At 40.6% G+C, this 57,671-nt stretch carries 52 protein-coding genes, 2 pseudogenes and 1 other annotated feature (1 of these 55 cut by a window edge); of the genes and pseudogenes, 16 read left to right on the top strand and 38 right to left on the bottom strand.

Going from position 1 to position 57,671, the window contains the following annotated elements; translation table 11 throughout:
- Positions 1 to 122: 122 nt before the first annotated feature.
- Both MUN89_RS09640 and tpx read right to left on the bottom strand, forming a co-directional pair.
- Entirely contained in the window at positions 123 to 1,109 is a 987-nt protein-coding gene (locus MUN89_RS09640) for a class I SAM-dependent methyltransferase (RefSeq protein WP_244713194.1), read from the bottom strand.
- A gap of 118 nt (positions 1,110 to 1,227) precedes the next feature.
- Positions 1,228 to 1,743, bottom strand: a complete 516-nt coding sequence (gene tpx / locus MUN89_RS09635) for a thiol peroxidase (RefSeq protein ID WP_244713192.1) — start codon at positions 1,741 to 1,743, stop codon at positions 1,228 to 1,230.
- Between the two features lie 157 nt (positions 1,744 to 1,900).
- Between tpx and MUN89_RS09630 the strand changes: the two genes are divergently transcribed.
- Positions 1,901 to 2,704 (top strand): NAD kinase, encoded by an 804-nt coding sequence (locus MUN89_RS09630; protein WP_244713190.1) that lies wholly within the window; start codon positions 1,901 to 1,903, stop codon positions 2,702 to 2,704.
- Between the two features lie 154 nt (positions 2,705 to 2,858).
- Here MUN89_RS09630 and MUN89_RS09625 read toward each other — a convergent pair.
- The 5 genes and pseudogenes from MUN89_RS09625 to ezrA form a co-directional block, all read right to left on the bottom strand.
- Positions 2,859 to 4,279 (bottom strand): annotated as a pseudogene (locus tag MUN89_RS09625) (amidohydrolase).
- Positions 4,280 to 4,608: 329 nt separating this feature from the next.
- Positions 4,609 to 5,820, bottom strand: a complete 1,212-nt coding sequence (thiI, locus tag MUN89_RS09620) for a tRNA uracil 4-sulfurtransferase ThiI (protein ID WP_244713188.1) — start codon at positions 5,818 to 5,820, stop codon at positions 4,609 to 4,611.
- Positions 5,817 to 6,965, bottom strand: a complete 1,149-nt coding sequence (locus tag MUN89_RS09615) for a cysteine desulfurase family protein (RefSeq protein ID WP_244713187.1) — start codon at positions 6,963 to 6,965, stop codon at positions 5,817 to 5,819. Before MUN89_RS09615 ends, thiI begins: the two co-directional genes overlap by 4 nt.
- A gap of 180 nt (positions 6,966 to 7,145) precedes the next feature.
- The gene (locus MUN89_RS09610) at positions 7,146 to 7,469 is read right to left on the bottom strand and encodes a hypothetical protein (protein ID WP_244713186.1); all 324 of its coding nucleotides are present in this window, start codon (positions 7,467 to 7,469) and stop codon (positions 7,146 to 7,148) included.
- A gap of 15 nt (positions 7,470 to 7,484) precedes the next feature.
- Entirely contained in the window at positions 7,485 to 9,176 is a 1,692-nt protein-coding gene (gene ezrA, locus MUN89_RS09605; protein WP_244713185.1) for a septation ring formation regulator EzrA, read from the bottom strand.
- Positions 9,177 to 9,335: 159 nt separating this feature from the next.
- On the opposite strand from ezrA, the gene hisJ reads away from it, so the two are divergent.
- Positions 9,336 to 10,145, top strand: coding sequence for a histidinol-phosphatase HisJ (gene hisJ, locus MUN89_RS09600; protein ID WP_244713184.1), 810 nt, complete (start codon positions 9,336 to 9,338; stop codon positions 10,143 to 10,145).
- Here the strand turns inward: hisJ and refZ are convergent.
- Positions 10,129 to 10,731, bottom strand: coding sequence for a forespore capture DNA-binding protein RefZ (gene refZ / locus MUN89_RS09595; RefSeq protein WP_244713183.1), 603 nt, complete (start codon positions 10,729 to 10,731; stop codon positions 10,129 to 10,131). The two genes, hisJ and refZ, sit on opposite strands and share 17 nt — an antisense overlap.
- A gap of 122 nt (positions 10,732 to 10,853) precedes the next feature.
- Here refZ and MUN89_RS09590 point away from each other — a divergent pair, with 122 nt between their 5' ends.
- Positions 10,854 to 11,333: a GAF domain-containing protein gene (locus MUN89_RS09590; RefSeq protein ID WP_244713182.1), complete on the top strand. Its 480-nt coding sequence runs from the start codon at positions 10,854 to 10,856 to the stop codon at positions 11,331 to 11,333.
- 97 nt (positions 11,334 to 11,430) lie between these two features.
- Here MUN89_RS09590 and MUN89_RS09585 read toward each other — a convergent pair whose 3' ends face one another.
- Both MUN89_RS09585 and MUN89_RS09580 read right to left on the bottom strand, forming a co-directional pair.
- Positions 11,431 to 12,018 carry a kinase gene (locus MUN89_RS09585; RefSeq protein ID WP_244713685.1) on the bottom strand — a complete coding sequence of 196 codons (588 nt, stop codon included), beginning with the start codon at positions 12,016 to 12,018 and terminating at the stop codon, positions 11,431 to 11,433.
- A 17-nt stretch (positions 12,019 to 12,035) separates the two neighbouring features.
- The gene (locus tag MUN89_RS09580) at positions 12,036 to 13,895 is read right to left on the bottom strand and encodes a sensor domain-containing diguanylate cyclase (protein ID WP_244713181.1); all 1,860 of its coding nucleotides are present in this window, start codon (positions 13,893 to 13,895) and stop codon (positions 12,036 to 12,038) included.
- A gap of 380 nt (positions 13,896 to 14,275) precedes the next feature.
- Here MUN89_RS09580 and rpsD point away from each other — a divergent pair, with 380 nt between their 5' ends.
- Positions 14,276 to 14,878: a 30S ribosomal protein S4 gene (rpsD, locus tag MUN89_RS09575; protein WP_244713179.1), complete on the top strand. Its 603-nt coding sequence runs from the start codon at positions 14,276 to 14,278 to the stop codon at positions 14,876 to 14,878.
- Between the two features lie 241 nt (positions 14,879 to 15,119).
- Here rpsD and tyrS read toward each other — a convergent pair whose 3' ends face one another.
- On the bottom strand, positions 15,120 to 16,385 hold the full coding sequence (tyrS, locus tag MUN89_RS09570; protein WP_244713177.1) for a tyrosine--tRNA ligase: 1,266 nt from the start codon (positions 16,383 to 16,385) through the stop codon (positions 15,120 to 15,122).
- A 55-nt stretch (positions 16,386 to 16,440) separates the two neighbouring features.
- Positions 16,441 to 16,650 (bottom strand) — a binding site (T-box leader).
- Between the two features lie 123 nt (positions 16,651 to 16,773).
- Here tyrS and MUN89_RS09565 point away from each other — a divergent pair.
- From MUN89_RS09565 to MUN89_RS09550, 4 genes are all read left to right on the top strand, one after another.
- On the top strand, positions 16,774 to 19,902 hold the full coding sequence (locus tag MUN89_RS09565) for a transglycosylase domain-containing protein (RefSeq protein ID WP_244713175.1): 3,129 nt from the start codon (positions 16,774 to 16,776) through the stop codon (positions 19,900 to 19,902).
- A 139-nt stretch (positions 19,903 to 20,041) separates the two neighbouring features.
- Entirely contained in the window at positions 20,042 to 20,689 is a 648-nt protein-coding gene (locus MUN89_RS09560; protein WP_244713173.1) for a GNAT family N-acetyltransferase, read from the top strand.
- Positions 20,690 to 20,694: 5 nt separating this feature from the next.
- Positions 20,695 to 21,342, top strand: coding sequence for an acetoin utilization AcuB family protein (locus MUN89_RS09555; protein WP_244713171.1), 648 nt, complete (start codon positions 20,695 to 20,697; stop codon positions 21,340 to 21,342).
- Entirely contained in the window at positions 21,339 to 22,511 is a 1,173-nt protein-coding gene (locus MUN89_RS09550) for an acetoin utilization protein AcuC (protein WP_244713682.1), read from the top strand. The genes MUN89_RS09555 and MUN89_RS09550 overlap by 4 nt, the downstream gene beginning before the upstream one ends.
- A 161-nt stretch (positions 22,512 to 22,672) precedes the next feature.
- Here the strand turns inward: MUN89_RS09550 and motS are convergent, their stop codons facing one another.
- From motS to MUN89_RS09530, 4 genes are all read right to left on the bottom strand, one after another.
- Positions 22,673 to 23,461: a flagellar motor protein MotS gene (gene motS, locus MUN89_RS09545; RefSeq protein WP_244713170.1), complete on the bottom strand. Its 789-nt coding sequence runs from the start codon at positions 23,459 to 23,461 to the stop codon at positions 22,673 to 22,675.
- Positions 23,451 to 24,278, bottom strand: coding sequence for a flagellar motor protein MotP (gene motP / locus MUN89_RS09540; RefSeq protein ID WP_244713168.1), 828 nt, complete (start codon positions 24,276 to 24,278; stop codon positions 23,451 to 23,453). Before motP ends, motS begins: the two co-directional genes overlap by 11 nt.
- A 51-nt stretch (positions 24,279 to 24,329) precedes the next feature.
- Positions 24,330 to 25,331: a catabolite control protein A gene (ccpA, locus tag MUN89_RS09535; RefSeq protein ID WP_244713166.1), complete on the bottom strand. Its 1,002-nt coding sequence runs from the start codon at positions 25,329 to 25,331 to the stop codon at positions 24,330 to 24,332.
- A gap of 185 nt (positions 25,332 to 25,516) precedes the next feature.
- Positions 25,517 to 26,590, bottom strand: coding sequence for a bifunctional 3-deoxy-7-phosphoheptulonate synthase/chorismate mutase (locus tag MUN89_RS09530; RefSeq protein ID WP_244713164.1), 1,074 nt, complete (start codon positions 26,588 to 26,590; stop codon positions 25,517 to 25,519).
- A gap of 162 nt (positions 26,591 to 26,752) precedes the next feature.
- Between MUN89_RS09530 and MUN89_RS09525 the strand changes: the two genes are divergently transcribed.
- Positions 26,753 to 28,924, top strand: coding sequence for a cell division protein FtsA (locus tag MUN89_RS09525; protein ID WP_244713162.1), 2,172 nt, complete (start codon positions 26,753 to 26,755; stop codon positions 28,922 to 28,924).
- A 217-nt stretch (positions 28,925 to 29,141) separates the two neighbouring features.
- Here the strand turns inward: MUN89_RS09525 and ytxJ are convergent, their stop codons facing one another.
- The 10 genes from ytxJ to MUN89_RS09475 form a co-directional block, all read right to left on the bottom strand.
- Positions 29,142 to 29,465 (bottom strand): bacillithiol system redox-active protein YtxJ, encoded by a 324-nt coding sequence (gene ytxJ / locus MUN89_RS09520; RefSeq protein WP_244713161.1) that lies wholly within the window; start codon positions 29,463 to 29,465, stop codon positions 29,142 to 29,144.
- A gap of 67 nt (positions 29,466 to 29,532) precedes the next feature.
- Positions 29,533 to 29,979 (bottom strand): YtxH domain-containing protein, encoded by a 447-nt coding sequence (locus MUN89_RS09515; RefSeq protein ID WP_244713159.1) that lies wholly within the window; start codon positions 29,977 to 29,979, stop codon positions 29,533 to 29,535.
- 21 nt (positions 29,980 to 30,000) lie between these two features.
- Positions 30,001 to 30,408, bottom strand: coding sequence for a DUF948 domain-containing protein (locus MUN89_RS09510; RefSeq protein WP_244713157.1), 408 nt, complete (start codon positions 30,406 to 30,408; stop codon positions 30,001 to 30,003).
- A gap of 198 nt (positions 30,409 to 30,606) precedes the next feature.
- Complete coding sequence (gene murC, locus MUN89_RS09505; protein ID WP_244713155.1) at positions 30,607 to 31,899, bottom strand: UDP-N-acetylmuramate--L-alanine ligase; 1,293 nt, start codon at positions 31,897 to 31,899, stop codon at positions 30,607 to 30,609.
- A 190-nt stretch (positions 31,900 to 32,089) separates the two neighbouring features.
- Positions 32,090 to 33,205 carry a nicotinate phosphoribosyltransferase gene (locus MUN89_RS09500; RefSeq protein ID WP_244713153.1) on the bottom strand — a complete coding sequence of 372 codons (1,116 nt, stop codon included), beginning with the start codon at positions 33,203 to 33,205 and terminating at the stop codon, positions 32,090 to 32,092.
- Positions 33,206 to 33,353: 148 nt separating this feature from the next.
- Positions 33,354 to 36,173, bottom strand: coding sequence for a DNA translocase FtsK (locus MUN89_RS09495; RefSeq protein WP_244713679.1), 2,820 nt, complete (start codon positions 36,171 to 36,173; stop codon positions 33,354 to 33,356).
- A 160-nt stretch (positions 36,174 to 36,333) separates the two neighbouring features.
- Entirely contained in the window at positions 36,334 to 36,939 is a 606-nt protein-coding gene (gene ytpR / locus MUN89_RS09490; protein ID WP_244713151.1) for a YtpR family tRNA-binding protein, read from the bottom strand.
- 4 nt (positions 36,940 to 36,943) lie between these two features.
- On the bottom strand, positions 36,944 to 37,762 hold the full coding sequence (locus MUN89_RS09485) for a DUF1444 domain-containing protein (protein ID WP_244713149.1): 819 nt from the start codon (positions 37,760 to 37,762) through the stop codon (positions 36,944 to 36,946).
- Between the two features lie 138 nt (positions 37,763 to 37,900).
- A complete protein-coding gene (locus MUN89_RS09480) occupies positions 37,901 to 38,221 on the bottom strand; it encodes a thioredoxin family protein (RefSeq protein ID WP_244713147.1) in 321 nt (106 codons plus the stop codon).
- Positions 38,222 to 38,254: 33 nt separating this feature from the next.
- Positions 38,255 to 39,283, bottom strand: coding sequence for a PTS sugar transporter subunit IIC (locus MUN89_RS09475; RefSeq protein WP_244713145.1), 1,029 nt, complete (start codon positions 39,281 to 39,283; stop codon positions 38,255 to 38,257).
- Between the two features lie 210 nt (positions 39,284 to 39,493).
- Here MUN89_RS09475 and MUN89_RS09470 point away from each other — a divergent pair, with 210 nt between their 5' ends.
- Complete coding sequence (locus MUN89_RS09470) at positions 39,494 to 41,647, top strand: methyl-accepting chemotaxis protein (RefSeq protein WP_244713144.1); 2,154 nt, start codon at positions 39,494 to 39,496, stop codon at positions 41,645 to 41,647.
- Positions 41,648 to 41,676: 29 nt separating this feature from the next.
- On the opposite strand, the gene MUN89_RS09465 is transcribed toward MUN89_RS09470, so the two are convergent.
- Positions 41,677 to 42,204 carry a hypothetical protein gene (locus MUN89_RS09465; protein ID WP_244713142.1) on the bottom strand — a complete coding sequence of 176 codons (528 nt, stop codon included), beginning with the start codon at positions 42,202 to 42,204 and terminating at the stop codon, positions 41,677 to 41,679.
- A gap of 150 nt (positions 42,205 to 42,354) precedes the next feature.
- Between MUN89_RS09465 and MUN89_RS09460 the strand changes: the two genes are divergently transcribed.
- Complete coding sequence (locus MUN89_RS09460) at positions 42,355 to 42,795, top strand: YtoQ family protein (RefSeq protein ID WP_244713141.1); 441 nt, start codon at positions 42,355 to 42,357, stop codon at positions 42,793 to 42,795.
- A 38-nt stretch (positions 42,796 to 42,833) separates the two neighbouring features.
- Here MUN89_RS09460 and MUN89_RS09455 read toward each other — a convergent pair whose 3' ends face one another.
- Positions 42,834 to 43,334 carry a DUF84 family protein gene (locus MUN89_RS09455; protein WP_244713140.1) on the bottom strand — a complete coding sequence of 167 codons (501 nt, stop codon included), beginning with the start codon at positions 43,332 to 43,334 and terminating at the stop codon, positions 42,834 to 42,836.
- Positions 43,335 to 43,425: 91 nt separating this feature from the next.
- Positions 43,426 to 44,492 (bottom strand): annotated as a pseudogene (locus MUN89_RS09450) (M42 family metallopeptidase).
- Between the two features lie 150 nt (positions 44,493 to 44,642).
- Between MUN89_RS09450 and MUN89_RS09445 the strand changes: the two are divergent.
- Positions 44,643 to 44,960 (top strand): PepSY domain-containing protein, encoded by a 318-nt coding sequence (locus tag MUN89_RS09445; RefSeq protein WP_244713139.1) that lies wholly within the window; start codon positions 44,643 to 44,645, stop codon positions 44,958 to 44,960.
- Between the two features lie 78 nt (positions 44,961 to 45,038).
- Here MUN89_RS09445 and MUN89_RS09440 read toward each other — a convergent pair whose 3' ends face one another.
- On the bottom strand, positions 45,039 to 45,893 hold the full coding sequence (locus MUN89_RS09440; RefSeq protein WP_244713138.1) for a YtnP family quorum-quenching lactonase: 855 nt from the start codon (positions 45,891 to 45,893) through the stop codon (positions 45,039 to 45,041).
- 58 nt (positions 45,894 to 45,951) lie between these two features.
- Positions 45,952 to 46,596, bottom strand: a complete 645-nt coding sequence (trmB, locus tag MUN89_RS09435; RefSeq protein WP_244713137.1) for a tRNA (guanosine(46)-N7)-methyltransferase TrmB — start codon at positions 46,594 to 46,596, stop codon at positions 45,952 to 45,954.
- Between the two features lie 263 nt (positions 46,597 to 46,859).
- Between trmB and MUN89_RS09430 the strand changes: the two genes are divergently transcribed.
- Positions 46,860 to 47,021, top strand: a complete 162-nt coding sequence (locus tag MUN89_RS09430; protein WP_244713136.1) for a hypothetical protein — start codon at positions 46,860 to 46,862, stop codon at positions 47,019 to 47,021.
- A 47-nt stretch (positions 47,022 to 47,068) separates the two neighbouring features.
- On the opposite strand, the gene MUN89_RS09425 is transcribed toward MUN89_RS09430, so the two are convergent.
- Both MUN89_RS09425 and MUN89_RS09420 read right to left on the bottom strand, forming a co-directional pair.
- Positions 47,069 to 47,881, bottom strand: a complete 813-nt coding sequence (locus MUN89_RS09425) for a phosphotransferase family protein (RefSeq protein WP_244713135.1) — start codon at positions 47,879 to 47,881, stop codon at positions 47,069 to 47,071.
- A gap of 145 nt (positions 47,882 to 48,026) precedes the next feature.
- Positions 48,027 to 48,956: a diacylglycerol/lipid kinase family protein gene (locus tag MUN89_RS09420; RefSeq protein ID WP_244713133.1), complete on the bottom strand. Its 930-nt coding sequence runs from the start codon at positions 48,954 to 48,956 to the stop codon at positions 48,027 to 48,029.
- 88 nt (positions 48,957 to 49,044) lie between these two features.
- Between MUN89_RS09420 and MUN89_RS09415 the strand changes: the two genes are divergently transcribed.
- Positions 49,045 to 50,061, top strand: a complete 1,017-nt coding sequence (locus tag MUN89_RS09415; RefSeq protein ID WP_244713132.1) for an EAL domain-containing protein — start codon at positions 49,045 to 49,047, stop codon at positions 50,059 to 50,061.
- On the opposite strand, the gene MUN89_RS09410 is transcribed toward MUN89_RS09415, so the two are convergent.
- The 4 genes from MUN89_RS09410 to MUN89_RS09395 form a co-directional block, all read right to left on the bottom strand.
- Complete coding sequence (locus tag MUN89_RS09410; protein ID WP_244713130.1) at positions 50,048 to 50,941, bottom strand: NERD domain-containing protein; 894 nt, start codon at positions 50,939 to 50,941, stop codon at positions 50,048 to 50,050. The genes MUN89_RS09415 and MUN89_RS09410 overlap by 14 nt on opposite strands.
- Positions 50,942 to 50,943: 2 nt before the next feature.
- Positions 50,944 to 51,510, bottom strand: coding sequence for an RNA 2',3'-cyclic phosphodiesterase (gene thpR / locus MUN89_RS09405; RefSeq protein WP_244713128.1), 567 nt, complete (start codon positions 51,508 to 51,510; stop codon positions 50,944 to 50,946).
- A 103-nt stretch (positions 51,511 to 51,613) separates the two neighbouring features.
- Positions 51,614 to 52,993 (bottom strand): dipeptidase PepV, encoded by a 1,380-nt coding sequence (gene pepV / locus MUN89_RS09400; RefSeq protein ID WP_244713126.1) that lies wholly within the window; start codon positions 52,991 to 52,993, stop codon positions 51,614 to 51,616.
- On the bottom strand, positions 52,990 to 54,015 hold the full coding sequence (locus MUN89_RS09395; protein ID WP_244713124.1) for a potassium channel family protein: 1,026 nt from the start codon (positions 54,013 to 54,015) through the stop codon (positions 52,990 to 52,992). The genes pepV and MUN89_RS09395 overlap by 4 nt, the downstream gene beginning before the upstream one ends.
- Before the next feature lie 183 nt (positions 54,016 to 54,198).
- On the opposite strand from MUN89_RS09395, the gene MUN89_RS09390 reads away from it, so the two are divergent.
- The gene (locus tag MUN89_RS09390; RefSeq protein WP_396266104.1) at positions 54,199 to 54,396 is read left to right on the top strand and encodes a DeoR family transcriptional regulator; all 198 of its coding nucleotides are present in this window, start codon (positions 54,199 to 54,201) and stop codon (positions 54,394 to 54,396) included.
- A gap of 40 nt (positions 54,397 to 54,436) precedes the next feature.
- Here the strand turns inward: MUN89_RS09390 and MUN89_RS09385 are convergent, their stop codons facing one another.
- Both MUN89_RS09385 and MUN89_RS09380 read right to left on the bottom strand, forming a co-directional pair.
- The gene (locus MUN89_RS09385; protein ID WP_305852453.1) at positions 54,437 to 55,162 is read right to left on the bottom strand and encodes a pseudouridine synthase; all 726 of its coding nucleotides are present in this window, start codon (positions 55,160 to 55,162) and stop codon (positions 54,437 to 54,439) included.
- 12 nt (positions 55,163 to 55,174) lie between these two features.
- Positions 55,175 to 56,794, bottom strand: coding sequence for a putative polysaccharide biosynthesis protein (locus MUN89_RS09380; protein ID WP_244713120.1), 1,620 nt, complete (start codon positions 56,792 to 56,794; stop codon positions 55,175 to 55,177).
- A 107-nt stretch (positions 56,795 to 56,901) separates the two neighbouring features.
- Here MUN89_RS09380 and MUN89_RS09375 point away from each other — a divergent pair, with 107 nt between their 5' ends.
- On the top strand, positions 56,902 to 57,671 hold the 5' portion of the coding sequence (locus tag MUN89_RS09375) for a BaiN/RdsA family NAD(P)/FAD-dependent oxidoreductase (RefSeq protein ID WP_244713118.1). The gene runs 490 nt beyond the window's last position; only the first 770 of its 1,260 coding nucleotides appear in the window; its start codon is at positions 56,902 to 56,904; the stop codon falls past the right edge of the window.

Raw genomic sequence — 57,671 nt, 5'->3', positions numbered from 1 at the left:
TCCCCTCAAAAAAGTAGGTTCGTATCTTAATACCACTTAACATTAAATCACCCGTTTCAGGCATTTTCAAGGCGAAACAAACATGGTAACGTTTACTTCCTATTGTTTTTATTTTCTCACAATTATGTCGGTTTATAAGTGTCAAACCAGTTGTTCATCTGGGCAATAATATTCGCCATGGAATCAGGGTCTTTAAAGGAAGGAAGCTTGACAAGCAGTGCCTGTTTAGGCGCTTTGGTGTGATTTCCTTTCTTTTGAAGAATCAAAATACTTTTTCCATGCCTTTCGTTTTTAAAAAGTGTTTCAGGAAGCTGCAGCATGCCAACAATATGGGCTGTTTCCCGAAGATAAGTTTTTAATTGTTCAGACTGTTCACTGTCAAATAAAAAATTGGGAACCATAAACATTAAAAATCCGCCTTGTTTAGCGTAATTCAACCCTTGTTCAATAAATAAATGATGGGAATAGGAATGACCTTCTTCAGCTTTCAGCTGATAATCAGCTGCTTGTACATCATCGGGATAATATCCAACCGGTAAATCGGCAAGGACAAAATCTACTGGCTCAAGTAAGAATGGGCGCAGGCTGTCTTGATGAAAGAACTCCACTTGATTTTGCTGTAAATTCGCATTAGCAGCAGCCAATTGAAGAAGGGTACGATCTACTTCACTCCCATAAGCAAACACATTCTTGTCCAGCTGATTAAGCACGGATGTTAATAGATTCCCCGTTCCACATGCAGGGTCAAATACTCTCAATTCATCTTGGTTTTCAAATAGTTTTGAAGTGATGTAACCCATAAACATAGCTACAGAGTCCGGTGTAACCAGGTGCTGCTGCTGCGTCGCATCCTTCATTCCCTTTAAAATTGCCAGCTGGATGGCCTTTCGAATTTCTTCTTTGTCATATGAATTTGTGTTTACTTTAGTTAATTGGTTGGTAAGATAAGTCTTTAATTCGCTCCCCATGTCAGAAAAAGGTTTGGTGTTGAATAATACTTCCAGTGTCTCAGTAAGAGCCTCCAGATAAGTAAGGTTCATACCTTCAGAAATTTTCATCGAACATTCATCAATCCACTTATATAAGGTTTCCACATGTTCCTGCTTCAATCTTGATCCTCCTATCATCCTATTTCAAAGAAAAGGGCGCATTTTCTGCAAAATGCGCCACAATAAGTCGTGTTTGCTACTCGTTCCTTTTATACCATATCGAAATAATGGATGAGATTCAACTCCCTCGCTCTTCGCTTAAGGATTCCGCCGTTTGAATCGCTTTTTCATAATCAGGATGCTTAGTGGCTTCTTCTACATATTCCACATAGTACAATTCGTCTTCTGTATCTACAACAAAAATAGCTCTTGTCAATAACCTCATTTCTTCAATTAATACCCCGTATGCCCTACCAAAAGAAGCATCTTTATGATCTGATAATGTAATTACGTTATTAATTCCCGAATTTCCGCCCCACCGTTTCTGGGCAAAAGGAAGATCCATGCTTATCGTTAAAACCTTCACATTATCCAGCCGGTTGGCATCTTCATTGAACCGGCGTGTTTGAGAGTCACAGACTCCTGTGTCGATAGAAGGAACAACACTAATCAGCTTAATCTTGCCTTCAAAGTCCGACAGCGTAACAGGATTCATTTTATTATCCAGTACGGTAAACTCAGGAGCAGGATCCCCCACACTTAATTGTTCACCTGACAATGTGATAGGTTCTTCCTTATAAGTGACGTTCAGCATAGTTTGCCTCCTATTTAATATTTGCTCACAACATAATTATGAAGGCTAAATCTACAAGTGTCTAACTAAAGGAGATGGCAGAAAACGGCTCATTCTATTCATCTCGGACTTGAAGTGATAAAATAACAATGACAGGACGGTTAAAGGAGGGACTTCTATGAATAATGAACGTAGAAATTTATACTTTTTCTATCAGCCTAATGATGAGTTAAATGAAAAACTTCCCCATTTATTCAAGTTAGCTGAAGAAAATGATTTTCATATTGTGGAAGAATCGAAAGATGCCAATATTATTATCGCTGTAGGAGGAGATGGGACATTCCTGCAGGCAGTGAGAAAAACAGGCTTTCGTCAGGATTGCCTGTATGTGGGAATCCGTACGAGTAATGAAGCTGGTCTCTATTGTGACTTTGATATCGAAAATCATTCTGAGATGGTTCACTCCATGGTTAACGCACAAATTGAGGTGCGACGATTTCCGGTAATTGAAGCTACTGTCAACAACCAATCGACCTTTAAATGCCTCAATGAATGTAGTGTTCGTTCAACCTTGATAAAGACAATTGATATTGATGTCTTTATCGATGACTTACATTTTGAAACATTTAGAGGAGATGGACTGATCGTAGCTACTCCCACCGGCAGTACAGGGTATAATAAATCTACGAAAGGAGCCGTAGTCGATCCTAAGCTTCCTTGTTTTCAAGTGAGTGAACTTGCTTCTTTGAACAACAACCGATTCCGAACGTTAGGTTCTTCATTTATTCTGAGCTCTGAACGTAAGTTAACATTACACGTGCAGCAGAACGGGAATGATTTTCCGATCATAGGAATGGATAACGAGGCTTTTTCAATCAGTAATATCCAGGAAGTTACTGTCCACCTTAGTCAAGATGTTATTAAAACTGTAAAACTAAAACATAATACGTATTGGGATCGAGTGAAACGGACTTTTTTGTAGTCCATTCATAGGTACTCGTATTTCTTCTTAGATCTCTTATCCATACTTAAATAATGCAAAAAAGAGAGCAGCCTATCGTAACCGGCTGCTCTCTTTCTGCGTTGTTAGTTATATGGACAAGTGATCCGTCTATTCATTTTCACCCAAGGGATGATTACGAGCGCTGATACATTACTTCTTCATCCACAACAGTTAGTGTAACTGTGGCTTCCGCTAATTCATGAGATTTAAGTGCAAATAGATCTCTGTCCAAAGCAGTGAAATCAGCGGCATACCCTTCTTTGATCATTCCATATTGGTCTTCTTTGGATATTGCCTTTGCACTTCCTTTTGTGTAAAGCGAGATGGCTTCGTACACGGACAGCCTCTCTTCAACTTGATACACATGGTGATCGTAGCTGGCTCTTCGATCAACCGCAGCTCTCATTCCAAGAAGCGGGTTCACTTCTTCAATCGGTGCATCCGAACCTCCAGCGCAAATGATCCCAGCATCGATTAACGTTTTCCAGGAGTAAGATGTTTTTAAACGGACGTTCCCGAGTCTCTGGATGACCCAGGGAAAATCAGAAGCGACAAAAGTCGGCTGGATATCCAAAATGACTCGCAAAGTTTTTAACCTTTCGATTAATTCAGGACGCAGGATTTGCGCATGAATGATCCGGTCTCTCTCTCCTTCAGGTGCTGGGTGCTTTGCAATGACATCAGCCACTGCTTCAACTGCCCCGTCACCAATTGAGTGGATGGCGACCGGCATCCCATAGCTTCGGGCTTTTTTAACCAGCTCTGTCATCTCCTGTAATGAATGAATAGCTACTCCGTAATTTCCGGGATCATCATTGTATTCCTCTACAAGCCAGGCTGTTCTTCCCCGAGAGCCCCATCTGCAAATATTTTCATCGCCCCTAATTCCACAAAATGGGTGCCTTTTTTAAAACCAAGTCCTTCTTCAGCCATTTGGTCTACCACGCCGTGGTGAACAAGGAGATTAGCTCTAAATTTTATTTGAGCTCCATCGATTATCGAAGTAAAAGCATCAAAGGTTTTCTTAAATCCACCATAATAATTTAAATCCTCACTGTGGCCCCCTACCAGTCCAAACTTATACATATCCTTCACAGCTAAATCGACTGCTTTTCTTAAATACTCTGGAGTAACTTCAGGCATAGCCTGTTTAATTAAATCCTGAGCGCGGTCATGAAATAACCCTGTAGGAGTTCCGTCGGGATCTCTTACTATTACACCACCCTGAGGGTCTTCGATTACTTCAGGAATTCCTGCAAGCTCCATGGCTTTCGTATTAGCGAGTAAGGCATGTCTGCAGACTCTTGTCAGCATCATCGGGTGATCGGTAGATATTTCATCCAGTTCATTTTTATGTATGATCCTTTTCTCCTGCCATTGATTTTCGTTCCATCCATCACCGATAATCCATTCTCCCGGCTCAAGTTGTTCTGCATGCTGAGCTAATGCCTGTTTCACTTCTTCGGCTGATTTCATAAACGAAAGATCTAGACGCATTAACCTTTCTCCGTGTCCAATAATGTGTAAATGACTGTCTGTAAAGCCGGGATACATCACAGAACCCTTTAAATTAAATTCTTCTTTTATTTCATTTTTATATCGTGAGTAGAGCTTTTGGGTTTCCCCTATTTCTACGATTTTTCCTTTATTCGTAACGACCGCTTCCACCCATTCGCCCTCTGTCTGCATCGTATAAATTTTGCCGCCAAACCAAAATTTCATAACCGTTCACCCTTCCGCACTTTACTGTAAGATATACCATAGACTTTGTTAAATTGGAAGCCATTCAATAAAAAACCTCTTCTTTCCTCCTCGAATTTGTAAGTATCGATATAAAAAGACTGCCGAAGCTTCTCTCGACAGTCTCGAACAGATTTAATAATTTACAACAGGTCGTTGAATTCATCCTCGATCTCTTTACTTGAGGTGTCCGCTTTTACCTGGATAACAGAGGTTTGCTGCAATGCGGTTTGAACGTCCTTTGTAAAATCGGTACTGCTTTCGTAATAAGCAGCTTTTTCTCTAGTTGGCTTCGTCTTTGGTGCTTTTGGAACAAACACAGTACAACAATCTTCATAGGGTCTTATAGAGATATCATAGGTATTAATTTTTCGTGAAATATCAATGATCTCCAATTTATCCATTGAAACTAATGGCCGGATAATTGGATAGTTCGTTACTTCGTTGATCGCATTCATGCTTTCCATTGTCTGACTTGCTACTTGACCCAGGCTTTCACCAGTAGTGAGGGATAGAATTCCTTCCTTCCGCGCGATCAGTTCACTGATCCGCATCATGATCCGGCGCATAATCGTCATACTGTAGCCCTCCGGCATCTCTCTGTGAATCTTCTGCTGAATTGCAGTAAACGGAACCACGTGCACGTTTACTTGGTTGCCGTATTTTGACAACACGCCAGCTAAATCAATGACTTTCTGTTTAGCTCTCTCGCTCGTGTACGGTGGAGAGTGGAAATGAACAGCAGAGAGCTCCACTCCTCGCTTCAATGTTAAATAGCCTGACACGGGACTATCAATTCCCCCTGAAAGAAGCAGGAGTGATTTACCGGTTGTACCGACTGGCAGCCCCCCGGCGCCAGGATAATCCTGAGCTGTTACATATGCCGCATCACTACGAACTTCGACTTTTATTTCTACATCGGGGTTATGGACGTCGACAGTAACATGCTCTGTATTTCTCAATATATGTCCACCTAAAAGAGGATTTAACTCTTTTGAATGGATCGGAAAATCCTTATCCGTTCTTTTTGCGGAGACCTTAAATGTTTTTGCTGAAGAAGCATCAGTAAAAGCAAGCAGAGCAGCTTCTTTTAGATCTTCCTCTTTTTTTTCTACTTTAATAGCAAAACTCAAACTATGAATGCCAAATACTTCCTGGCAGCTTTTCATAACGTCGTTTGGTTCTTCACCATTAAGCAGTACGTACATACGGTCTCTAGTTTTTCGAATTTTCGTGTTAGGAAAGGGCCTAAGTTTTAAAGTAAGGTTTCTTTGTAATACCTGTTCAAAATGGTTGCGATTTTTTCCCTTTAAGGCCATTTCTCCATACCTTATTAAAATTCTATCAAAGTTCATAAGGACCTCCCCATCGTTTCCTCTAGTTCTTCAAGCACTTCATGAAAGGCTGCAATAAACCTTGTAATTTCCTCTCGTGTCGTTAAATAAGAAAGACTAACCCTTAGGGCTGATGTCGTTCGTTCTCGATCTAGATGACACGCTTGAAGTACTGAGCTCACCTCCGGCTGCTTAGAGGAGCAGGCGGATTTTGTCGATATATAGATTTCCCTTTCCCCGAGTGAATGAATAATGACTTCCGGCTTATAGCCGGGGACAGAAAAATTCACAATATGCGGAGCCCCGTTTATCGGAGAATTAAGTTTAACCTTCTCTATTTGTTGTAAACTGCTGTAGAGCTGATCGTGGAGCGACTGCAGCTGTTCTGCCTCTTTGGAGTGGAGCTCTTCTATCAGTCTTAATGCTTTTACAAAAGCAGTCGTTCCAGGTAAATTCTCCGTTCCAGAACGCTGCGCTTTTTCTTGGCCTCCGCCATGGAATAATGGAAATAAAGACACATGCTGTTTAGCTATTAATGCACCAGTACCCTTTAGCCCGTGAATCTTATGGCCGGATAGTGTGCATAAATCAATTCCACGATTTCCAATGTCTATAGGGACTTTACCTAATCCTTGAACATGGTCGACGTGAAAAAGAATTTTAGGATAGCTGGATAACAAATTTGCCACTTCTTCTATGGGCTGAATCGTCCCCAGTTCATTATTTACTGACATTAAGCTTACAAGAATGGTGTCTTCCCTGATTTCCTCTTTGATATCTTCCAGATTCACGCGACCTTCTTCGTTCACCTTTACGTAACTCACCTCATAGCCTAATGTTTCCAACGAACGGCACGCCTCCAGGACGGAAGGATGTTCAACTTGAGAAGTGATGATATGCTTTCCCCTAGTTTGATGCATGAAGGCAGCACCTTTGATCGCTAAATTATTTCCTTCTGTACCTCCGGACGTGAAAACCACTTCAGTTTCGTTCACGTTTAGATAACGTGCCGCTTGTTTTCTTGCTTCAGAAAGCAATTTTTCAGAACGGCTGCCCAGCTGATGAATGGAAGATGGATTGGCAAAAAAATCTGTAGATCCTTTATAAAAGCTCTCAAGCACTTCTGGAAAAGGCTGAGTAGTAGCACTATTATCTAAGTAAATCATCAGGAAAGCTCCTTTACTAACGTTTTGCAGTCCATTATATTATCATACCACGAATGAAAAATAAACAATGAAACCATTAAAAAACTGACACACTCATTTTCTCGTGTGCCAGTTTTACCCACTTGTTTTTCTGTTTACCCAAATTAACATGGTTCTAGTTTCGAAAAAACCAGTACATTCCTAAGATCCGTTTGTTAAATTTAATTCGTCTAAAACAGTATCAATGCTCAATCTTCCGTCCACACTCACATCTTCCAACCATTTACGACTGACCGTCTTGGTTCCTAGAATAGTTCTTGTATCCTTTTCTGAAGAAGCTGATTGGGTAAACAAAGCAGCCAGCTTCTCATCACTTGGCTCATGAATGGTTAAGCCGACTGTTGAAATCCCACTGTGATCCCGAACCACCTTGGGCGTTTGAGATTGGGAAAAGTACATGAACAATGCAGCTGTCCAAATCAAAGTACACAGAGCAGCTAAACCAATCAGAAGCCGTTTTTTCATAATCAATTCCTTTCCTTAAACGAGGACTTGTTCGTCGGATTCAATACGTTTAAGGGCTTCCGGATCCACTTCCTTTATAGCCCCTGCTGCACGATCTACAGCAGATTCATAATCATAATTTCTAAAATCATTTTCAGCCTCTACAAGACTGGCTGCGAGCATAGGGTATTGACTTCTGTATCTGTTGCCGTACTGGATCAATCTTTCAGCTAAGAATGCCTGATCCAGTACGACTTTTGCATCCTCATGCAGCTTTTCCGAAGCCGCCATCGCCGCTTCCAGTTTTTCATGAACTTTTGTCATGTCAAGCGGTTGTTCTTCTAAGCTTTGAAAAACCTCATCTACAAAAACAGTAGTTTCCTTCATTTCTTCAAAAATATGACTTGGAATTCCTGGTAAATTGCTTCGTTTCAAGCGTCGATGTGTGTCGATTAATAACTGTTCAGCTTCATGAATTCTATTTTTTGCTTCAACTTCATCTTTTCTTAACATCTGAATTCGTTCACTGAATGCCTGGTGCTTTTCCTGAAGTTCTTCTACCTGTTGTTTCATTCTTTCCAGCTCTGCCCTTAGTTCACTATAAGCTGTTGTTCCATCTTGAAGCTTATTTTCAAAGGAAAGATATTTTTTCTTTAATTGGCCCAGCCAATGGTCCAGCGTTCGATGTGTTTCCAAATCCTCATCTTCCAATTGGTAGGTTCTTTGCAGGTCTTCCATCTCCTGATCAGTCGCCGTAAGCATTTGAGTTAACTCATCAATCTGGCTCTGATAGGAAGAATGCTGCTGCTCCACGAAATTATGAGCAATTGCTTCTCTCTCAAGCTGCTGATACATGTCGTGAATTCGTGATTCTATTTCTTTAATGACTAATTCTATATTTTCCTGATCTCCCTGATCTAATTGGGTCAAACTCTCTTCAAGCTGTTCCTGAAATGTATGTAGCTCCGATTTATAATCAAGATGCGTAATTCGATACCCTTCGTTTTCCATCTCTTCCATTCCGCTGATCAGTTCATTAATTTGCTCCGGCAGCTTAGCACTAACTTTCTTATAGCGTTCAGGGAACAGCCGGGATTCTTCAAGGAGCTCTTGAAGCTCTTCCCGCAGTGACTGCACGAGGGTCTTTGCTTCTAAATAATCTCCTTGGGCAGTTAATCTTTCATATTCTTTCAATTTTTTCTGCTGTTCTTGAATTCTACTTTCAAATATTCGTGCTGCCTTGCCGTACTGATGGCGGTTTTGAACAAGTGTTTTAGAGAGTTCTGTGAGTTCCGGCTCGATTGCTTCTATTTCAATCCGGCTGCTTTTTTCCGAATCAAGAAGCACTTCCAGCTCTTCGAACATAGCTTCTATATCTTTTTCCACTGCAATGAGCTTTTGCTCTGTGTGGGACAGGGCTTTCTTCACACGTCTAAACTGGTAACGGTCAGCAGCCTCTTCCACATCGAAAAGATCTTCCTCTAAATTAGGAAGCTCTTTGGTTAAAATCTGATCCCAGCGATCCCGCCATGCTTCGAATTTTTCCTGGGTTTCACCAGATAAATTGAGACTCTTAACTTTTGATAACTCTTCAGTTACGCTGCGATTCATAATATCCATTTTCCAGCTTTCCAGCCGGTCTACTTCATCATAGACTCTTTTGCGCCAAATGAGTCCAAAAATGATTAAAGCAATTAATACTAAGATAGCCCCAATGATGTACCTCATAAACTGCCTCCTTACAATCTACCCGTTCAGTCATTCTGTAACGTTCAAAGTGAAATACAGTTGTCTATTATGATACCATGTAAGTACATGTTTTGGCTAAAATATTTCAAAATTATTAACATAATGACAAAAAATTCAAACAGAGAGGAGAATTAAACTATGTATGATGGTCATATTCATTCTCCTTACTGCCCCCACGGGACTAAAGACTCACTGAGATCTTATGTTGACAAGGCTGTTGATCTGGGATATTCAGCGATGACCTTTACAGAGCATGCACCACTTCCAAAGTCTTTTACCGACCCAGTTCCATTAAAAGACAGCAGTATGGCTTTTGGAGACGTAGAAGAATATATTAGAAATCTTCAAGATTTAAAAAAAGAATATCATAATACCATTCGCGTCAAAATTGGTTTCGAGGTCGATTTTATACAGGGGTTTGAGGGAGAAACAAAAAGCTTCCTGCAGGAATATGGTCCGGAGATGGACGACAGCTTATTATCCGTCCATTTTTTAAAAGGAAAAAATGATTGGCACTGTATTGATTACAGTCCGGAGATGTTTGCAGAGGCTATAAAAGACTTTGGATCTCTTCATCATTTGTATGAAGAATACTTCACTGCACTCCAATCATCACTAAATGCTGACCTTGGAAGAAACAAACCACGCCGCATCGGTCATATGACACTAATCAGAAAATTCCATTCACTTTATCCATCTCCTAAAGGATGGGAAGCGACAGCATTAAAATTACTAGAAGCAGTCAAAAAAGAGGGCTGTGAAATTGATTACAATGGAGCGGGCTTGAGCAAACCTTATTGCAGAGAAAGTTATCCTCCTTACAATATAGCAAAGCAGGCACACGAAAAGGGCATCCCACTTATATATGGTTCAGATGCCCATGGAGTTTCCGCTTTAAAGCAGGGATATGAAGAGCTGGACAGTTCTTTGCTTAAGCGTTCACTTTAGCTGACTGCAATGATTTCTGCTTCATCATCAATTGACTGTAAACTTCGACAAAATGGTCAATTGAAGCTTCTGTAATAAATGGATCCTTAAATTCCTGCGGCATCATAAATGGAGCATTTAACAAACCTTTGAGCTGCAGCAGACAGAGTTTTTCTTTAAACGTTACTTCAATCTGATTTCTTTTCTGAAACATAAGTTCGGTCAGCAAATGGTTCTCTTTGGCTAGATAAGTGACCAGCATCTCTCTGGCAAATACAGTATTTAATGATAGTTCCCTGTTCACAAGACAGGAAAGTTGATAATGAGTCTGTTTATAATGTAAGATCTTTTTCACCAGCATATGGATGTCTCCCTTGCTGGAAAAAGACGCCTCTTCCTCAATTATTTGTAAGTAAGGCTCAAAATAATTTACCGTAAGTGCTTCAAACAATCCCTGTTTACTTTTAAAATAATAATTTATTAGTGAAACATTAACCTTGGCATTAGCGGCAATATCACGAACGGAAGTCCCGTTAAACCCTTTGCTGTAAAACAAACGACACGCAACATCGAGCACTTTTTGACGAGTTGTGGTCTGACGGTTCATGTGATTTTTCCCTCCTTAGCAAAAACTTCTCTACGTAAGGAGGAATTCCTTTATTAATCGTACATCAAATCCCGACAATCTACTCATATTTTATGTCGAATGACTATTCAGGAGGTCTACAGATGTTTCAATCTACTCAATACTCAGGTACTAAAGAAGAAAATTATCAGCTGTTAATCAAACAATTGGATTCATTGCTCGCAGGTGAAGAAGACCAAATGGCTAATTTAGCTAATGCCTCGGCTTTATTGAATCAATTTCTTGTAGAAGTCAACTGGGTAGGATTTTATCTATGGAAAAACAGCGAGCTCGTTTTAGGACCTTTTCAAGGACTGCCAGCCTGTGTTCGTATTCCTTCGGGAAAAGGAGTCTGCGGGACAGCAGTTGAAGAAAGAAAACCACAAAGAGTAGCAGACGTTCACTCTTTTCCAGGTCACATTGCATGTGACGCTGCCAGCCGTTCAGAAATCGTGATCCCCATTATTGTGCACGATCATATATTTGGCGTTCTGGATATTGACAGTCCCCGTACAAACCGGTTTGATGAGACTGACGAACGTTTTCTTATTCAGTTTTGCGAAACACTTCAATCCCATCTTTAATGACTTAGGGTTTTAACTTTAATACAGTCACCCCAACATCCCATAGGTGAACTAAAACGCATGGAGTTGTTCTCCATGCGTCATTTAGTACAGCTATTCATCCATGTATCACGAGATCTGCCCGGACGAGTGGCTCCTCCTTTTCCAAGTAAATATCTTCGCCTTTCCAGTAGCGGTTTTTAAACTTATCTATTTGTAATCTAGTTTCTTTACTTTCCCGGCTAAACCTAACTTTCCTCGGACAATCCAAATAAACGATATAATCAAAGCAGCTCCGCCATTCTTTTCGCTGCAAAAAGACTCCTTCAACAATGACGATGTCATTCTCAGAGAGGTTGTATGTTTCCAAGATGTGCGAATCTGAAAGAGGGTTATAGACCGGAAGGGTTAATGCATCAGCTGATTTCAGTTCTGATAAAAAATGATCTCTCAGCCATTCTGTATCCCATTGCAGTTGATAATACTCATACCATTGTTCATGGCCAGTCTGGTAACGCCTGCTTCTTTCTTCAATAAAATCATCCATATGAAAAACGATTACATTTACAGCTTCTTTCAAGTGATCATAAAGTTCAACAGCCAGTGTCGTTTTACCAGATCGGCTGAGCCCGTCTACAGCAATGATAAAACGGCTCTTTCCTCGCTCTGTCCAACTCTTATAAAGCGTACCCGCATATTCATTAATACCGGCTCTCCACCTTTCTATGAGTAATCCAGTACATCAGCAACAACAATCTGGTCTTTTCCTGAACCTTTTGCCTGATACAGAGCTTTATCCGCTTGCTGTACAATGGATTTACTATTGGGACGTTCTGCCGAATCCCATGAAGATATACCACAGGATACTGTAACAGGCGGTTCAGTAGAAGAAGAAATTTCTTTACGGATTGTATCAGTTAAACGATAGGCTTCTTCGATAGTAAACGAAGGAAGATAAACCGCCAGCTCCTCTCCCCCCCATCTTGCAGCTAACTCGTCTTTCGTAAGTTTTCTCATAATGGCATTTGAAACCTGCTTAATCACTTCGTCTCCTGTCTGATGACCATACGTATCGTTAATACTTTTGAAATTGTCGATGTCCAGAAGGACGAAACTCCCACGCTCGTCATGCTTTAAACAAGTCTCCAAACATTTATCCAAATGATTTCTTGAATGTAGCTTCGTTAAATAATCCGTGATAATCGTTTTTTCAAGCTCTTCCCTCAACATTGCATTAGCAAAGGATAAGGTAGAATGCCGCACTAACGATTGTAATAGTTTAAAGGATTCAAAGCTGAAGAAATAAGGTGTATGGTGAAGGACAATCACTAAACCATTTAACTGTTCATGGTCCTTCATAGGAACCGCCATCACGGACTGATAGGCAAACCGATCTTTTCCTGTTTTCATTTGTAAATCCCCTACAAACAAGGCATCCTTTTGCTGGAACACCATTTCATTAACTATACTTATTAAGGGATCGGATTGGGCCGAGGTAAAGAATGGCGAGCTTCCTTCAAGTACCACTGGTTTATTATCATTAAAAATTAAAAAACCTACTTCGTCTGCTTCAAATGAGTGATAAATCTGGGTAGCCATGTATCCAATTTTGTCATTTAAACGCATATTTGAATTTAACTGCTCGGACGTTTCATTAATAAGCTGAAGATCATTAATTAACTTTCTGGATTGCTGATAAAGCTGAGCATTTTCCAACGCTTTTCCTGCTGTATTTGCAATTAGAATAAAAAAATCAATATCCTTCTGAGGGAAAAACAAATAACTTGGAGCGACTACTTGAAGTACACCATAGACTCCCTGTTTCCCCTTCAATGGTGCATACAGAAAGGATTGCTGATCATGTAAACGATCCTCAATCTGCACCTCGCCGGTTAAATATGCCTGAGTGCTTGCGTTTCCTGATGATTGTCTTTCATATGTAAGCTCCCTCACAGGCAATTCATGATCTGTTGTATAATCATGCGAAAGCAAGAGATAATAGTGAAATTCAGGGTAAATTTTTCTCAGCGTTGCTATGATTTCTCTCAGCACCCCATCCATATCTATTGAAGAATGGAATTTAGATGTAACTTTATACAGCAATTCATACCTTTGTTTTTCTTCTAATGTCGTATAGAAGGTATCAATACGGTTCACAAATTTCGTTATTTCAAATGCAGACTGCTCGAGTAAACGGATGTTTAAATTCTTTGCCTGCTTGTTGGCAATCCCGATAAATCCAAAGGTCTTCTTCTCAATTTCAAGGGGCATAAAGTACGATTGGGCAAGCGTCTGCTTCAGGAAAACCTTATCGTTAGTTTTTCTGTCACTCAGTTGTTCACAATAAAACCCGTCTGTGAAAAATTCGTTTATTTCTTCTTTATCTGTAATCAGCCGATATTGACCCTTCCATTCATCAAGCATATAAATGACACTCACATCTGCATCCACAAAAGAAGCAATTTCATCTGCCATTTCAGTCATATAACTGCTGTACGTCATTCCAGATCTAGTCATGAACAAATCAAAAAGAGCACCTTTTAACTGCTGCAGCTTTTCGTTGTTATGCGTGTAATTTGCCATTCGCATCTCACCCATCACCTAACATTGGTTGATTCTATTTTACCATTACTTTATACCCTTAAAATAATAAAAATAATTAAATTTTTATGAGATTTAATATAATTGTACCATATAGAATTTATTTCCCTTAGCAAAAGCGTTATTTTACCATTTCCTCTTGACTTGGGGATGAAAAAAAATTATAATGGCTTTTGTGTAAAATAAAAGGCAGCCTATGTGGACCACCGTTGTAATCATTTTGTTCCTCTATACAATAAAGAGGTGCATCGCGTAACTCTCTGCTGCTGGAGCGATGGTGCATGAAAACATAATGAGCAGCGCACAAAGGGACACACCTGTTTTTATTTTATGCAAAATAAAATAAAAAGGAGGAAATACCAATGGCACGATATACTGGATCAACTTGGAAAAAATCTCGTCGCTATGGCATTTCTTTAAGCGGAACTGGTAAGGAACTTGAAAAACGCCCTTACGCTCCTGGACAACACGGTCCGAACCAGCGCAAAAAACTTTCTGAATACGGCCTGCAACTGCAGGAAAAGCAAAAACTTCGTTATATGTACGGCTTGACTGAGCGTCAATTCCGCCGTCTTTTCGAAGAGGCTGGTAAGATGAAAGGGATCCATGGTGAAAACTTCATGGTGCTGCTTGAGTCCCGTTTGGACAACATCGTTTACCGTCTAGGACTTGCTCGTACTCGCAACCAGGCTCGTCAGCTTGTTAACCATGGCCACGTCACTGTGAACGGTGGACGCGTTGACATCCCTTCTTACCGTGTAGTTCCTGGTCAAGTGATTGGACTTCGCGAAAAATCACAAAACCTTGACGTTGTAAAAGAAGCGGTTGAAGTGAACAACTTCGTACCAGAGTACTTATCTTTTGATGGAGATAAGCTTGAAGGTTCCTACACTCGTTTCCCTGAACGTTCTGAGCTTCCTGCAGAAATTAACGAAGCGCTTATCGTTGAATTCTATTCTCGTTAATAACGTTAACAATGAAAGCTGCCGTAATCGGCAGCTTTTTTTGTTGTTTACTCCAATTACCTCAGCCGTTACCAATAGTTATCACACTGAAACGGCAGAAGAATCGCGTCTCCCCGGCATTGCGGCAAGCCCCTCCACAAAAAAAGCTGCCGATTAATATCGACAGCTAACAATTCAAAACTGCTGTTCCTTGCTTCATCATTAAACTGTTTCAGCAGAGAAAACTTTTAACAGCCCGTCATTAAAATTTTATAAGAAAATATTTCTTTTTACCGCGTCGAATAATGGTAAACATGTCTTCGATACGATCCTTCTCACTAATGACGTACTTTAAGTCCTGAATGCGTTCCCCATTTATATAAATTGCTCCGTTAGAAATATCCTCTCTTGCCTGCCGCTTAGAAGAGGAGATACTGGCTTGTACAAGCAATTCTAACAATAAAGGCTCTTTTTCTGAAGATGAGTAAGCAGGGACGTCTTTAAAGCCTTGCTCAATTTCTTTCCCGGTTAAATCTTTAATATCCCCGCTAAATAAAGCTTTGGAGATCCTTTGAGCTTGAGCTAATGCTTCTTCGTCATGGACAAGCTTTGTCATTTCCTCTGCCAGTCTGCGTTGCGCTACCCGTTTTTCAGGATGAGCGTCCACTTCTTTTTCAAGGTCTTCAATTTCTTCAAAATCCATAAAGGTGAAGTATTTCAAAAATGAAATGACGTCACGGTCATCTGCATTGATCCAGAATTGATAAAATTCATACGGCGTAGTTTTTTCTTTATCAAGCCATACAGCCCCATCAGCCGTTTTACCAAACTTTGAACCGTCCGCTTTTGTGACTAGTGGCATCGTCATCCCAAAGGCCTCTACTTCTCCCTCCCCGGCAGCAGACCGCCTTAACAGCTCTAAACCAGCCGTGATATTCCCCCACTGGTCACTTCCACCAATTTGAAGAGTACAATTTTCTTTCTCGTAAAGTTTTTGAAAGTCCAAGGATTGAAGAATCATATAACTAAATTCCGTGTAGCTGATCCCCTTTTCAATCCGTGATTCCACAGAATCCTTGGCGAGCATGTAGTTAATTCCAAAATGCTTCCCTGTATCGCGCAGGAAGTCAATCACGGTCATCTGTGAAAGCCATTCATAATTGTTTCTAGCCACGGCAGCATTTGTTCCTTCGTCGAAATTCAGGATCTTAGCAAGCTGGGCTTTAATTTTGTCGCTATACTTCTGCACGATTTCTAAAGAATTCAACTGGCGTTCTTCTGATCTGCCGCTTGGGTCGCCAATCATTCCTGTTCCTCCACCGACGAGGGCAATTGGTCTATGACCTGCTTTCTGAAATCGTTTCAGCATTAATATCGGAAGCAAGTGACCGATATGGAGACTGTCTGCCGTTGGATCAAAACCACAGTAAAGTGTCACTTGCTGGTCAGCTAAATGCTTTTCCAACCCTTCCTCATCTGTCACCTGATTAATTAGTCCACGCTGCTTCAATTCCTGCACTAAATCCATGATGCCCACTCCTTCTACTAAATGATTGTTTGTGAACACAAAAAACCCCGCCCTGTAAAGGGACGAGGTTTTGTCGCGGTACCACCCTTGTTGCACAAATTCGTGCCACTTAAAAGATAACGGCAGAAAGGTATGCCGTCTTCTGATTTCTACCAGAAGATTGCTCCGGACCGTAATTCAAAAACAAATGTGGACCGCCTCTCACCAGCCGGCGGTTCTCTGCACCAGGGATTTGCATTCTACTTCAGTCGTTCAACGCTCTTTGTATTCAACTATGTAATATATTTATCATATCCAACTGAAAAAAGCAAAGGAATTCCTTCTAGAAATATGTCCCACTATGTAGGGATGTGTTATAATATAATGTGGATTTTTAGGAGGTATGAATATGAAAGATAACCAGAATAAGGGTAAGTATAAACTAGATTTAAAGTCTTTATGGGAACAAGGCAGAATACAGAAAGGTACAAGAATCACTTATGATGTAGTATGGAATATTCTATTATTCTTTATTATTTTTGGAGTGATCGGCCTTTTCTTTGCTGGCGGCGTTGGAGCCGGTTATTTTGCCTCTCTCGTAAAAGATGAACCACTTTTGACAAAAGAGGAAATGCACGATGACATCTACAATTACTCTGAAACTTCGAAAATTTATTTTTCGGATAATACACTTGTGGACAAAGTTCGAGCAGACTTGTATAGAGAAGAAGTTAAACTTAAAAATGTGAATTCTCATTTAAAGAATGCTGTCATCGCCACGGAAGATGAATACTTCAATACCCATAACGGAGTCGTCCCCAAGGCTGTACTTAGAGCAATTGTACAAGAAGTCACCAACTCCTCTGTAAAAACAGGAGGAAGTACATTGACTCAGCAGCTGGTCAAAAATCAAATCCTCACTAATGAAGTTTCCTTCGAACGAAAAGCGAAAGAAATGCTGCTGGCCCTTCGAGTGGAAAAGTTCTTTCAAAAAGATGAAATCTTAGAAGCATACTTAAATGTCGTTCCATTTGGCAGAAACTCAAATGGTGAAAACATTGCAGGGATACAAACGGCTGCCCAGGGTATTTTCGGAGTGAATGCTAAAGATCTTTCACTGCCTCAATCTGCATTTATAGCAGGGCTGCCACAATCTCCTTTCGGGTATACTCCATTTAACAATGATGGTTCTATTAAAGACAAAGAAGGTCTTGCTCCAGGGATCAACCGCATGCATGAAGTGCTGAACCGTATGCTTGAAGGTGGGTATATCACAAAAAAAGAATATAACAAAGCGATGAAATTCAAACTGAATAAAGATACTCTAGCCCACAGCACGCAATCATCCAATTTTGTATATCCTTACATTACATCAGAAGTGGAAGAGCGCGCAAAGAACATCATCATAAAACATCTTGCAGAAGAAAACGGGCATACCATGGACGATCTAAAGAAAGATGATCAACTTCGGGAAGAATACACCAGCTTGGCAGAACACAAACTTAGAACCGGCGGCTATCAAATTCATACCACGATTGATAAAAAAGTCTATGATGCCATTCAAAAAGTGAAAAACAATTATAACGATTACGCTCCTAAAAAAACCGTAGTCATCTATGGCAAGAATGGCCAGCCAGCCAAAAATAAGGATGGCAGCACCAAAACAGCGCATCTCCCAGTGCAAGTAAGCAGCAATATCATTGAAAACAGTACGGGTAAAATTATTGCTTTCATAGGAGGTCGCAATTTCCAGGAGGAACAGTTAAATCACGCTGCTGATTCCAAACGTTCGAATGGGAGTACAATGAAACCGATTTTAGTTTATGGACCTGCTATGGATATGGGCGCTATCCAGCCAGGCTCTGTCATCGCAGACGTCCCTTATACGTATCCTGGAACCAATGACATCGTAGATAACTATACGTATCGAAATCACGGTTTAGTGTCGGCAAGGTATGCGTTAGCTAAATCCTATAACGTACCAGCAGTCAAAGTATATTCGAAGATTATTAATCAAGACCCTGCTTCCAAGTATCTTGAAAAAATGGGGATTACTACTTTAAGAGAAACGAAAGCCATTAACGATCACGTGAATTATTCAACGGCGCTAGGTGCTGCACAAATTACTAATGAAGAGAATACGAACGCCTACGCAACGTTTGGGAACATGGGGAACTTCGTCGATGCCTACATGATTCAAGATATTAAAACTAAAGATGGTCAGACGATTTATGAGCATAAATCGAAAAAAACGAAAGTATTCAGTCCCCAAACCGCTTATTTAACGATCGACATGATGCGTGACGTACTGAAATATGGAACTGCCCGAGGTATCCGAGGACAGCTCTCCTACCCTGGAGTGGACTGGGCAGGAAAAACAGGGACGTCCCAAAACTATAAAGATACATGGTTTGTAGCTACCAATCCAAATGTAACCGTCAGCATGTGGATGGGCTATGATTATCAGGCAGACTTTCAAAATGTAAGCAGGTACAGCCAGCGAAACACTGGTTTATGGGCAGACGTTGTCAATGCTGTTTCTGCTATCCGCCCTGAATTGATGGTTCCTAAGCAAAATTTCCAAAGTCCTGGAGGCTTAGTCCGCCGTTCTTACTGTGCCACTTCAGGTCTGTTAGCCTCAGATCTTTGTTCAAAAGTAGGATTGGCTAAAAGCGATATTTACAATTCAAAATATGCGCCAACAAAAGTGGATGACAGCCTGGTCAGCGGCAGTTTCGTCAAAGTTAAGGGAAATCTTGTAGCTGCAGGACCCAACACCCCTGGAGAATTCATTATTGATGAAGGTGGCGTGACATTAAGCCCTTCCTTCTTAAAAGAGCATAACTATGACAGGCCGTCGATCCTGAACCATCTGCTGCCTAATACTGGCTCGTGGGATAATGTAGCTCTTCCTTCTTCAGGAAGTGGAAACCTGTCCGCAGGTATCGACAATGACGGTAAAGCCCCTGCAGCTCCGGGAGGATTATCTGCTAGTTCTTCTTCCTTAAGCTGGCAGGCTTCCTCGAGCAACGATGTGGTGGGATACCGCATATACCGGGCATCTACACCAGGAGGCTCTTATAGCTTAGTGGGAAACACAACCAATACTTCGTACAGCTTCTCTGGAAGTGACGGAGTGTATGCTGTAAAGGCAGTGGACTACTTCGGTCAGTCGTCCAGTGTCTCCAACCCTGTAGAGGTTGGAGACCCGGGTGCACCGGAAGAGAAACCAAAGAAGAAAGATTCCTCAAGTGACAACAGTGATGATGGGGACAACTCTTCTAATAACAACGGAAATAATGAAGATTCAGGAAACTCTGGCGACCAGTCAAATTCAGGGAACGACTCCAATAACAATTCCGGATCTGACAATGGCAGCGGAAACCAATCAGGATCCGGCAATAACTCCGGGTCGGGAAATGATGATGGATCTTCGAATAATGGAGACGGTTCAAGTTCTGGTGATGATTCAGATTCTGGAAACAATTCGGGTTCTGACAACGATTCAGGCAGTAACAGCAATTCAAGTAATAATTGAGATAAATTTCATTGAATTCTTATTAAGCTTCAGCCAATCTCAGCGATTGGCTGAAGCTTTTTCTTTAATTTAATTATTAATTGAATCATGTATAATAAAAATTAGACGCTGTTAACTCCAATAATAAGGTGGTGGATAAATGAAGCACATAAAAACTTACCATAGCAAAACGGTGGATACTGACGTTGGTCCTGTCATTATTGAAGGACCTGTCTCCTCTGAAGACATGGCAGGATATTCATTCGCCATAGACCTTAATGCCTTCCGCCCGTCAGACAAGCAATTTGAAGCAGTTAAGGAAATTGCCGATTTTGAAGAAGGCAGAATCATTATCGCAAGACATCAAGAGAAGATTGTCGGTTATGTCACTTTTCTGCATCCCGATCCTCTGGAAAGATGGTCTGAGGGGAACATGGAGGATTTAATTGAGCTGGGTGCCATTGAAGTCATCCCTGACTTTCGCAGCTATCGAATCGGGTCAGGGCTCATAAAAACAGCCATGATGGACGCATTTATGGAAAACTACATCATCATATCAACCGAATATTATTGGCATTGGGATTTAAAAGGCACCCAGTTGAGCATTTGGGACTACCGGAAAGTGATGGAGAAAATGATGGGATCTGGAGGACTAACCCCTGCACCGACAGACGATCCTGAAATCATTTCTCATCCTGCGAACTGCCTGATGGTTAAAATCGGTAAGCATGTGCCTCAGAGTTCAATCGATAAATTTGATTACTTACGTTTTCTTACTAGGAACCAATACCGTAGTGCAAGGAGGTAGCCAATTTGTTAGTAGAAGAAATTATGAAAAAAGATGTGATTTCCCTTACGCCTGATGATACCATTGAGACTGCACTTAAGCTTCTCAACCAGCATCATATTCGTCATATTCCTATAGTAGATGAAACTATGGTGGTTATCGGTATTGTTTCAGATAGAGATGTGCGCGATGCAAGTCCTTCTGTGTTTGAAAAGAAAAACAATATGGGTACCCTGAAAAATAAGCTGGGAGCCATCATGACTCAGCCGGTGATCACTGTGCATCCGCTGGACTTTGCGGAAGAAACAGCCTCTATTTTTTATGAACATGAAATCGCCTGTGTCCCTGTAACTAGAAACGACAAATTGGTGGGCATCATTACGGAGAAAGATATGCTTTACACACTGATTCAGCTTACAGGCACAAATGTTCAAAGCTCCCAAATTGAAGTAAAGGTCCTAAATAAGCCAGGGATCCTCCCTCAAGTTACACAAGTCTTGGGGAAAAGGAAGGTCAATATCAGCTCAGTTCTTATTTATCCATACAAGCCTGATTCCAGCTACAAAATAATAGTATTCCGCATTCAAACTATGAACCCTCTACCGACGATAGAAGATTTAAAAACGGAAGGCTATGAAGTATTATGGCCGCAAATGCCCGGGATGCAGCCATGACGTGTAATACGGGTTTTGTCTATGCAGATTCGGTAACCAGTTATCGTTTTAAAGATGACCATCCGTTTAACCAGATGCGCGTCGTATTAACTAAAGAACTGCTTGAAGCAAGCGGTGCTTTAGAGTCTACTTCTATAATTAATCCTAGATCTGCCACAGATGACGAACTTTCACTCGCGCATAGCCGGAAGTACATCGATGCTGTTAAACGGGCCGGGAAAGGACTTGTACCCGGAGATGAAGGGTTGGAATACGGAATAGGCACAGAAGACACTCCTGTGTTTAAAGACATGCATGAAGCAGCAGCGTTACTCGTCGGTAGTACGCTTACTGCTATAGATGCAGTACTTGAAGGAAAAGTTGAGCATGCATTAAATTTAGGCGGCGGACTTCATCATGGTTTTGAAAGAAAAGCCTCAGGATTTTGTATTTATAATGATGGAGCTGTTGGAATTAAATACATCCGCAAAAACTATAATTACCGGGTTTTATATGTAGATACGGATGCTCACCACGGGGATGGAGTACAGTGGGCTTTTTATAACGATCCTAATGTCTGCACCCTGTCTATTCACGAAACAGGCAGATACTTATTTCCTGGAACAGGAAATGTAAACGAACGAGGGTTAAAAGAAGGTTATGGCTATTCGTTTAATGTACCTATCGATGCGTTCACAGAAGATGAATCATTTCTCCAGGTTTATGAATCCGCTTTCAAGGAAGTGGTAGAATACTTTAAACCTGATGTGATCATCACACAAAATGGAGCTGATGCTCATTTTCTTGATCCGCTCACCCATCTTTGTGGAACGATGAATATTTTTGAGAGGATTCCGGCTCTTGCTCATGAGCTTGCTCACAAGTATTGTCAGGGAAAATGGATTGCTTTAGGTGGAGGCGGTTATGACATTTGGAGAGTCGTTCCTAGAGCGTGGTCGCAAATTTGGAGCATTATGCAGGGCTTGGAACCTTTTAAAGGAAAGCTCCCAGATCAATGGCTGAAAAAATGGCAGGAAAGTTCTCCAGTAGTATTACCAGAGCATTGGCATGACCCAGCGGATAGTTACAAGCCAATCCCAAGAAAACAGGAAATTACCGAAAAGAATGACAAAATACTTGAGAAGTCGCTCCAACTGATTCACAATCAAAAAAAATACAACTCTCTTTAACGTTTGCACCTCAGAATTGTCACCATTGAGTTCTGTACTCAAATAATTTTCACCAGAGCATCTTGACTTCAGAGGTTCACATGAGTCAATTACAAAAAAAGAAAAGCCCAAGGCTTTTCTACAATGGAGACCACTTACGAGTGGTCTTTTCTTATGTACTTTTATCCTGGATAATCGGGGTCTAGGATAACTATTTCCACTCGGCGATTTTTTCTCCAGTTTTCTTTGGAATTATTAGGGGCGACAGGTTTAGTATCTCCGTAAGCTACGGCTGTAAAGCGATTCTCTTTTAAGCCTTTTGTATTTGAAATAAGGAAGCGAATCACACTGCTTGCTCTTGCGCCGGATAATTCCCAGTTGGAAGGGTAACGAAAGGTGGAAATAGACCGATTGTCGGTGTGACCTTCTACTTTGACTTGATTTGGAATATGCTTAAGCAGCGTCCCTACCTTTTTAAGAAAAGGCTCTCCCGAGGCTAGAATGTTTGCTTCGCCTGTCTCAAATAAGAGCTGTTCCTGCAAAACCAGCACCACTCCTCTTTCAGTCCTGGTGGCAGAAATGATATCATTCAGCTCATTTTTATTTAGAAACTGGTTGACCTCTTCCATTACCTGGTCCAGTTCGTCCTTCTCCCCCTGCTCCTTGAGCTTCTCCGCTATATCATCAGGAGTTTCAACCGGCTGTTCAAATTCATTATTCTTCTCCCCATTTTCCTGAATCTTGGTCTGTTCCGTCGGGTATTGATCCTCAATAGGCGAAGGGTAAAAATCAAAGATCATTCGATTTCGAAATGATTCAGCTATCGCATTAAATTTAACAAGGTTAATCTGGGACATGGAAAACAATAAGATGAAAAAAACCAGGATCAACGTAACCATATCGGCATAAGTAGTCATCCATTTAGGAGCGCCGTTACTTTTCTTCTGCTTTTTTTTTCTTCTAAGCTTCATTAGCTGCTTCTCCTAATGGTTCCTCCTGCTCTTCTTCCTGCTCATTCACCCGCTTATCTTCCTCCGAGAGAAAGGCGCTTAATTTTTCTTCTAATATTTTTGGGTTTTGACCGGATTGCACCCCGATCACCCCTTCAATGATGACTTGCTTTAAAAATATTTCTTCTTCTGTCTTATTTTCAAGCTTTCCTGCCATAGGAATAAACACTAAATTAGCTAATAAAGTACCGTAAAAAGTTGTCAAAAGAGCGACAGCCATTTTTGGCCCTAATGTTTCTGGACTTGTCAGACTCTCAAGCATCAGCACAAGGCCGATTAAAGTCCCAATCATACCCCAGGCAGGCGCATATTCCCCTGCTTTTTCCAAAATGGCTCTGCCACGCTGGTGACGCTCTTCAACCGCTACGATTTCAGCGTTCATAATGTCATTGATTACTTCTGGTTCAATGCCGTCAACTGCGAGCAAAATCCCTTTTTTAATAAACGGATCATCCACTTCTTCAAGCTCTGCTTCAAGCGCCAGTAATCCTTCTCTCCTCGCCCGCTCAGACAGCTGGACAAAAGTTTGGATAAGCTGGCGGAGATTCATATCGCTTTTCTTAAATGCTTCTTTCAACACTTTATAAGTCAGTTTCATTTCCGACATATTAAAGTTCACAAGCAAAGCTGCAGCTAAGCCGCCAACTACTATGATGATCGATGACGCTTGTATAAAAGACGCCATGCCGGTGAAACCGGCGTTGGACATGATACCGAAAATGACCATAATAAAACCCAGTGTAATTCCAATTGGAGTTAACAAGTCCCGCTTATTCATGATACTCTCTCCTCAATTTCGTACAAATACAGTCTATTAACTATATCGGCACTATTTCGCTTGAGTTGAGTTTCTTTCAACAATTCGATGCGGTAAAATTACATTTTGTTCTTCTACTTCTTCTTTATTCATAAATTTAGTAAGCAGACGCATAGCTACCGCCCCAATATCATACATCGGCTGCACGACTGTTGATAAGGTAGGACGAACCATCGTGGAAAGCCGCGTATTGTCAAAACCAACGACTTCCAAGTCTTCCGGCACTTTCATTCCTTTGTCCTGAGCTCCATGGATAACTCCCAAAGCCATTTCATCTGAAGCCACAAACACCGCAGAAGGACGTTTTTCCAACTGAAGAAGCTGGTCTAAAGCTTCAATGCCGGAATCATAAGTATAGTCTCCTGAAACGATCCATTGTTCAGGCTGGTCAAATCCATACTCTTTCATCGCCCGCTTATAACCTTCAAGTTTTTGTGAATTGACTTGAGTATTGGCAGGTCCTGAAACAAAAGCCACTTCTTTTTGATTATGAGAGAGCAGCAGTTCAGTTGCTTCATAGGCTGCCTGTTCATAATTAATATTAACAGCAGGTGTTTCTCCTGTCTCGTCGACTGTAGCAGCTAATGCTATAGGGACAGAGGAACTTTTGAACTCTCTAATATGGTCCTCTGTAATTTTGCCTCCCATAAACACGAGTCCATCTACCTGCTTTCCAAGCATAGTATTGATCAAATGGAGCTCTTTATCTTTGTTCTGGTCTGAATTACTCAAGATAATATTGTAATTGTACATCGTGGCGATATCTTCTATACCACGTGCAAGTTCTGCAAAAAAGATACTGGAAATATCCGGGATAATTACGCCTACTGTCGTTGTCTTCTTACTGGCAAGTCCCCTTGCAACCGCATTCGGGCGGTAGCCTAATCGTTCGATGGCATCGTGAACCTTTTTCCTGGTTGCTGGTTTTACATTCGGGTTCCCATTTACCACTCGGGAAACGGTGGCCATGGAAACATTGGCTTCTCTCGCTACATCATATATTGTGACATTCATTCTTACGTCCTCCTTTGTCAATTACCAATTACGAAATATTTAATAAAATAATCATACGATAGATCAACGTGTTCCGCAATGTTAGTATGGCTATTGCTAGTATGGAATACTCCTTTTCATTATAACGGAATCTTCTTCAACACAAAAATAAGTTAGGCTATTTCATAGCCTAACTTATTCGTCTGCTATTGAGTCAATTTTTGTTTAGTGAGTTCATTCATGAAATTATTAAACGTTGGAATGTCCATTTGCTGGGCGGAATCGGATAGAGCCACCGCAGGATCTGGATGCACTTCTGCCATTACTCCATCTGCACCAATTGCTAAAGCCGCTTTAGCTGCTGGAAGAAGCAGATCTCGTCTTCCTGTAGAGTGTGTTACATCGACCATGACAGGTAAGTGGGTTTCCTGTTTTAGAATAGGAACCGAAGATATATCCAGCGTATTTCGAGTCGCTTTTTCATAGGTTCGAATTCCGCGTTCACATAATATTATCTGCTTATTTCCACGTGAAATAATATATTCAGCTGCGTTAATAAACTCAGAAATGGTAGCAGACATTCCTCGTTTGAGAAGGACTGGTTTATTTACAGAACCGGCAGCCTTAAGCAGTTCAAAATTCTGCATATTTCGTGCTCCAATTTGAATAACATCGACGTAATCAAGGGCAGGCTCGATATCCGCAGGGTTAACAATTTCTGAAACAACAGCAAGATCGTGTTCATCCGCTGCTTTTTTTAAAATCTTTAAACCTTCAAGACCGAGACCCTGGAAGTCATATGGAGATGTACGAGGTTTAAACGCTCCTCCTCGAAGCAGCTTAAGCCCCTGTTTTTTCACAGCTTCAGCAACTGTAGCTACTTGTTCATAGCTTTCCACAGAACATGGTCCCATAATGAAGCTTGGGTTTCCTTCTCCCACACGCTCTCCTTTAATATCAATGACTGTATCCTCAGGTTTTTTCTTTCGGGAGACAAGCAGCGCCTTACGATGATCATCTTCCTGAAGCTCAAGTGCCGCCTTAAAAATTTCTTTGAATAGGTGGACAACTGTAGAATCCTCAAAAGGGCCGTTATTATTTTCCGAGATTTGATCGAGCATAACTCTTTCACGAACTGGATCAAATCGATTCATCCCTTGCTGTTCCTTAATTTGTCCAATTTCCTTTACTAAATCACCGCGTTTATTGATTAAATTCAAAAGGTCTAAATTAACATCGTCTAATTGACGACGCAGTTGATCAAGTTTTTGATTACTCATTGTCCATACCTCCTATGTTAAGTTTAATGTGGAGACAAAATGTGATACATTCTAAGATAATTAGGGATTATTATAGCTAATATTATGAAAGTTGTCACCCTTATTAAGCGATTCTTTTATAAAGAATTTCAAGAAATTTTTTCTGCGGAGGTTCGTACTGGCATGAAAGAACAAATATTTGCCCTTGACATTGGCACAAGATCAGTAGTTGGAATCATTCTCGAGAAAGAAGAACTGTCCTTTAAAGTGGTTGATTTAGTCAGCCATGAGCATGAAGAACGTTCCATGCTTGATGGGCAAATTCATGATATTCTTGCAGTGTCGAATGTGATTACAGCAGTTAAACAGAAATTAGAAGACAAACACGGGCCACTGCAAAAAGTTTGTGTTGCTGCAGCTGGACGTGCTCTAGCAACCAAAAAAGTAAAAGCAGCACATAATATTCAAAATCATCCCCTTTTGGAACATGAAGATATTCTACATATGGAGCTCAGTGCTGTGCAAAAGGCTCAATATGAACTAGCTTCCGTTTCAGATGCCTCCAAAAGTACGGATTATTACTGCGTTGGTTATTCGGTTCTTCACTACCATATTGATGGCCAGATCATTGGCTCCCTCATTGAACAACAGGGCAGAGAGGCAGAGGTAGAGATTATCGCTACATTCCTCCCTAAAGTAGTAGTCGAATCGTTAATCGCAGCGCTTACCCATGCGCAGTTGGAAATGGAGGCATTAACCTTAGAGCCTATCGCAGCAATTCAAGTGCTTATACCGCCTTCTATGCGTCGTCTGAATGTAGCATTAGTTGATATTGGCGCTGGTACCAGTGATATAGCAATTACCGATGCCGGGACAATCGTCGGTTATGGGATGGTACCGATTGCCGGTGATGAAATTACTGAAGCCATCAGCGACGAGTATTTGCTGGATTTTAATGAAGCTGAAAACGTAAAAAAAGAGATTTCACTTCACGAGTCAGCCACTTTTACAGATATACTTGGATTTGAATCGAAGGTTACAAGCACAGAGCTTGTGGAAAAGATTGAGAGATCCATTCAGCATTTATCAGCAAGCATAGCAGATGAGATCCAAGCTTTAAACCAAAAAACTCCGAAAGCTGTCATGTTAGTAGGAGGTGGGAGCCAAACTCCTGACTTGGCAAATAAGCTTGCTGAAAAGCTTAACCTTCCTTACAACAGGGTAGCTATCCGTGGAATAAATGCTGTTCAGGGATTAGTGGACAGCGAGGAACTACATGGAGGGCCTGAGTATGTGACACCGATCGGCATCGCAATTGCTTCAAAACAAAGTCCCATTCAATACAAAAGTGTAACGGTTAATAATAGAACCATTCGCTTATTTGATATAAAGAAATTAACCATCGGTGATTGTCTCCTATCCGCAGGGATTGACTTTTCTAAGCTCTATGGTGAACCTGGACCTGCCTATTCCATTACTATTAATCGTAGAAAAGTTCCTGTAGAAGGAGCTTACGGAGGGGCGCCTAAGCTGCTCTTAAACGATAAACCAGCGAGGTTGGAAACGCCTGTTGAGGAGGGTGCTCATATAGCTGTAAAAAAAGGGGAAAAAGGAGGTCCGCCTCAAGTAACAGTCAGTGACGTCATTGGTGATTTTAAGCCCCTCCCGCTGACATACAATGGAGAGGAATACTCGTTTAACCAACCTACAGTTTTTGTTAACAATAATCTCTCTTCTGGTAAGGAACAGGTGCGTGACTATGATCAAATTGAATATTTCGCTTTAGAAACCATCTCTGATGTAAAAAAAGTGCTCGTTCAATTAGACAAGTGGGTGGAACCTGTAAAGACTTCACATGAAATCACGGTTAATGGGAATCCCGTTCCTTTGATTGAAAAGAGCTCCCCGCTTATGATTAATGGCGAAACTGCTCATTTGAACTCAGTTATCAAATCATTCGACAACATCCAGACACCTTCTAAACAATCCATTCCTTTGCGGAGCCTTTTAGAACAATTAGGAGAGTCTCTCTATCAATCCATTGATATTTTCTTTAATGGTAAGCCGTTTACACTCCAAAAAGAGAGGCTGAAGGTTATTAGAGATGAAGAAACACTTAGTGAACAAAGTCTTATCTATTCGGATGATCAATTAAAAGTGACAAAGAAGGATGAGCAATCATTTATCTTTCAAGACATATTTAATGTCGCTGCAATTGACCTTTCTTCCGTACCAAAAAAGTACATGCTTTATCGAAATCGAGAAAAAGCTTCTTTCTATACACCGATCTATACAGGTGATGAATTATCTATTGGTACTACGCAAGAAGAGGTGTTGGATGTATTCTCCCAATGAAATCAACAAGAAGCTCATTTAGGAACGATCATCGGCATGGAAATTCCGAAGTCAATGTAAGGCGCTCAGGAAATACATTCCGCTTTTCGAGTGCCATTCTTCCGTTTTATTAGACAGCTGTCCAATCATCTACCATAAAAAACCGAATGAAGGCGAAATCTTATCATTAAAATTTCACCTTCATTCGGATTTTATCATGTATATCTTTCAGCATTATTTAACGAGCCGCATTTTTTAAATTTTTTTCAGTAATTGAATAATGGCTGTCGTGCCAAATAACTTGTCCTTTTTTTATGAGCAAAGCCTGGGGAGATTCATGTTTCACTTGAAAGCGATCAGCCATTTCATTAGATAAAGCCCGTGATTCTTGGATAGGAAGAATATAGCAGGGAAAATCTGAGCTGCTGCTAAATCGTTCAAATTCCCTTTTTGCCTCCGCACTGATGGGACAAGTCAAACTATGCTTTAAAACGAAAAAAGCACTATGCTGCTGCAAATGATTTTCCAATTGCTCCTCTGTCTTCAGTAATGTTACTGTCATTATACCTCTGCCTCCTCATAAATAAAATTGGCGGAAGCCACTGACTCAGGCTCCCACCAATAAGTTATTAAAGCTTTGTGGATGTTGTAGAATCCTGTTGTCTCTCAAGTTCTTTTGCAGCTTCCTCGATGGCTTCTGCTACTTCTTGTGCGGCACGTTCTGCTTCCTCTTCATCGCTATTTCTGAAATTCTTCACTTTATTTTGGATGTTCCGCGTTGAATCCTTCACTTTTTCACTAAGAATTTGGGATTTCTCAGAAACGTTTCTAGAAAGCTGAGAGGAAGATTCCACTGCGCGATTTTTCCAGTCTCCGCCTTTTTCATAGGCCACATCTTTCCATTCATTCGCTTTTTCTTTCCATTCACCGGAATTGCTGTTCAACTCATCTCTTAGCTCACGGCCTGATTTGGGAGCAAACAGTAATGCAACGACTGCTCCGACAAGACCTCCAATTAATGAGCCTAAGACAAAATCTCTTCCATTCGTATTCTTTTTGTTATTCTGCTCCTGCATTTTTACATTCCTCCTAGATATCTATTCTTTTTTAGCTTTTTTCCAAAGCTTGATCGCAACTTGTCCCCATTTTACGGCCTGAGCGGCACTGTCACTGTTGTCATTCACTGATGTTGATATCCCTCTGGAAATGCTTCTCAGTGATTGGTTAAATTCCTGGACAGAGTCACCAATTCCCTTCACCCCGTCCACTAATGTATTCAACTTCTGGGATTTTTCACCTACATCTTCAGCTAATTTATTAGTTTTATTTAATAATGCGGTTGTTTCAAGGGTTATCCCTTCCATTTGCTTTTCCACGCCTTCAAGCGTATCAGCAACATTATTCATTGTACGCCTTACAGCGGTTAATGTTCTTGCCAGAAAAATGACGAGAACAGCAAAAGCAACTGCTGCAATAAGTGCAGCAATGTACAAAATAATGATCATTCCCCAAGACACTCCTTCACCTATGTATTTATCACAGTTTAGTTTATTCCCTAAAAGGGTGTTTCTAAACGTAACTGTCTTCTATAAATGGTTATATTCGTTAAATACCCTTCATTTTCCTTTTAATTTTTTTCAATTCCCAGTTTTTTTATTTATTTGTAAAAAAACGTGCGAAAATTCATTCGCACGTTTTAATTGTTAGGATTCGTTCTCGTATGCCTTCTGAAATTTTTGGATATCTCCAGCCCCCATAAACAGCAGAACACCTTCAGAGTATTGCTGTAACTGCTTTGTTTCTGCTAGGTCAAGCAGCTTTGCTTCAGGGATCAATTCCTGCAGCTGCTCAATCGTCATCTTTCCACTATTTTCACGGGCAGATCCAAAAATGTCACATAGATACACGTGATCTGCCTGCCTTAAGCTTTCCGCAAACTCATTCAAAAAAGTTTTCGTACGTGTATAGGTGTGCGGCTGAAAAATCGCTATGACCGGCTTTTCAGCGTATTTTTTTCTGGCTGAATCAATGGTAGCTGTGATTTCGATGGGATGATGAGCATAGTCATCTACAAGAATCTGATCTCCCCACTTTTTCTCGGTAAAACGTCTCTTTACACCTTTAAACGTGGAAAGTTTCTTTATTTCTTCCGGCTTCATTTGTTCATAATGGCAAATGGCAACAACGCTCAATGCATTTAATACATTGTGATTTCCAAATTGAGGAATGGTAAATGTATCATAAAAAGTACTGCGGACAAAAACGTCAAACGTGGTGCCTTCTTCACTTTCCACTACGTTTTGGGCCTGAAAATCATTGGAATCAGCAAAACCATAATAAAGTACAGGAACGTTAGCTTGTATATGCTGCAGCTGTTCATCGTCCCCGCAGGCGATAATCCCTTTCTTCACTTGTTTTGCCATTTGCTGAAAAGCCTGAAATACATCTTCGATACTGGTAAAATAATCAGGATGATCGAAATCAATATTCGTCATAATCGCATAATCTGGATAATATTCCAGGAAATGACGACGGTATTCACAAGCTTCAAAAGCAAAATATTGACTATCCGTATGTCCTTTTCCTGTCCCATCGCCGATAAGATAGGAAGTGGGGTAATTTTCAGAAAGTACGTGCGCAAGAAGCCCGGTTGTAGATGTCTTGCCATGTGCTCCTGTAACGGCAATACTCGTATACTGTTTTAACCATTGTCCTAAAAATTCATGATATCTGTAAAAAGAAAGACCTGCTTCTTTGGCTGCTGCAATCTCTTCGTGGTCATCTGAAAAAGCATTGCCTGCGATAACCGTTAAGCCTTCAGTAATATTTTCCTTCGAGAACGGTAATATTTTAATATCCCTTGCTTCCAGGGTATCCTGGGTGAAGAAACGTTTTTCCACATCTGATCCCTGCACCTGCTCCCCTGAATCATGCAGGATTTGAGCGAGAGCACTCATTCCAGTTCCCTTGATACCAATGAAATGGTAAGTTGTCATAAACAAGAACCTCCAAAATAAAGTGAACCACTTTAGGTATAGTATATGTAGCACTTTTTAAGTTGCGATTTGTAAGAACTTCAGCTTTTTCCCTTAAGAGCGCTTCACTATTTTACCACGGAACCCAGCTGATAAAAAGAGTAGAAATGGCTCGAAAAAACAACCATCTTAAGGATAAATATCCTATTCTCTAGATATCTTGTTCTACATATTCCACATACTCTAAACGTGGGTTCGGTTTATACCTTCTTCCTTCTTTCGCTTCTGGGATTCCATTAAGTAATACATTATCCCCTGTAAAACCAATCCCGATTTTCAAAAGGCTCCCCCCAACTCCGTACATATCTACAGGCACCTTTTTCTCTTCAAAGTCTCTGATTCTTTCCTCTGTAAAACCGCCGCTCACTACAATTTGAACGTGATTAAATCCTTCTTTGTCCAAAGCTCGTCTTAAGGCAAATACAAGCTCCGGGTTCACACCCCTGGGGTCAAAGGTTCCCATTAAGTGTTCATTTCTGAGAAAATATTTATCCACGAGTGAACGAGAGGTATCGAGACGAACCCCCTTAAGGTCACTTCCAAATTCCCGAGCTACCTTTAGGGAATCCGTTATGACGTCATTATTATAATCGACAAGTGCCATTAGTTGATCCTCAGGAAACTGATCCTGGTATGCTCTTGAAGCCGATACTACATCTCCTTTAAACATTTGGATGAGTGCATGCGGCATCGTTCCCATACCTTCTTTTCCCCACCATTCATTCATGGCATGAGTCGCTTGAGCCGTGGATCCGCCAATGGAAGCGGCATACCCGTCCCCTGCCTGTTGTGTATAATGATCATCACGATCGCCCATGAATATGATCGGTTTTTGCTTACCAGAAAATCTAGCCGCTTTTACCACATTATAAACATTCGTAGCCACCGAGGTCCTCCGGGCAAGAATACCATCAATGATACCTTCTAAATAGCCAAAATTCTGATATGGTCCTGTAATGGTCATAACGGTTTCAAATGGACTAATCTTGTCTCCATCTTTTAAAGAATAAATCTCCAATGCTTCTGGAGACTCAGCAAAAGTATGGACTAAAGCAATGGCTTCATCTGTCCCGCATAGGACAGCGTGATTTTTTTGGAAAAACTGCATCGTTACAATGTTATCGTGTAGGTGCTTCTCAACGATCTGTTTTGTTTTTAAAAAATAGACCGCTGAGAACCAACCTTCCTTTACACGTTCATCAAATTTAAACGTCTTATTGGTCAGACGACTGATTTCTCCATTTAACTTACGTTCGATTTCCTTCATGACTTAAGCTCCTTAAACAATTAAATCAGCCCCTTGCCGCATTTATCCCCTATCATAATAAACGAAGAGCAGTTAAACAAGCAGCAAGGGGCAGCTTTTATCTATCCATCAGTGTACCATAGGTTCATTGTTCTGTGCTCAATAACCTTTATGCACCAGACCCCATCATTTCATCGATCTGTTTTTGATTCAGCAAAATGTCTCTTGGCTTACTTCCTTTTGGCTCTGAAATGATTCCAAACTCCTCCATTTGGTCAATCAAACGGGCAGCTCGATTATACCCTACTTTAAAGCGGCGTTGCAGCAAGGAAGCACTGGCGCCATTCTGTGCAACAACAAATTGAACCGCTTCGTTAAACAATTCATCCGTTTCCTCTTCTGTGTGCACTTGTTTCATTAACTCTTCCTGTTCAAATAAATATTGAGGAGGGGCAACCTTCTTCACATAATTGGTTACACGTTCGATCTCGTCATCGGAAACAAATGCGCCTTGAATTCGGCGGGCAAGACCTGAGCCATTCTCAACGAAAAGCATATCGCCTTTGCCTAACAGCTTTTCCGCTCCCCCAGAATCGATAATCGTTCTTGAATCTACTTGAGAAGAAACGCTGAAAGCTACTCTCGTAGGGATATTTGCTTTTATTAATCCAGTAATTACATCTACAGAAGGTCTTTGTGTTGCTAACAGCAGGTGTATTCCACAAGCCCTTGCTTTTTGAGCGATTCTGCAAATCGCGTCCTCCACATCTTGAGGAGATACCATCATTAAATCTGCTAATTCATCAATGACAATGACGAGATATGGGAGCTTTTCACTCTGACGGCTTTGCCTGATCATTTTGTCATTATAACGTTCTACATCACGGACGCCTTCCTCAACAAACTTCTCATACCGCTCTTCCATTTCCTTAACCGCCCATTTTAAAGCAGTAGTAGCGGCCTTCACATCTGTAATTACTGGAGAGACGAGATGAGGAATATCATTATAAGGCGCAAGCTCTACCATTTTTGGATCTATAAGCAGAAATTTAACATCCTCATGATGGGCTTTGTAGAGCATACTGATTAAGATCGTATTGATACAAACACTCTTTCCCGAGCCAGTAGCTCCTGCTATAAGTCCATGAGGCATTTTCTTTAAGTTTGTAACTACCGGATCTCCTCCAATGTCTAAACCCAGCCCAACGGTTAACGGAGACTTTTCTTCTATAAATGCCTGACTTTCAAATATTTCCTGAAGACCAACCATCTGAGATTGCTGATTGGGAACCTCAATCCCCACGGCCTGCTTGCCTGGAATAGGGGCCTCAATACGAATATCCTTAGCTGCCATGCTCAATTTTATATCATCTGCAAGATTTGTAATCTTACTTACTTTTACTCCGGGTTCCGGCTGTACTTCAAACCTCGTTACAGAAGGACCCTTCATAGCATTGGTTACTTTAGCTCTTACATGAAAATGACGTAACGTAGTCTCAAGCTGCTCCATTTGCTCTTTCACCCAATGTTCATCCTCATAAGAATGAGAGACGGGATCCTCCAGTAAATGGATGGGAGTGTTATACTCTACTCGTTCATAAAGTGGTTCAGCCGTCTCGGCAGGTTCTTCTGACTGCATTTCTGTCTTTCTTTGAAGCGGTGCAACGTTGGACTTATATTCTTTGTTCTGCTGATCTCGTGTTCTCTTATCTCTTGGGGTCATGATCACATTGAACGGCACGTGGGAACGAGCGTTTTTATTGGAAGATTTTCTCGGCTTTTCTACTTCCAGAGGCTTAACGTTTTCTCTAGCTGACTCAGAACGGTCCTCCATCGTGTCAGCTTTCAAAACAGACGTCTGCCCGCTTTCCTTCTCCGCTTCCTGCTCTTCGGTTTGTCCATTTATTAAAGGTTCATGCTTTTCAAAAAGCTCCTCTGACTCAGCTGCTTTACTGCTCTCAACCTCTTCTATCTTCAGAGACTCGTCGTCTCCTGCAGCGGGTTCAGGTCGTTCCTCTATGGTTAATTCTTCTGAAGCATACGTCTTCTCAACGTCACCCTCCCCTTCTTCACGTGGAGCTGCAGAGGGTTCACTCTCTACATAGAGTTCTTCATTAAAGACTTCCGGATCGTCAATTCCCGCTTCCTCTTCTTCAAACTGTTCTTCTGCATCCAAAGGGGCTTCCTGTTTCGCCATTTGTGAAAAAGGTTCTTCATGAAGGGGCTCAAGCTCTTCTTCAGTGACTTCATCAAGCTGCCTGGAATTGGTGTCAGAGTCAGGTAATTCACGCTCCCCGCCAGAATACTCGGATGCTTTATCTTCTTCCTCATAAGAAAGCAGCGAAAGATCGGAATTCTCTTCTTGACTATTAAAGCCTTGATTGTGTTTCCTCTCCGCTGTTTCAACTTCCGGCTCTGTTTCTAAAGAAGCAGCTTCTTCCCTTCCTAATTCATGTGATACACTTGTATCCCTTACAGTGTCTACGGTTCCTCTTAAACGCTGCCTGAACGCCTGCCACTCCTTTTCATCATGAGAAAACGTAATATCATTTTCCACCATTCTCGTTACCTTAGGAGAGTCCTTACGCTGTTGTTGTTCCCTGCTGTGATAACCATAAATAGGCGAAGGTACGTCAGTCGGTGTAAAGGATTTTACAGGCTCCTCTGACGTCTTTTTTTCGACTTTTTTATCCGAACGTTTCTTTTCTGGCTGCTCCGGCTTGTACCTTGGGTAAGATTCTTCTTTCTTTTCCGGTTTTACAGGAGGAACTTGATTGGTACGGGCAGCTCTTGGCTTCTGTACTCTATGATCTGGAATAACAGGAAATCTGAATTCGCCTGACTTTGGATACTTATAGGTCATTTTTGTATTCGCATTTGATTCATGATTTTCATACGTTTGTTTTCTACGCTTTTGCTTTTGATAGCTTTGCTCTCTATATTCATCTTCAAACATGTCTTTGAATTTATTAAAAAGATCCTTCCACACATTACTCACTCTCTCTCTATGTAAATCATTTCTTGGGATTAATCTTATTTTAACAGGTTTTCATTGAAGTTTGGTTTACAATCCTTTTAAAAATTTCGCTCTTTTCCAACAAAAAACCAACGGTCTCTACTCAATTAGAGACCGTTGGCATATGTTTCATTTAAAATTCAAATGTTTCTCCTGGACTGTGATGATCGTCAAGAACTAGAATTCCCTTTTCCTTAGGAGCATCTGGAAGATTAAGTTCTTTTGCTGAACAAATCATTCCACTGGAAGGAACACCTCTCAATTCAGCGTCCTTAATCTTCATGCCACTAGGCATAACCGCTCCGACTTTCGCAACGACTACATAGTGACCCTGCTCAACATTGGGAGCCCCACAAACAATTTGCAGAGTTTCTTTTCCAACATCTACCTGGCAGATACTGAGTTTATCCGCATTATCATGAGGTTTCTTTTCCTTCACAAACCCGATTACAAATTTTGGACTTAAGTCAAAATCCAAAGGATCATCCAAATCATTTTTTGTGAAAATATCTTTCAGCTTTTCAAGCAAGTCCTCTGTTAACGTGATCTTTCCTCTCTCTGCTAAATGCAAATACCGAGAGACTTGAAAAATATTATAACCAAGAAGAGACCCGTTCTCCTTATCCGTAATTCTTACTACATCACCATACTTTTTATGAGAAACCTTTAGACGCTCCCCTTCTTTAACAGGTACAATTAAAACGTCTCCGATCCCTTTATCGTTGTAAAACACATCCATTGAACTAATCGCCCTTTCTATTATTCGTAGGTTTCTTTTGAGCCAGGATAAAGATTGGTTCTAATTCTTTATCTTCATATAAGAATGATAAGGAAGTAACAGGAACCGTTCCTTCAGCAAAAAACTTCATAGCCATCTGGGCAAGAATGTCGTAGCCTTCAGAATTCTGAACATCTGCAAAAATAATGACATCCTGATGAGGTATGCTGATTGCCAGCTCTCCTTTACACTCTGCTTTCAATTCTTCAAGCAGCACTTCGTTCAAGATGCGGCTGGCATCATAGCCATCCTTCATTGAATGAAAATAAAAGTCATTGCCATACACGGTGTCCTTCTTCAACTCTACTGGAAGTGAACGAACATTAAATGAAGCAACTTCCTTCATACGATCAACCGTCCAACCTTCCTCCTCTAACTTTTGTTCATCAATTAGCTGGTAGGATTTGCCCAGATCTAAAGCATAATAAATTCGCGTTTCTGCGGTATGCTCTGTAAAAACAAGTTTCTTTCCTTTATCCGTTTCTTCTGGAAAAGAAGCAGCTCTGATAACTGGGTAAATGTGCTGTTCTTTCCCATTCAGGCGGTGCTCTTTATTCATCACCGTTAAAGCCTCCTGAATGTGGTCCTCCAGCTCATCAATAGCCTCTTCCCCACGGGATTCATATTTTGAAATGACATTGGGCAGTGTGATTGTAATTCCTTGACCGGAGTCTTTCCACTCAATTCTAAATGTATCTTTATCACGATTGTAAGTGGTTTTCCACTGGTCATTTTGTAAACGATCTTCCAATTTCTTCTTCATCTTTATACTCGTCATTTTCATAGTAAGTTTCCTCCTTTTAGATGGAAGAAGTCAGTTTCGTTGTCTATTTTAGCACAACTATGCTCTCTGTCACGAATTTAGAGCAGCCGCTTCCTTCTATATTTCTCCATAGAAAAAGAACTATGCTCATGCATAGCTCTAGTTATTTTCAAGCTCTTTAATAAAAGCTTCGATTTCTTCTTTGGATTTCCTATTTTTACTTACAAATCTCCCTGCTTCATCCCCATTTTTAAAAGCGAGAAAGCTGGGGATGCCAAAGATATCATATTCTGCACAGATATGGATGAATTGGTCGCGGTCAACATAAACAAAAGTCCAATTTTGAAACTGTTCCTCAATAGAAGGAACAAATGGTTCAATAAATCGACAGTCTGGACACCATTCTGCGGAAAACAAAAACATAGTATTGGGTTCATTTTTTAATGATGTAAATTGATCATCTGAGATTAACGTCAACATCCGGCTCACCTCCGCTCCTATTTTAGCACATGTTTATTCGTATTCAATCTTTAAGTCCCCGGGTTGAATCCACCCTTTTTTTCGAAACCAGAATGCGATGATAAAGCTGATAAACGCAGGAGCAATAATATGAAGCATTAGAATTATCCAAACCAAATTCCAGCTGAAGCCCATAGATTGAACCGTCATGATTTGCCCGACAAGTCCACTCGTTCCCATTCCAGCCCCTGGTGGATTATTCTCTAATTGCAGCCACACCGTTGCCAACGGCGCTAATACAGCACCGGCGACCGTAGGCGGGATAAGTATGATTGGTTTTCGAACAATATTCCCTACTTGAAGCATAGACGTCCCAATTCCTTGGGCAAGGAAGCCTCCAAATCCATTGTCCCGATAACTAATAGTAGCAAAGCCTATCATCTGCGCTGCACATCCGATCGTAGCTGCACCAGCAGCGATTCCATCTAAAGATAACATGATAGCTATGGCTAAACTTGAAATTGGAGCAGTCAAAGCGATCCCCATGAGCACAGCTACAATCATTCCCATGAAAAAGGGCTGCTGAAGTGTTGCCCAATTAATTACATCTCCAAACCAAGTCATGAAATGATTAATGGGCGGTCCAATAAATACACCCACTAAAAAACCTGCAGCGATTGTGACGAAAGGGGTCAAAATAATATCCACCCGGGTCTCTTTACTAATCAGCTTTCCCGCTTCAGAGGAGATAAGTGCGGAAACGTAGCTTCCTGCAGGGCCCCCTAAATCTGCACCAAAAGCCCCGCTGAATAATGCAGCAAAGATAACGAGAGGAGGAGCGTTTAACCCGTAGGCAATAGCTACGCCAATTGCACCTCCCCAAATTTTCGAATCCATCGCAAATGTTCCCATTTCAACCAGAGAACCTGCAATGGGAGAAAAGCTGATCTGTTCACCCAACGTTTTGATAATCAATCCTATAATTAATGATGAAAACAATCCCAGTGCCATATAACTTAAGGCAGTAATTAAATAGGTTTGAACGGAAATTTTCACACCTTTTTTCTCAAAGAACCTTTTCAATGATCTCCCTCACTTTCTATAACGCATTTTATCTTACACAATAACTCAACAGGTGTAAATACACTAAGCATTATTACAGTGTTCTCATTCATAAACACAACCTTTTAACCATTCTATTTTCGATAAAACTATTGAGTTAATAGACCGTTAGTTCTATAATTAATAGTTATATAGATCGAATTATTTTGAATATTTTGAGGAGGGGAAATTGTGAAATCCATTAGAGGTCGTGTTCGTCTTATATTAGTTTTGTCTTTAGTTAGTATTTTAGTATTAGTCGGATTTTCTACATATTATTTTAATGAGCTGATAAACTTAGCCAATGACAGCAGAAAAGTTCAGCAGGCGCTCGCAGAGAGTCAGCAGATCAACTCCCAGATGAATCTCACTGTCAGAAAACAGGAAACCTTTTTCAGCGAACCAAGTCAAAAAAATGCGTATGATATGAAAAGCTCGATCGCACGATTAAAGAAACTTGCTGTGTCTAATGCGGAATCTTACAAAAGTTATCCATCAATTGCGAAGGAATTTGACAAAATCGGAAAAAGTGCATCTCAATATGAAAAAGAATTAACTCCGCTTGTAAATATGTTCCGCCTTGTAGGCTTTACGGAAAATGAAGGAATGTATCAATACATAAGCAAGTCTTACAATGAATTTAATGATGTGATTAGTAAAGGAAATCACACAGAATTGAAAAATGCCCTGCTCGGCATGAAAATCCTTGAACAGGACTATCTAAACGACCCGAGCGATAAGAATTACCAGGCATTTAAAGATAGCTCGGACAGCTTCAAAAGCAGTCTTGAACAATTGGAATTAAGTAAACAGGAAAAAGACAAACTCAACCGCAACCTGCTTAAGTACGGGCAGACGATTAATACAATTAACGAAACGTTTACTCAAGCACAGGATATCCAATCTTCCTTTGAAACCATTGCCAATAATGTGGCAGGCCAAGTCAATCAAGTAATGGCAGCCGCTGAAACAATTAATAGCCAAATGGAAGCTAAACAGGAACAAATGAAAAGTAAAATGCTTCTGCTCTTCATTATTTTAGGGGGAAGTGCCTTGTTAATCACGTTCCTTACAGGGATCATTCTTATCCGTTCCATTTCGAAATCCATAGTTTCCTTAAAGAAAGGGGCGGCTATTATTGGTGAGGGCAATCTTTCGCATAGGATCGAAATTGACTCCAATGCAGAAATGGCAGAGTTAGGCAGTCAGTTTAACCAGATGGCAGATAAGATGGAACATTCTTTACAAAAAGTATTGCACGCTTCTGGAGTACTAAATCATTCTTCAGGACACCTGGCCCATGCGTCTGATCAAACAGCAAGTCAGGCTCATGAAGTGAATGCAGCCATCAACCAGGTAGCCGCAGGATCTCAAGATCAAGCTCAAAAAATTGAAGAAAGCACGCATTTGATGGAACAGGTCTCCCAAGCCATCGGTCAAACTAAAAAAGCGACAGAAGATATAGAATCCAGTCTTACCGAAGCAGATCAAGAAGGTAAAGAAGGTCTTCACACAGTGTCTGAGCTGGAAAAAACTTCAAATTCTTTCATTAATTTAGCTTCCCATATGACGGAAGAAGTCCAATCTGCTACCAATCAATCAAATGAAGTGAATAAAATCGTAGCTACCATTGAGGATATTGCCGATAGTACTAATCTACTTGCCCTGAACGCAGCCATAGAATCTGCAAGAGCCGGTGAAGCCGGTAAAGGTTTTGCAGTAGTTGCAGACGAAGTACGGAAACTGGCGGAGCGTTCGAAGCAGGAAGCCCAAAGCATTCATAAGCTTGTTAGTCATATGTCAGAACAAATGATCCGTCTTTCTAACGAAGCAGATAAATTCGGGCATTACCAGACTTCACAGAACCAAGCTGTTTTTCAAACGAAACAAGCATTCAATCGTATTTCCAGTCATATCAAAGATATGAATGTTCAGATTAATGAAGTGAAGAATGCTGTAGAGGGTGTCGATAATGTAAATGAAGATGTAAAAACAAAACTTCAGGACATTAGCGTCATTTCTGAAGAAGCAGTAGCAACAGCAGAAGAGGTAGCGGCCTCAAGTGAGAACCAGCTGCAATCCATTGATCAAGTGAATGAACTGGCTGCGGACTTACAAGGATTGTCTCAAGAACTATCCGCAGAAGTAACTCAGTTTACTATTCAGAAGCAGACCGATGAAACTGAAATACCTGAGGAAGATTCTTTAGCAGACGAGATAAGTGAAGCACCTGAGGAAGTAGTAGAGGAAGAGGAAAATGCAGTGGAAGAAGAGTTCGAGCTGAAAGAATCCGAACAGGAAGATCACCTTGAAAATGAATATAGAAATGATCGACTTTCTTCTTAAAAAAAGAATCCGGGCAGATGCCCGGATTCTTATTTATTGGGATTGCTATATTGAATAGATTGCGCGATCTTCATCATTTCTTCGGCATCCTCTTCCATATCTCCTTTTTTCGTCATCGTTGTAAGTTTTGCTCCACCCACTCCTACCTGTATTTCATATTGATCGTCCTTCGCTATTGTAACTAACAAATAGCCAAATCGATCGTCCTTATCATAAGTATTCAGCAGCAGGCGGTCTTGCTTTTTCTTAGCAGCCTGATAATTCAGCTGGCTTGACTTGTCTTCCATCGAATTATAAAAAATGATAATGGTCTGGTTGTTTCCTTTTGTAAGAACAATATTATTTTTTTCTGTTTCAGAGACGGTCATGTCTTTAGGTAAATACATAGATAAATGGTCAGTATCTTTATTTCTATGTAATGGCTCAGCGAAGAAAGCTTTCTTCACCTTCTCGTTTGTGTCTTTTAACATATCCTCTTCCGATTTGAACAGGCCGCACCCATTTAATAAAAAAAGCACTCCAAGCAGCATAATCCCTACTTTAGTAAATTTATTCATATTGATAATCCTCCATGATTCATCACTATCCCTCCCATATGATACTATGGTTTATAATTTTAGCAAGGGCAAATACGTAATCACATTTCTAGACAAACGACTATTCTGTTGTCCATACTAATAATGAATACGGATACAAGGAGGAATACTATGGAGTTAACCGTGTACTTAGCTGGGCAGATTCACGATGATTGGCGGGAGACGATCAAACAAGAAGCTGCAAAAAGAGATCTTCCTATTGAGTTTGTGGGCCCACAGACCGTTCATGAAAGATCTGACAGCATTGGAGAGGATATCCTGGGGGAACAGCCAGGCAAATTGTTCAGAGATGATGCAGCTTCCAGTATCAATAACTTCAGGACCCAAGTCTTGTTACAAAAGTCTGATGCAGTGATTGCTTTATTCGGAGAAAACTATAAGCAATGGAATACAGCTATGGATGCCAGCGCAGCCATTCAGCTTCGTAAACCCCTGATATTGATACGTCCGGAGTCGTTAATCCACCCTCTAAAAGAATTATCAAACCAGGCTAATGTGACAGTTGAAACATACGATCAAGCCATCGATGTACTTTCATATATTTACGAATAAAAAACCCCGCTTCATGAATAACGAAGCGAGGACAAAATTTAACGGTCAAATTCCCACTGCCCTTTTAGCAGCCTTACAATGTGCTGGAACATCTCTTCACGAATTATTGCGCCATTGGTAAAAATACCGATGGCTCCTTCATTTTTTCGAACATTTTGTTTAGCCGTATAACGATCCATCACTTCACCTAATTCGAGCCCTTTTTCCAGTTCTTTTTTTATCTCATCCGGCAATCTTATTCGAGCTCCACTCGCAGTATAGAGGTTTTCTCTATGATCAATAAGAGCGCCCCAATTGCAGAGGTACAGATCCTCTCCAATCTCCATAACTCCACCTTCTAAGCCAATTCCAAGATCAGCTTTTTTCATCGCTGCACACTCTCTAGCCCGATTGATAGCTCCTTCCAACGTTTCTTCGTCAGAGAAGGGCTGGGCGGAGACTTTTGATTCCACATCGACTCCAATGATTTCGTCTTCCGGAAATTCACTCTTGACCGCTGCTTTTTTTGTTGGGTTTTGGGACCCTATATAGACATTCATTTATTGGCTACACCTTTCTTCTTTCTTTCACTTTCTCTCCATCATAGCACAAAGTCACGCAAACTAAAATTAGCCTTGCGTGACTTTGTGATCAGCCATTCTTTCTGATCATTTCGACTGTATTCTCATCTGTATTCTTCACCAAATGAACGAGAAGTTCTTTAGCTGCCGCATAATCATCCACATGGATGATAGAAGATGAAGTGTGGATGTAGCGTGAGCAGATACCCACTACTGCAGATGGAACACCATTATTGGAAATATGCACGCGTCCGGCATCTGTCCCCCCCTGGGAAATGAAGTACTGATAAGGGATATCGTGAGACTCTGCAGTATCTAAAATAAAATCTCGAATTCCCGGGTGAGTGACCATTGATCTATCCAATATTCTCAAAAGGGCTCCTTTACCTAATTGGCCAAATTCCTTCTTATCCCCGCTCATATCATTTGCCGGGGAAGCATCAAGAGCGTAAAAGATGTCAGGATTAATCATATTAGCCGCGACCTGTGCGCCTCTAAGGCCAACTTCTTCCTGCACAGTTGCTCCAGAATAAAGTTCATTAGGCAGGGAAGTATCTTTCAGTTCTTTAAGAAGTTCGATGGCAAGCCCGCAGCCATACCTATTATCCCAGGCTTTAGCTAGAATCTTCTTCTCATTTGCCATCGGAGTGAACGGACAGATAGGTACGATCTGCTGTCCAGGAATAATTCCAATCGCTTCCGCATCTTCACGATCGTCTGCACCAATATCAATCAGCATATTTTTAATCTCCATTGGTTTCTTTCTCTGCTCCGGTGTCAGGTTATGGGGAGGGATCGATCCTATCACTCCTACCACAGGACCCGTTTCTGTCATAACTTGGACCCGCTGAGCAAGCATAACCTGATTCCACCAGCCACCAAGTGTTTGAAAACGAAGCATTCCGTTATCCGTAATTTGAGTGACCATAAAGCCGACCTCATCCATATGTCCCGCTACCATAACTTTCGGACCTTTTCCTTTCTTAACTCCAAAAACTCCCCTAAGCGGTCTTGAATCAGTTCGTCTGAATATTTCTCCAGTTCCTGCCTCATGAACTGCCGCACTTTATGTTCATTTCCTGCAGTACCAGGCAGTTCAGTAAGCGTCCTGAATAAGTTTTTTGTTTCTTGATTCATTATGTACAACTCCTTTTATTTTCCCTATTCTCTTATTTTAACGAATCTTTGAAAACGTTTCTACAATTCAGGTTTCAAAGTTTTAATTTCCTTTTAACGGGAATATTTAGTATACTGAAAATTAGAATATTGATGTGAGGTGATTGCTAGATGAATTGGAAAAAAGTTGCAATTGCAGCGGGTGTAGGGGCACTGGCTGGATATGTAGTAAAAGAACAAGTAGGCAATAAGCAAGGGGTTACACCTGAAAAAGCATTAAAAATTGCAAAGGAAGCTTTCAAAAAACAAGGTCCTATCAGCGGATCCTGGATTTATATGAAACCTGAAGAGTTGAATAAAAATGGGATTAACTACGAGGTCTACCGCGGAGGCATTTCCAAAAATGAAGATGGCGAAACCTCTCAATATGAATTTTTTATTGATTCTGAAACGGGCACCATTGTTGATGTAGCAGAAGCTAACGCATAATAGAAAACCCCTTTGCTTTTTTGAAAAGCAAAGGGGTTTTCTTTACATTCATTGGCCAAGTTATGAAATTAAACTTCCCTATTCATAAGAGTAAGACTTGCGATCGATTTGTGAGACAACTTCACCTTTTGTATTAAATCTCAAAGCACGATAATGGGCATCGTGATAGAAAACGTACCAAGCTTCTCGATCATATCCATACTTCATCCATTTTTCTTTCTCATGGACTGAAGTGACTGGGTAATCATCATAAGCAAGGGCCCATAAGACATTTTGATGGGCATGAGTCGGCATAAGGTCGGCCATATGCATAAAGACATCTTCCCCATCCTCAAACAAGAGAATGGAATGTCCATTACTGTGCCCACTCGTGTGGATCATTTGCAATCCCGGAAGAATTTCAATGGATTCATCAAAAGTATGAACTAAATGCTCCACAGGCTTCCAATTACTTTCCCAATAAGTATTCTTTGACCGCATATTAGGATTTTTCATTTCATCCCATTCGATTTTACTCGTATAAACTTTCGCATTAGGAAAAGCAGGAACCAGTTCACCATTCTCCCATTTAGTCAACCCGCAGGCATGATCAAAATGAAGGTGAGTCATCAACACACCATCAATCTCCTCGTGCGTCAGACTTATCTGCCGAAGAGAATCGTCTAAACGTGCTTCTTCCAATACTCCGAAGTTTCTCTTTTGTTTATCATTTAGCTTTTCATTACCTATACCGGAATCAATTAATAGTTTCTTTCCATCCAATTCTAATACGATTGGATCTGTCCTCAGTTCAATCTGATTTTTATCATTGACAGGGTACTTCCTGCTCCACAATGGTTTAGGTACGACACCAAACATCGCACCTCCGTCCATATGGGTGACCCCGCCATTTAGCCAAGTTAATTTGGCTCTCCCAATGGTTAGAGTTTCCACAATCCAAAGCCTCCCTTTTCAAACTATAACCATAGTTTATCATAGAGTGAAAACGCTATCAGCTTGAGAACCTTGCCCGGCATCGATAAATAGGCTGACCCTTCGCTTTGAATTTTTCTTCGTATTCTGTTGCCACATTTAATGGATCCTCATCGGCGTGTAAATCAAGAGACACATCTTCCAAAGTCATCCCATAATTGGAAAAGCTGATAAGAGAATATTCAAAGAAACCACGATTGTCTGTTTTAAGAGTAAGTTCTCCATTAGGGATTAGAATTTCTTCATACTGTTCTAGAAAGGTAGAAAAAGTGAGTCTTCTTTTTTCATGACGATTTTTGGGCCAAGGATCTGAGAAGTTGAGATAAACATGGTCAATTTCATTCTCAGAGAATAGTTCCCGTAAGTCTTTCGCGTTCTCATTTACCAGTCTGACATTAGAAACTTCTGCGTCGATGACTTTTTTAAGAGCTCCTACGATGACACTTTTCACGATTTCGACACCGACAAAATTTAATTCCGGATGCTGCTTTCCCATTCCCGAAATAAACCCGCCTTTGCCAGTTCCTATTTCTAAATGCAAAGGGTTTTGTTGTTTTTCGTATAACTGCTTCCACTTTCCTCTTACGGAAAAAGGATCTTGAACAACTATATGGTTATTTTCCTTCATGAAATCGTCTGCCCAGGGTTTATTTCTTAAACGCATGTAAATCTATTCCTCCTTCGTTTCGTTAAAAATAGTACCATGAATTCCTTTAAGATAAAAATTTTTTATAAAATCAAAAGAATACGTAACGATATAGTCCTATATAGACTTATAAGTACTTATACGGGAGATATGTTCATTCAATCCATCAGGAAGCCGGGTAATGAGGAGTAATGTCTAAAACAGCTCGTTGGTATGTAAGCGTTTCCTGCATTATGATAATAACCGTGTGAAATTATAAATTATGGGAGTGAATAATCTGAATGAAATTGATAACCGGAATATTTGAGATTACCGTACTGGCCATTTTTTCTTTTCTATTTGCAGGATATGCTCTATTCGTCTACCCTTTAGAAAAACTATCAGAGAAAACAAGTTCAGAAGTACGGGAGAAAAAATTGAGATATTCCCCAGCCTCCCAATAATCCTATACTAGATAAAAAAACGTTGCTGACTGCTCAGCAACGTTTTTTTATATGATTCCCTGACGGATCATTAACCTTTTAAGAGACTCGGTACGAATGGATGCCTCATCATATTCCCCACGCATCTTATGCCACTGAATAAAAGAAAGAGCTTGAGAAACCGCATACCAGATCATCCGTTCATACAGGTGCCCGTCTGGTACAATCCCATACTGCTCAAGCCATTGTTTCCAGTCTTCTTTAGGAATGTACGTATGTAGAAGCATGCCCAAATCCAATGCAGGGTCTGCAACCATAGCATTATCCCAATCAATAAGATACAACTGATCATCACTTGAGAGCAGCCAGTTGTTATGATTCGTATCACAATGACAGACCACTTGGACATCATGATGCACTTCAACCACATGTTTTTCAAGAAACTTTAACGCTTGATGAATTTCAATGCTTGGATCCACCTGGTCAAGGATTCTCTGATTCTCTTTAAGATCTCTTAATATTTCATCTGGAGTTAAAGGATGCTTGCCTAAGCGCATGAGCATATCTAATAATTCCGTAGAATGGTGGATTTTACTCAATAAAGCAGCTACACGTGGATGCTTCATCGATTCTGTATTTAATTCCTGACCTTCCAGCCATTCCTGTGCTGTAATCACGTCGCCATTTTCCAGTCGTTTGGTCCAAACAAGCTTGGGTACGATTCCTTCGGCAGAAAGGACAGCAAGAAATGGCGAGGAATTACGCTTTAAGAACAAACGTTTACCCTCTGTGTGGGCATAGTAAGCCTCTCCTGTAGACCCTCCTGCAGGGGTAATTGTCCAATTATCTCCAAGTATATGCTCCAACCAATTCACCTTCAATTCCTCAAATCTTCTTGTGATTACCTCACGTAGTTATCTAACTTATTATATCCTATTTTAGCAATTAACCATAATCAAAGATTCCAATGTTGATGTACCACAAATAAGAGTAACTTATTCATGAAATGTCTTTCAAGAGGAAGTGTTACCCCTTCATGACTGTAAGCGGCACTTCTGCTTTATCGATTTTGCAATAAAAAGTAGCTCCATGCTGACCGTCTGCTTGATAAGGAAGCGGCGAAGAGGAAAATACTTCGACTGATTCCGCATCCATTAGACTCACTTCTTTTAGTTTCGTATGCTGTCCGGTGAAAACTAACAGAAAAAACATGAGCAGCTTCCACTTTTTTAATGGCTTAATGAGCACTACTTTAAAGCGGGGGCTCATTATATGTGCTCCTGGAGCAATTTTCATCCCCTTACCGTAAAAGGGGTGGTTGGTAATAGAAAGGAGGGAAGCTTTTCCTAACGATAATTTTCTGCCATCTATCTTCAAATCAACCTGAATAGGTTTATACTTTGGGAGGACTTTAAGCAAGGCAAAAATATAACGGAATGAACTCAAGTGAAACCGCCTCAACCATTTACGAAATAAAGGGTTATTTGCCACTTCCACAACTTTTCCATCCAAACCAAACCCAATACTGTTCGCAAACACTCTTTTACCAGTACGACTGCTTTGTTGTAACCGGTAAGAGCCATGGTTGACCCTTATTATCTGTGGAGTCACTACAATGCTGCGAAACAGCTCTACTCCATCTTGACTGCTTGAAATCCCTCTTGAGAAATCATTTCCTGAGCCTGCTGGGATAAAAGCAACTGGAAACTCAGGATTTTCTTTAAGGCCATTGATCACTTCATGAAAGGTCCCATCTCCTCCGATGACGATTACACATTGGAGGACTTCTTTATGTATCTCTATGAGCTGCCTTGTCAGCTTCTCTGCATGCCCCTTGTATGATGTGTAAAAAGAGCGGCAGTTTTTACTTTTGAATAAGGGTTCTTTTTGGATCTTTTGAAACAGTTTGTCTGCTGACTTTTGACCTGCTTCCGGATTTACAATTATAATATACATCCGACATTTCTCCTATGACTTTGCCATAATATTATACAACAAACCTCCTGCTATATTATACTATTATTTATAAAGGAGGGGTTATTTCATGGGCGTGGACTGTCAATTTTGTGGAACAGCTGTTTCTATCCCTGAAAGCGGGGCATTACTTTTTGATCTTCCCTCATTATTTGACCGAGATGTGGCTGTCAGCTCGGCTGCTCTATCAGAAATGAAGAACTCCAAGGTCATTACATACGAAACAAAAACACAGCTTCAAAACGTTTTGAAATCATTAATCACAAAAAAAGAGCCGGAGGAATGGATTTATGTACTTGATGCATCTGCCCATATTTTCCCGATAACACTCCGTCATCTCTTTGAGCGATTAGAACATCCTGAACTCGCAGAGATTATTCACCAGTCTGATTTTACTTCTTACTTTCAGCCGATTCTTGATATGAAGTCAAACTCAATCTTTGGGTACGAAGCATTGCTTCGCACTAGCTACAAGGATATTGACCCAGGTATGTTGTTTTCGTTTGCCCACCGCTCCGGCCTGCACTCCATGCTCGACCAAAAAGCAAGACGGACGGCTGTAAAGAAAAAAGCCCAATATCTTTCAGAAGGACAGAAAATGTTTATCAATTTTCTCCCATCTACGATTTACGTCCCGGAATTCTGTCTTCAGCATACGTTTCAAATTGTTAAAGAATTTAATGTTAATCCAGAGGATTTAGTGTTCGAAGTAGTTGAGTCTGAAAAAATAACCGATGTACCTCATTTAAAATCGATTCTTGATACATATCAGGCCTCAGGAATGAAAGTGGCTCTGGATGATGTAGGGACAGGCTACAGTACACTTGACATGCTTAGCCTTATTCAGCCCGATATATTAAAAATTGACCGTTCCTATGTACGTAATTGTAATCAGGATGAAGCAAACCAGAAATTTCTTTACAATGTTATGGATCGCGCTCAAACCTTGAATATTAAGGTGCTTGCTGAAGGGATTGAAACTATGGAGGAATGGAACTGGTTAAAAGCTCACGATATCGACTATGGCCAAGGATACTTTATCGGAAAACCAAAGCCTTACCCTCAAGATAAGCTCATTCATCCGTAGAATCTTCCTCCTCCTCCCATTCCGGCCGTTTAACTGCAGTTGTCATCGAATGCTGCAGAAGTACCTCAGCCGCTTTTAACTGCTCGTGCTTCAAGGGAGAGGCTGGTTTTCGCTTTCCGTACAACCATTCAGAATAACGGGACTCATCTATGAAGGAAGTGTTGAAGGGTTCTTGTACTTCTTCAAATGTGAGCTCTGGTGCTAGTACCACTTTGTGATAAGGAAAATCAATATGATATTGATTTAATACACTACGCACATAAGTTTCTGACCTGTGCAGTGAAAGAAGAGGACTTAAGATTTTGGACATATTGCCTCGTTCTTCAACTTTCCACATTTTCTCACTGGAGGGATGAACTTTGCCTGCAAGCGGAAGAGAAAGATAATGAATAATTTCAATACTGGCAGGTCCTATTAAAATGACTTCTGCATCCATTTTTGCATTTTTCATTTCTACTACAGGTTTATACATAATTAAATAGCTGTCAGGAAAACGCTGCAAAAAAAACTTTAAAATTTCATCTTGATGGTAAGACTTATGTAAGAAAGATTTCTGCATCAATGTTGTCGATGCCCATTTTAGCTGAAAAGGAAACAGTCCATCTAAGAAATATTGCTTGAGGTCTGAAAGGTTTTCAGGAAGTTCTTCACGAATGTCTAAATCTTTCTCTAACTCTTCTTTTCTTCCTGAAATTTTCTTCCAAATGCTCAGCGGGGTGTTATCCTTTTGACTAGGCTCATCTAATGAACGTCCGTGCTCCCAAAGCCCTTTCATTTTCTTCCAGTTTTCCTGTTTTAATCGAATAAATTTACTTGGATATTGATAAATGTTCACTTCGTACCTTGAGATATAATCCGACAACTTTATTAGTTGCGCCAAGCTTATCCCTCCTCAACGTTTTCAAATCCGTATTTACAAATCGGTTCATACTTTGGCAGTTCTGCGGGATGGATTTGAAATAAGTTTAGGCTTTCTACTTCCATTTCCGTCACTTGACTGTAGTCTGGATTTGGATTGTTCATTTCAAACGGTAAATTGCCGGCCACCCATTTTTTTGCGAGGGTCACATGCGGATGGTACGCCCTTTTTTCTATTGGAAACCCTAGTTCAACGCCTATTTGTTCTACCTGGCTTTTTAGGTTCATTAGCTCAGAATGTCTGCTAACTTCTGCATGAACTACTCTTGGGTGCTCTTTTTTTCCAAAGCCCGCTGCTGGCCCAACTTTTACTGAAAAACTTTGGTCCTTGAATTCACTAAAACGATTTTTCCATTCCTCTATCTTATCATCGGTGCATGCACCGAGAAATTTCACTGTAATATGAAAATCATCAGGATGTGTCCACACTTTATACGTCATATGACGTCTTAAATCACTCTGCCATAATTGCAGCATTTTTCTTACCTTGGAGGATACAGAGATTCCAATAAAATAGTGCGGCGAATTCATTAAAGTTATTCTCCTTTCGAAAAGGAATTTATGAACAATTGTACGATTTACAACAGCAGGCTTTTCCCTTAGGGAAACGTCTAGACGAAATAACTTTGTCCTTTTATTTCGTAAGTTGATAGATGGCATCTGCGTAAATAGCAATCGATTTTACCATATCTTTTATCCGTACATGCTCATCCTTTTGATGGGCCGTATCTGGACTTTCTTCAAATAGCGCTCCAAAGGCTACGCCAGTTTCCAGTACCCTGGCGTACGTAGCACCTCCGATAGCCACTGGTTCTGCCTTGTTAGTAACCGTTTTATTATAGACGTTCATTAGCGTTTCGACATAGGGATGATCTTTTTCCACATATAACGGTGCTAAATGATCATACAATTCAAAGGAACCTTCATGGTTATCAGCAATTTGTTGAAGGAGCTTGATTACATCCTCTCCTCTTTCTGTCACCGGATAACGAAGATTGATTCCCAGTTTTAACGAAGAAGGAGTCGAGTACGTCAAAGATCCAAGATTCAAAGTCAACGAACCAGACACATTATCCTGTAAGGCCAATCCAGCCTGTTCTCCTGAGGTGCTCGAAAAAGAACTGTATAAAGATTGAAATAGCAGTGATTCCTTAATAGGAAGATCTTTTAGAAAACGTAACAATTCAACGATAGCATTTACGCCTTGGGCTGGTTTGCTGGGATGCACAGATTTTCCTTCTATCGAGACGTGAAATCTACCTTCTTTTACGACGGTTTTTCCATCTGCCTCACTTTTAGAAAGAAAGCCTTCAAGCATAGATGGAATATCCTTAGACGTTGATAGAATTGCCTCTGCATAGTCTGGGACCATATTCAAACGGTCACCAGCCTCGATCGAGATGAGTTCAATTGCTTCCTTACCAGCGGATGGTTTGTTTGAGCTAAAAGTAAAATAACCATCGATTAACCCTTTTTCTGCGTGGATGACAGGGAACGCAGCATCTGGTGAGAAGCCAAATACAGGCATTTCTTCTTGTGAGAAGTAATGTTCTATCCCTTTCCAGTCTCTTTCTTCATCCGTCCCTAAAATGAGTCTGACTTTTTTCTTCGGCTGAAACCCTTCATTTTTCAGAAGCTTCATAGCCATATAAGCGGCTACGACTGGTCCTTTATCATCTTGTGCTCCCCTTGCATACAATTTTCCGTCTTTTAATTCCGGTGTAAATGGTTCAGTAGACCACCCTTCCCCTGGAGGGACTACATCTAAATGGCCTAAGATTCCAATGACTTCTTCCCCTTCTCCAAATTCAATATGTCCCGCGTGCCCGTCGACATCTTTTACCTTGAATCCATCTTCCTTTCCAATGTTAAGCATAGTTGTTAAAGCCTCATGGATGGGTTTTCCGTATGGATAGTTTTTATCCTCTTCATATATGCTAGGAATTACTAATAACTTGGAGACGTTTTGAATAAATTCCTTCTCATACGAGCGGCTCTGCTTCTCAAAATTCATAAAATTGCACCAGCCTTCATAATTTTTTCATACGTATGTTTATCACACACCACATAAAGTTCTGCATGTTCCGGGAGGTCATGATCCAGTTTACGGTTGATAGTCAAATCATTTCTGTCAGCAATTAGAGTGGCCCCTTGTGAAATCAGTGCTTGAAAAGCATCCCGGTACGTTCTCCAGTTTTTATTCACGGGTACGTGATACAAATCATCTCCCACTGAGCGTCTAAGCAATTGTCCATATATACCTGAGACACCTTTACGAAAAGCCGAGCGTACAGCAAGGGAAGAAATCGTTTCATTTGAAATGATAAATTCATCCACATTCACATGTTTAAAGTTTTTAATATGCCGTTCTTCCATGATTTCAACAACGGTATGAACGTGTGAGGATAAAGATTCGATGGTAGAGGCAATAAGAAGTGTCTTCCCATCAATTAACTGATCGTTAGACAGCTGATCCTCCGCAAAAATGAGCACGGATCGGGCTTCTTTGACATTGGCATTTAACAGTGTTTCTTCTTCAGAAGCGTTGCCTTTTAAGTAATGAATATTTTCCGTAAGGATGGGGGCTTCTGGCAGCTCGTCAATAATCACAATTTCAACATTTTCTTCCGTTTCCACCATTTCTTTCACGGCAAACTGGGCTTTTTGCGACCAGCCGATAATTATGAAATGTCCTGATCCTTTAAACACGATATCTCCCTCCAAACGTTTTTTTCGAAACACAGCAAGACCGTCGATAATTTTGCCAATAACAACTCCAATTAAACCGATTCCCACTATATAGAGCACGATCGCAATGATTCTCCCAGCTGCAGTAACCGGGAAATAGTCTCCATATCCAACTGTTGTAACCGTAGTCATCACCCACCAGAAACCATCAAAAAATGTAGGAAAGGTTTGATTTTCTACAACAACGATTAGAAAAGAAGTGAATAAAACAAGGACGGCACTGGAAATAAATAATACATAATTATTAACTCTGACCATTTTAAGTAATAATTTTCTTAGTATTGCCATTTTTCGTCCTCCTATTTTTAAATGTTTGTAAATTTAATGAATTATCAGTAAAATAGGTGCAACTTTGTAGCGAATGAAATATCTTTACGTTAAAATAAAGACAACTTCATAGGATTCACTAGCCCCACAAATTCCAACGAATGATAATTAAGGAGTGGTTTTTTGAATCATCCATCATCCCGTATGCTTACTCGGATTAAAGCTGTTTACCTTTATATTAGAGAACAGGGGACAGTTACAACCAACCAGCTAGCTGATGAATTCGGCATTACAGACCGAACCATGCAAAGGGACTTAAGCATTTTGGAATATAACGGTCTTGTGGCAAGCCCAAACCGTGGAAAGTGGACGACGACTCATAAAAAAGTGAAAATATCCTAAACTTATGTATATACCACCCGGATGATAATCCGGGTGTTTTTTATTGACTTAAGTGTGTTAAGGAAAGAAGATAGTCAAGCTCTTCTTCTCTCAATTCCCGATATTCTCCTAGTTCCAGCGTAGGATCCAGCGCTAAATCACCCATTCTTATCCGTTTTAAATAAGTCACCCGTTTATCCACCGCTTCGAACATTCTTTTCACCTGGTGAAACTTTCCTTCTGTAATCGTTATTTCTATTTCAGATTGAGCTTCAGCGCTGAGAATTTTCAATTCCGCCGGTTTGGTTACATAGCCATCCTCAAGCTTAATGCCATTCTTAAAGTCTTCTACATCCTTATCATCAACAGTGCCCTTAATGACAGCATAGTAAGTCTTTCCGACATCTTTCTTCGGGGAAGTGAGCTTATGGGATAACTTTCCATCATTTGTAATTAACAAAAGTCCTTCTGTATCTTTATCAAGTCTTCCTACGGGAAAAGGCTGAAACACCTGGTCCTCGGGCTGAAGAATATCAATCACCGTCATGTCATTGGCATCCTCTGTAGCAGAAATTAAATCCCCAGGCTTATTCATCATTAAATAAATATAATCTTTATATTCGACCGTTTCTCCATGAACCGTGACCTCATCTTCATCAGGGTTCACATGGGTCTTCGCACTCTTTTCAGGCTGTCCATTTACTCGCACACTTCCTCCTTTTAAAAGAGCTTTTACTTCTTTACGCGTTCCGTAACCCATATTGGCCAGTAATTTATCAATCCTCATCATCAACTCTCCTTACTTGCGTTTCAACCATCTGTCAAGTTTCGAAATTCTGCCACCTAAAATACGTTCAAGCAGCGTTGTCCTATAAGAAAGATACAAATATACAATGGCTCCAGCTGTTACACTTAAAACAAGTGTAAGGAGGGCGTGTATACGATTTTGCATAGGATCCAACCCTAATCCTAACAGCCATTTCACCAGCCAGACGCTGGCTCCCATAATTACAGTCAGTATTAATATTAACAGCGTGCGTTTAAATAATTGCCGATACGAAAAATTGATCGCTTGTTTGATCTTATAAAGATTTAATATTACAGCGGAAGCCACCGCCAGACCTGTGGCCACAATAGCGCCTTTTGCACCTAATAATAGAACAAGCCACGAATTTGTACATATCTTGATCAGAAGTCCTGTGCCAAGGCTGATGACAGCAAAGTTCTGCCGATTAATCCCTTGTAAAATGGAAGCTGTTACAGTATAAAGGGCAAAAAACAAACCGACCGGTGCATACCACCGTAACAACCCTCCATAGTAGCTCAATTTCTCCATCCCATAGAATGTTCCGTAAGCTTCGTATGCTACAATGGACAAGCCGACAATAGCCGGAACAATCAACAAGGCTACAATTTGGAGTGCCTGGTTAATTTGTCTAAATAACTGCGGCTTTTGATCGTTCGTAAAAGCCTTCGTTATGGCTGGCAGAATCGCCAATGATAATCCAATCCCTAGAGTAACAGGAATAATGACAAGTTTATGACTAAGGAAGTTAATAGCAGAAATAGAACCTTCTGCTAAATCACTCAGCCCTGCTGCTGCCATTGCATCGTTAAAAGTCATTTGATCAACGAATTGATAAAGCGGGGTCGCAATCCCAACAAGTACAAAAGGGCCTGCATAGCCTAACAATTCCTTTATCATCGAGGCTTTGGTTATGTCATACGTATATTCCTGCTGGGAAAGCAATCGATCCAAGTGAGGCTTGCGCTTTACCCAGTAAGTGTAAAGCACAGCAATAGAAGCTAAACCTCCTACAAAAGCTGCAAACGTTGCAAATCCTACCGACATAGTCAGCGAGCCCTTTATGACATACTGGATAATAAATACAGCGATTAATAGAAAAACTATACGGATGATTTGTTCAACAACCTGGGAAACTGCAGTTGGCCCCATCGATTCGTTTCCCTGGAAAAATCCCCTTACAATACTCATACTTGGAATTATTATGAGAGCAAAGCTCACCATCCGGATAACCATAGCTGTATCTTCAATATATTGGGGACTTGCTCCATCTGACAGCGTCCAAATCGCCATTTGCTTGGCAGCAAAGAATAAGACTAGAAAAGCAATGAGACCGGATACAGCCATAAGCTGTATACCCGTTCTTAGTATTCTTCTGCTAGTTTGATAATCGCCAAGCGAATTATACTTAGACACAAATTTAGATACGGCTAATGGAACGCCAAGCGTTGAAACACTTAATAAGATATTATAAGGTGTATAAGCGTAAAAATAGAGATCCGTTCCCTCCGGACCTACCATTTGTGCAAATGGAATTGTGTAAATCATTCCTAAAAGCTTCGACAGAAAAGTAGCTCCTGTCAAAAGCATCGTGCCTTTTAGAATTTTCGACATAATGTTAGTTTCACCTTCAATTTTTTTGTAGAATCGACCGCATCTATTTTATCATAAATAAGGAAGTAACAAGTGTTTTAGTGCTAAAAAGAAAGGAAGTCCCTCCCATGACCTATGACGTCACCATAATTGGAGGAGGTCCCTCAGGCCTCATGGCTGCCATCGCAGCTGCCGAGCAAGGAGCCCGTACTCTGCTGCTCGATAAAGGGAATAAGTTAGGAAAAAAGCTCGCTATCTCTGGTGGAGGAAGATGTAATGTTACCAATCGTCTTCCGGAGGAGGAAGTCATCAAACATATCCCAGGCAATGGAAAGTTTTTATACAGTCCGTTTTCTGTCTTTAATAATTTTGATATCATTGATTTTTTTGAAGGATTAGGTGTTGCGTTAAAGGAAGAAGATCACGGACGCATGTTTCCGGTCAGCAACAAAGCAAAAGATGTGGTAAACAGCCTTCTTAACAGATTAAGTGAACTTTCGGTAGAAATTCGAACGGACACGCCTGTTGAATCAATAGAATTCGGAAATAATGAGCACAGCATTTTATTAAAAAACAATATGATTGTTAAAACAAAGGTTGTTGTTTTAGCTGTGGGAGGCAAAGCCGTACCTCACACAGGTTCTACAGGAGACGGTTATGCATGGGCAAAAAAAGCCGGCCACTCGATTACTAAAATTTTTCCGACTGAAGTCCCTCTGCTCTCTAAAGATCCTTTTATTAAAGAAAAACGACTTCAAGGTCTTTCACTGCGAGACGTAAAAGTTTCTGTTCTTAATCCAAAAGGCAAAGAGATTGTCAGCCACCAAATGGATATGTTATTTACTCATTTCGGCTTATCGGGGCCAGCGATCCTTAGGTGCTCTCAATACGCTGTGAA

The organism is Halobacillus salinarum, assembly GCF_022919095.1.
In the GTDB taxonomy this organism is placed as follows: Bacteria; Bacillota; Bacilli; order Bacillales; family Halobacillaceae; genus Halobacillus_B; species Halobacillus_B salinarum.
The sequence above is the reverse complement of the archived record's forward strand: the minus strand, read 5'-3'. Positions and strand labels throughout refer to the sequence as shown.

Coding starts and splice junctions, on each gene's coding strand:
- tpx (WP_244713192.1), bottom strand. CDS start 1,743: ATGCTGAACGTCACTTATAAGGAAGAACCTATCACATTGTCAGGTGAA.
- MUN89_RS09630 (WP_244713190.1), top strand. CDS start 1,901: ATGAATAATGAACGTAGAAATTTATACTTTTTCTATCAGCCTAATGAT.
- thiI (WP_244713188.1), bottom strand. CDS start 5,820: ATGAACTTTGATAGAATTTTAATAAGGTATGGAGAAATGGCCTTAAAG.
- MUN89_RS09615 (WP_244713187.1), bottom strand. CDS start 6,965: ATGATTTACTTAGATAATAGTGCTACTACTCAGCCTTTTCCAGAAGTG.
- MUN89_RS09610 (WP_244713186.1), bottom strand. CDS start 7,469: ATGAAAAAACGGCTTCTGATTGGTTTAGCTGCTCTGTGTACTTTGATT.
- ezrA (WP_244713185.1), bottom strand. CDS start 9,176: ATGAGGTACATCATTGGGGCTATCTTAGTATTAATTGCTTTAATCATT.
- hisJ (WP_244713184.1), top strand. CDS start 9,336: ATGTATGATGGTCATATTCATTCTCCTTACTGCCCCCACGGGACTAAA.
- refZ (WP_244713183.1), bottom strand. CDS start 10,731: ATGAACCGTCAGACCACAACTCGTCAAAAAGTGCTCGATGTTGCGTGT.
- MUN89_RS09590 (WP_244713182.1), top strand. CDS start 10,854: ATGTTTCAATCTACTCAATACTCAGGTACTAAAGAAGAAAATTATCAG.
- MUN89_RS09580 (WP_244713181.1), bottom strand. CDS start 13,895: ATGGCAAATTACACGCATAACAACGAAAAGCTGCAGCAGTTAAAAGGT.
- rpsD (WP_244713179.1), top strand. CDS start 14,276: ATGGCACGATATACTGGATCAACTTGGAAAAAATCTCGTCGCTATGGC.
- tyrS (WP_244713177.1), bottom strand. CDS start 16,385: ATGGATTTAGTGCAGGAATTGAAGCAGCGTGGACTAATTAATCAGGTG.
- MUN89_RS09565 (WP_244713175.1), top strand. CDS start 16,774: ATGAAAGATAACCAGAATAAGGGTAAGTATAAACTAGATTTAAAGTCT.
- MUN89_RS09560 (WP_244713173.1), top strand. CDS start 20,042: ATGAAGCACATAAAAACTTACCATAGCAAAACGGTGGATACTGACGTT.
- MUN89_RS09550 (WP_244713682.1), top strand. CDS start 21,339: ATGACGTGTAATACGGGTTTTGTCTATGCAGATTCGGTAACCAGTTAT.
- motS (WP_244713170.1), bottom strand. CDS start 23,461: ATGAAGCTTAGAAGAAAAAAAAAGCAGAAGAAAAGTAACGGCGCTCCT.
- motP (WP_244713168.1), bottom strand. CDS start 24,278: ATGAATAAGCGGGACTTGTTAACTCCAATTGGAATTACACTGGGTTTT.
- ccpA (WP_244713166.1), bottom strand. CDS start 25,331: ATGAATGTCACAATATATGATGTAGCGAGAGAAGCCAATGTTTCCATG.
- MUN89_RS09530 (WP_244713164.1), bottom strand. CDS start 26,590: ATGAGTAATCAAAAACTTGATCAACTGCGTCGTCAATTAGACGATGTT.
- MUN89_RS09525 (WP_244713162.1), top strand. CDS start 26,753: ATGAAAGAACAAATATTTGCCCTTGACATTGGCACAAGATCAGTAGTT.
- ytxJ (WP_244713161.1), bottom strand. CDS start 29,465: ATGACAGTAACATTACTGAAGACAGAGGAGCAATTGGAAAATCATTTG.
- MUN89_RS09515 (WP_244713159.1), bottom strand. CDS start 29,979: ATGCAGGAGCAGAATAACAAAAAGAATACGAATGGAAGAGATTTTGTC.
- MUN89_RS09510 (WP_244713157.1), bottom strand. CDS start 30,408: ATGATCATTATTTTGTACATTGCTGCACTTATTGCAGCAGTTGCTTTT.
- murC (WP_244713155.1), bottom strand. CDS start 31,899: ATGACAACTTACCATTTCATTGGTATCAAGGGAACTGGAATGAGTGCT.
- MUN89_RS09500 (WP_244713153.1), bottom strand. CDS start 33,205: ATGAAGGAAATCGAACGTAAGTTAAATGGAGAAATCAGTCGTCTGACC.
- ytpR (WP_244713151.1), bottom strand. CDS start 36,939: ATGGATGTGTTTTACAACGATAAAGGGATCGGAGACGTTTTAATTGTA.
- MUN89_RS09485 (WP_244713149.1), bottom strand. CDS start 37,762: ATGAAAATGACGAGTATAAAGATGAAGAAGAAATTGGAAGATCGTTTA.
- MUN89_RS09480 (WP_244713147.1), bottom strand. CDS start 38,221: ATGTTGACGTTAATCTCAGATGATCAATTTACATCATTAAAAAATGAA.
- MUN89_RS09465 (WP_244713142.1), bottom strand. CDS start 42,204: ATGAATAAATTTACTAAAGTAGGGATTATGCTGCTTGGAGTGCTTTTT.
- MUN89_RS09460 (WP_244713141.1), top strand. CDS start 42,355: ATGGAGTTAACCGTGTACTTAGCTGGGCAGATTCACGATGATTGGCGG.
- MUN89_RS09455 (WP_244713140.1), bottom strand. CDS start 43,334: ATGAATGTCTATATAGGGTCCCAAAACCCAACAAAAAAAGCAGCGGTC.
- MUN89_RS09445 (WP_244713139.1), top strand. CDS start 44,643: ATGAATTGGAAAAAAGTTGCAATTGCAGCGGGTGTAGGGGCACTGGCT.
- trmB (WP_244713137.1), bottom strand. CDS start 46,596: ATGCGTTTAAGAAATAAACCCTGGGCAGACGATTTCATGAAGGAAAAT.
- MUN89_RS09430 (WP_244713136.1), top strand. CDS start 46,860: ATGAAATTGATAACCGGAATATTTGAGATTACCGTACTGGCCATTTTT.
- MUN89_RS09420 (WP_244713133.1), bottom strand. CDS start 48,956: ATGTATATTATAATTGTAAATCCGGAAGCAGGTCAAAAGTCAGCAGAC.
- MUN89_RS09415 (WP_244713132.1), top strand. CDS start 49,045: ATGGGCGTGGACTGTCAATTTTGTGGAACAGCTGTTTCTATCCCTGAA.
- thpR (WP_244713128.1), bottom strand. CDS start 51,510: ATGAATTCGCCGCACTATTTTATTGGAATCTCTGTATCCTCCAAGGTA.
- pepV (WP_244713126.1), bottom strand. CDS start 52,993: ATGAATTTTGAGAAGCAGAGCCGCTCGTATGAGAAGGAATTTATTCAA.
- MUN89_RS09395 (WP_244713124.1), bottom strand. CDS start 54,015: ATGGCAATACTAAGAAAATTATTACTTAAAATGGTCAGAGTTAATAAT.
- MUN89_RS09390 (WP_396266104.1), top strand. CDS start 54,199: ATGCTTACTCGGATTAAAGCTGTTTACCTTTATATTAGAGAACAGGGG.
- MUN89_RS09385 (WP_305852453.1), bottom strand. CDS start 55,162: ATGAGGATTGATAAATTACTGGCCAATATGGGTTACGGAACGCGTAAA.
- MUN89_RS09380 (WP_244713120.1), bottom strand. CDS start 56,794: ATGTCGAAAATTCTAAAAGGCACGATGCTTTTGACAGGAGCTACTTTT.